The 57671-nt window shown below is 65.3% G+C and carries 54 protein-coding genes and 1 tRNA gene (2 of these 55 cut by a window edge); 16 read left to right on the top strand and 39 right to left on the bottom strand.

Features of this window, described 5'->3' with window-relative positions; all coding sequences use genetic code 11:
* Together sepH and AB4Y63_RS17320 are read left to right on the top strand one after the other, a co-directional pair.
* Positions 1–196: the 3' end of a septation protein SepH gene (sepH, locus tag AB4Y63_RS17325; RefSeq protein WP_441792314.1), read on the top strand. 1136 nt of this gene lie to the left of the window's left edge; only the last 196 of its 1332 coding nucleotides appear in the window; its start codon lies beyond the left edge, outside the window; it ends in the stop codon at positions 194–196.
* 63 nt (positions 197–259) lie between these two features.
* Positions 260–1417, top strand: a complete 1158-nt coding sequence (locus AB4Y63_RS17320; protein WP_441792313.1) for a winged helix DNA-binding domain-containing protein — start codon at positions 260–262, stop codon at positions 1415–1417.
* Positions 1418–1475: 58 nt separating this feature from the next.
* On the opposite strand, the gene AB4Y63_RS17315 is transcribed toward AB4Y63_RS17320, so the two are convergent.
* The gene (locus AB4Y63_RS17315) at positions 1476–2765 is read right to left on the bottom strand and encodes a DUF222 domain-containing protein (protein WP_441792312.1); all 1290 of its coding nucleotides are present in this window, start codon (positions 2763–2765) and stop codon (positions 1476–1478) included.
* A gap of 763 nt (positions 2766–3528) precedes the next feature.
* Here AB4Y63_RS17315 and AB4Y63_RS17310 point away from each other — a divergent pair.
* Positions 3529–4578, top strand: coding sequence for an FUSC family protein (locus AB4Y63_RS17310; RefSeq protein ID WP_441792311.1), 1050 nt, complete (start codon positions 3529–3531; stop codon positions 4576–4578).
* Between the two features lie 77 nt (positions 4579–4655).
* Here AB4Y63_RS17310 and AB4Y63_RS17305 read toward each other — a convergent pair whose 3' ends face one another.
* Complete coding sequence (locus AB4Y63_RS17305; protein WP_441792310.1) at positions 4656–5219, bottom strand: YceI family protein; 564 nt, start codon at positions 5217–5219, stop codon at positions 4656–4658.
* A gap of 198 nt (positions 5220–5417) precedes the next feature.
* Between AB4Y63_RS17305 and AB4Y63_RS17300 the strand changes: the two genes are divergently transcribed.
* Positions 5418–6200, top strand: coding sequence for an oxygenase MpaB family protein (locus tag AB4Y63_RS17300; RefSeq protein WP_441792309.1), 783 nt, complete (start codon positions 5418–5420; stop codon positions 6198–6200).
* A gap of 107 nt (positions 6201–6307) precedes the next feature.
* The gene (locus AB4Y63_RS17295) at positions 6308–7402 is read left to right on the top strand and encodes an NAD(P)H-dependent flavin oxidoreductase (RefSeq protein WP_441792308.1); all 1095 of its coding nucleotides are present in this window, start codon (positions 6308–6310) and stop codon (positions 7400–7402) included.
* Here AB4Y63_RS17295 and AB4Y63_RS17290 read toward each other — a convergent pair.
* The 6 genes from AB4Y63_RS17290 to AB4Y63_RS17265 form a co-directional block, all read right to left on the bottom strand.
* Complete coding sequence (locus AB4Y63_RS17290) at positions 7399–7917, bottom strand: hypothetical protein (RefSeq protein WP_441792307.1); 519 nt, start codon at positions 7915–7917, stop codon at positions 7399–7401. The two genes, AB4Y63_RS17295 and AB4Y63_RS17290, sit on opposite strands and share 4 nt — an antisense overlap.
* Before the next feature lie 95 nt (positions 7918–8012).
* The gene (locus tag AB4Y63_RS17285) at positions 8013–9377 is read right to left on the bottom strand and encodes a GH1 family beta-glucosidase (protein WP_441792306.1); all 1365 of its coding nucleotides are present in this window, start codon (positions 9375–9377) and stop codon (positions 8013–8015) included.
* Between the two features lie 178 nt (positions 9378–9555).
* Positions 9556–10599 carry an LLM class flavin-dependent oxidoreductase gene (locus AB4Y63_RS17280; protein WP_441792305.1) on the bottom strand — a complete coding sequence of 348 codons (1044 nt, stop codon included), beginning with the start codon at positions 10597–10599 and terminating at the stop codon, positions 9556–9558.
* Positions 10600–10718: 119 nt separating this feature from the next.
* Entirely contained in the window at positions 10719–12062 is a 1344-nt protein-coding gene (locus AB4Y63_RS17275) for a glycosyltransferase (RefSeq protein ID WP_441792304.1), read from the bottom strand.
* Positions 12063–12255: 193 nt separating this feature from the next.
* A complete protein-coding gene (locus AB4Y63_RS17270) occupies positions 12256–12648 on the bottom strand; it encodes a YchJ family protein (protein WP_441792303.1) in 393 nt (130 codons plus the stop codon).
* A complete protein-coding gene (locus tag AB4Y63_RS17265; RefSeq protein ID WP_441792302.1) occupies positions 12648–13274 on the bottom strand; it encodes a DUF305 domain-containing protein in 627 nt (208 codons plus the stop codon). The genes AB4Y63_RS17270 and AB4Y63_RS17265 overlap by 1 nt, the downstream gene beginning before the upstream one ends.
* A 222-nt stretch (positions 13275–13496) precedes the next feature.
* On the opposite strand from AB4Y63_RS17265, the gene AB4Y63_RS17260 reads away from it, so the two are divergent.
* Positions 13497–14471 carry an NAD-dependent epimerase/dehydratase family protein gene (locus AB4Y63_RS17260; protein ID WP_441792301.1) on the top strand — a complete coding sequence of 325 codons (975 nt, stop codon included), beginning with the start codon at positions 13497–13499 and terminating at the stop codon, positions 14469–14471.
* On the opposite strand, the gene AB4Y63_RS17255 is transcribed toward AB4Y63_RS17260, so the two are convergent.
* The 13 genes from AB4Y63_RS17255 to rplU form a co-directional block, all read right to left on the bottom strand.
* A complete protein-coding gene (locus AB4Y63_RS17255; RefSeq protein ID WP_441792300.1) occupies positions 14461–15735 on the bottom strand; it encodes an MFS transporter in 1275 nt (424 codons plus the stop codon). The genes AB4Y63_RS17260 and AB4Y63_RS17255 overlap by 11 nt on opposite strands.
* A 35-nt stretch (positions 15736–15770) precedes the next feature.
* Complete coding sequence (locus AB4Y63_RS17250) at positions 15771–16367, bottom strand: ArsR/SmtB family transcription factor (RefSeq protein WP_441792299.1); 597 nt, start codon at positions 16365–16367, stop codon at positions 15771–15773.
* A 38-nt stretch (positions 16368–16405) separates the two neighbouring features.
* A complete protein-coding gene (locus AB4Y63_RS17245; RefSeq protein ID WP_441792298.1) occupies positions 16406–16945 on the bottom strand; it encodes a hypothetical protein in 540 nt (179 codons plus the stop codon).
* Positions 16946–17436: 491 nt separating this feature from the next.
* A tRNA-Ala gene (locus AB4Y63_RS17240) sits at positions 17437–17510 on the bottom strand.
* 75 nt (positions 17511–17585) lie between these two features.
* Positions 17586–17963: a ribosome silencing factor gene (rsfS, locus tag AB4Y63_RS17235; RefSeq protein WP_441792297.1), complete on the bottom strand. Its 378-nt coding sequence runs from the start codon at positions 17961–17963 to the stop codon at positions 17586–17588.
* A 40-nt stretch (positions 17964–18003) separates the two neighbouring features.
* Positions 18004–19047: a hypothetical protein gene (locus AB4Y63_RS17230; RefSeq protein ID WP_441792296.1), complete on the bottom strand. Its 1044-nt coding sequence runs from the start codon at positions 19045–19047 to the stop codon at positions 18004–18006.
* Complete coding sequence (nadD, locus tag AB4Y63_RS17225; protein WP_441792295.1) at positions 19044–19637, bottom strand: nicotinate-nucleotide adenylyltransferase; 594 nt, start codon at positions 19635–19637, stop codon at positions 19044–19046. The genes AB4Y63_RS17230 and nadD overlap by 4 nt, the downstream gene beginning before the upstream one ends.
* Before the next feature lie 15 nt (positions 19638–19652).
* Positions 19653–19859 (bottom strand): hypothetical protein, encoded by a 207-nt coding sequence (locus AB4Y63_RS17220; RefSeq protein WP_441792294.1) that lies wholly within the window; start codon positions 19857–19859, stop codon positions 19653–19655.
* Between the two features lie 58 nt (positions 19860–19917).
* The gene (locus tag AB4Y63_RS17215; RefSeq protein ID WP_441792293.1) at positions 19918–21186 is read right to left on the bottom strand and encodes a glutamate-5-semialdehyde dehydrogenase; all 1269 of its coding nucleotides are present in this window, start codon (positions 21184–21186) and stop codon (positions 19918–19920) included.
* Between the two features lie 9 nt (positions 21187–21195).
* Positions 21196–22002, bottom strand: coding sequence for a glutamate 5-kinase (proB, locus tag AB4Y63_RS17210; RefSeq protein WP_441792292.1), 807 nt, complete (start codon positions 22000–22002; stop codon positions 21196–21198).
* Positions 21999–23591: a GTPase ObgE gene (gene obgE, locus AB4Y63_RS17205; RefSeq protein WP_441792291.1), complete on the bottom strand. Its 1593-nt coding sequence runs from the start codon at positions 23589–23591 to the stop codon at positions 21999–22001. Before obgE ends, proB begins: the two co-directional genes overlap by 4 nt.
* Before the next feature lie 78 nt (positions 23592–23669).
* Positions 23670–23927: a 50S ribosomal protein L27 gene (rpmA, locus tag AB4Y63_RS17200; protein WP_092323831.1), complete on the bottom strand. Its 258-nt coding sequence runs from the start codon at positions 23925–23927 to the stop codon at positions 23670–23672.
* 18 nt (positions 23928–23945) lie between these two features.
* Positions 23946–24254 (bottom strand): 50S ribosomal protein L21, encoded by a 309-nt coding sequence (gene rplU, locus AB4Y63_RS17195; RefSeq protein ID WP_441792290.1) that lies wholly within the window; start codon positions 24252–24254, stop codon positions 23946–23948.
* Between the two features lie 203 nt (positions 24255–24457).
* Here rplU and AB4Y63_RS17190 point away from each other — a divergent pair, with 203 nt between their 5' ends.
* Positions 24458–24730, top strand: coding sequence for a DUF4031 domain-containing protein (locus tag AB4Y63_RS17190; RefSeq protein WP_441792289.1), 273 nt, complete (start codon positions 24458–24460; stop codon positions 24728–24730).
* Positions 24731–24822: 92 nt separating this feature from the next.
* Here AB4Y63_RS17190 and AB4Y63_RS17185 read toward each other — a convergent pair whose 3' ends face one another.
* Positions 24823–27282, bottom strand: a complete 2460-nt coding sequence (locus AB4Y63_RS17185) for an Rne/Rng family ribonuclease (RefSeq protein ID WP_441792288.1) — start codon at positions 27280–27282, stop codon at positions 24823–24825.
* A gap of 282 nt (positions 27283–27564) precedes the next feature.
* Between AB4Y63_RS17185 and AB4Y63_RS17180 the strand changes: the two genes are divergently transcribed.
* Complete coding sequence (locus AB4Y63_RS17180) at positions 27565–28155, top strand: vitamin K epoxide reductase family protein (protein ID WP_441792287.1); 591 nt, start codon at positions 27565–27567, stop codon at positions 28153–28155.
* Between the two features lie 14 nt (positions 28156–28169).
* On the opposite strand, the gene ndk is transcribed toward AB4Y63_RS17180, so the two are convergent.
* The 9 genes from ndk to AB4Y63_RS17135 form a co-directional block, all read right to left on the bottom strand.
* Positions 28170–28592, bottom strand: coding sequence for a nucleoside-diphosphate kinase (gene ndk / locus AB4Y63_RS17175; RefSeq protein WP_441792286.1), 423 nt, complete (start codon positions 28590–28592; stop codon positions 28170–28172).
* Positions 28589–28969: a DUF4233 domain-containing protein gene (locus AB4Y63_RS17170; RefSeq protein ID WP_441792285.1), complete on the bottom strand. Its 381-nt coding sequence runs from the start codon at positions 28967–28969 to the stop codon at positions 28589–28591. Before AB4Y63_RS17170 ends, ndk begins: the two co-directional genes overlap by 4 nt.
* A complete protein-coding gene (locus AB4Y63_RS17165) occupies positions 28966–30333 on the bottom strand; it encodes a bifunctional folylpolyglutamate synthase/dihydrofolate synthase (RefSeq protein WP_441792284.1) in 1368 nt (455 codons plus the stop codon). Before AB4Y63_RS17165 ends, AB4Y63_RS17170 begins: the two co-directional genes overlap by 4 nt.
* Complete coding sequence (gene ileS / locus AB4Y63_RS17160; RefSeq protein ID WP_441792283.1) at positions 30326–33793, bottom strand: isoleucine--tRNA ligase; 3468 nt, start codon at positions 33791–33793, stop codon at positions 30326–30328. The genes AB4Y63_RS17165 and ileS overlap by 8 nt, the downstream gene beginning before the upstream one ends.
* A 405-nt stretch (positions 33794–34198) precedes the next feature.
* Positions 34199–34456 (bottom strand): hypothetical protein, encoded by a 258-nt coding sequence (locus AB4Y63_RS17155; protein ID WP_441792282.1) that lies wholly within the window; start codon positions 34454–34456, stop codon positions 34199–34201.
* A 68-nt stretch (positions 34457–34524) separates the two neighbouring features.
* Complete coding sequence (locus tag AB4Y63_RS17150) at positions 34525–35148, bottom strand: hypothetical protein (protein ID WP_441792281.1); 624 nt, start codon at positions 35146–35148, stop codon at positions 34525–34527.
* Positions 35149–35603: 455 nt separating this feature from the next.
* Positions 35604–35948, bottom strand: a complete 345-nt coding sequence (locus AB4Y63_RS17145; RefSeq protein ID WP_441792280.1) for a hypothetical protein — start codon at positions 35946–35948, stop codon at positions 35604–35606.
* Positions 35949–36013: 65 nt separating this feature from the next.
* A complete protein-coding gene (locus tag AB4Y63_RS17140) occupies positions 36014–36616 on the bottom strand; it encodes a hypothetical protein (protein WP_441792279.1) in 603 nt (200 codons plus the stop codon).
* Positions 36617–36911: 295 nt separating this feature from the next.
* Positions 36912–37541 carry a TetR/AcrR family transcriptional regulator gene (locus AB4Y63_RS17135; protein WP_441792278.1) on the bottom strand — a complete coding sequence of 210 codons (630 nt, stop codon included), beginning with the start codon at positions 37539–37541 and terminating at the stop codon, positions 36912–36914.
* Positions 37542–37701: 160 nt separating this feature from the next.
* Here AB4Y63_RS17135 and AB4Y63_RS17130 point away from each other — a divergent pair, with 160 nt between their 5' ends.
* From AB4Y63_RS17130 to AB4Y63_RS17100, 7 genes are all read left to right on the top strand, one after another.
* Positions 37702–39384 carry an ABC transporter substrate-binding protein gene (locus AB4Y63_RS17130; protein WP_441792277.1) on the top strand — a complete coding sequence of 561 codons (1683 nt, stop codon included), beginning with the start codon at positions 37702–37704 and terminating at the stop codon, positions 39382–39384.
* A 54-nt stretch (positions 39385–39438) separates the two neighbouring features.
* Positions 39439–40443 carry an ABC transporter permease gene (locus tag AB4Y63_RS17125; protein WP_441792276.1) on the top strand — a complete coding sequence of 335 codons (1005 nt, stop codon included), beginning with the start codon at positions 39439–39441 and terminating at the stop codon, positions 40441–40443.
* On the top strand, positions 40440–41309 hold the full coding sequence (locus AB4Y63_RS17120; RefSeq protein ID WP_441792275.1) for an ABC transporter permease: 870 nt from the start codon (positions 40440–40442) through the stop codon (positions 41307–41309). The genes AB4Y63_RS17125 and AB4Y63_RS17120 overlap by 4 nt, the downstream gene beginning before the upstream one ends.
* On the top strand, positions 41306–43105 hold the full coding sequence (locus AB4Y63_RS17115; RefSeq protein WP_441792274.1) for a dipeptide ABC transporter ATP-binding protein: 1800 nt from the start codon (positions 41306–41308) through the stop codon (positions 43103–43105). Before AB4Y63_RS17120 ends, AB4Y63_RS17115 begins: the two co-directional genes overlap by 4 nt.
* 112 nt (positions 43106–43217) lie before the next feature.
* On the top strand, positions 43218–45845 hold the full coding sequence (valS, locus tag AB4Y63_RS17110) for a valine--tRNA ligase (protein WP_441792273.1): 2628 nt from the start codon (positions 43218–43220) through the stop codon (positions 45843–45845).
* Between the two features lie 10 nt (positions 45846–45855).
* A complete protein-coding gene (locus AB4Y63_RS17105) occupies positions 45856–46302 on the top strand; it encodes a GNAT family N-acetyltransferase (protein WP_441792272.1) in 447 nt (148 codons plus the stop codon).
* Positions 46303–46304: 2 nt separating this feature from the next.
* The gene (locus AB4Y63_RS17100) at positions 46305–46571 is read left to right on the top strand and encodes a hypothetical protein (protein ID WP_441792271.1); all 267 of its coding nucleotides are present in this window, start codon (positions 46305–46307) and stop codon (positions 46569–46571) included.
* 32 nt (positions 46572–46603) lie between these two features.
* On the opposite strand, the gene tnpB is transcribed toward AB4Y63_RS17100, so the two are convergent.
* The 5 genes from tnpB to AB4Y63_RS17075 form a co-directional block, all read right to left on the bottom strand.
* Positions 46604–47905 (bottom strand): IS607 family element RNA-guided endonuclease TnpB, encoded by a 1302-nt coding sequence (tnpB, locus tag AB4Y63_RS17095; protein ID WP_441792396.1) that lies wholly within the window; start codon positions 47903–47905, stop codon positions 46604–46606.
* Between the two features lie 117 nt (positions 47906–48022).
* Positions 48023–48208 carry a hypothetical protein gene (locus tag AB4Y63_RS17090; protein WP_441792270.1) on the bottom strand — a complete coding sequence of 62 codons (186 nt, stop codon included), beginning with the start codon at positions 48206–48208 and terminating at the stop codon, positions 48023–48025.
* A gap of 334 nt (positions 48209–48542) precedes the next feature.
* On the bottom strand, positions 48543–49793 hold the full coding sequence (locus AB4Y63_RS17085; protein WP_441792269.1) for a thiolase family protein: 1251 nt from the start codon (positions 49791–49793) through the stop codon (positions 48543–48545).
* Positions 49777–51252 carry a class I adenylate-forming enzyme family protein gene (locus AB4Y63_RS17080; RefSeq protein WP_441792268.1) on the bottom strand — a complete coding sequence of 492 codons (1476 nt, stop codon included), beginning with the start codon at positions 51250–51252 and terminating at the stop codon, positions 49777–49779. Before AB4Y63_RS17080 ends, AB4Y63_RS17085 begins: the two co-directional genes overlap by 17 nt.
* Positions 51253–51337: 85 nt before the next feature.
* The gene (locus AB4Y63_RS17075; RefSeq protein WP_441792267.1) at positions 51338–52186 is read right to left on the bottom strand and encodes a class I SAM-dependent methyltransferase; all 849 of its coding nucleotides are present in this window, start codon (positions 52184–52186) and stop codon (positions 51338–51340) included.
* 55 nt (positions 52187–52241) lie between these two features.
* Here AB4Y63_RS17075 and AB4Y63_RS17070 point away from each other — a divergent pair, with 55 nt between their 5' ends.
* Positions 52242–54287 carry a M3 family metallopeptidase gene (locus AB4Y63_RS17070; protein WP_441792266.1) on the top strand — a complete coding sequence of 682 codons (2046 nt, stop codon included), beginning with the start codon at positions 52242–52244 and terminating at the stop codon, positions 54285–54287.
* Here AB4Y63_RS17070 and AB4Y63_RS17065 read toward each other — a convergent pair.
* The 3 genes from AB4Y63_RS17065 to AB4Y63_RS17055 form a co-directional block, all read right to left on the bottom strand.
* Positions 54284–55552 carry a benzoate/H(+) symporter BenE family transporter gene (locus tag AB4Y63_RS17065; RefSeq protein ID WP_441792265.1) on the bottom strand — a complete coding sequence of 423 codons (1269 nt, stop codon included), beginning with the start codon at positions 55550–55552 and terminating at the stop codon, positions 54284–54286. The genes AB4Y63_RS17070 and AB4Y63_RS17065 overlap by 4 nt on opposite strands.
* 78 nt (positions 55553–55630) lie before the next feature.
* On the bottom strand, positions 55631–56911 hold the full coding sequence (gene clpX, locus AB4Y63_RS17060; protein ID WP_441792264.1) for an ATP-dependent Clp protease ATP-binding subunit ClpX: 1281 nt from the start codon (positions 56909–56911) through the stop codon (positions 55631–55633).
* A gap of 145 nt (positions 56912–57056) precedes the next feature.
* Positions 57057–57671 carry the 3' portion of an ATP-dependent Clp protease proteolytic subunit gene (locus tag AB4Y63_RS17055; protein WP_441792263.1) on the bottom strand. It continues 84 nt past the right edge of the window, so 615 of the gene's 699 nt are visible here — the last part of the coding sequence; its start codon lies off the right edge, out of view — the gene reads right to left on this strand; its stop codon occupies positions 57057–57059.

Raw genomic sequence — 57671 nt, 5'->3', positions numbered from 1 at the left:
CCGGATCGACGCTGGTACGGCAGCTGCCGAGCCAGACGAAACTCCCGCTCCGGCCGCAGCACCCAACATTTGGGCGACTCAGGCGGCGAAAGCCCAGGCTCGCAACACCGGCAACCTCGGCAAACGCGGACGTGCTTCGATGCCCAGCTGGGATGAGATTGTTTTCGGCGCCCGTAGCGACGACGATCTGGCCTAACGGTCGACTCCTCACGCTTCTGCGGCTGCCGATGACTCGGCGGCCGCAGTTCGGTGTGGAATCGTGAGCGCGGCGGCGCCGACTGCGGCATCGAGACGCGACGTCATCCGCATCCGCCTGTCACGCCAGGGGCTCGGTCCCGCCGTCTCTGCTGATGCGACGGGGCTGAACGGCCCGCTCTGCACTCCCGCCGATGTCGTCGAGCGTTTGCTTGCGGTGCAGGCACAAGATCTCCCTGCAGCGGCCTGGGCGCTCGGCGTGCGCTCCCCCGGTATCAGCCGGGCCGACGTCGACCGCGCAATCGACGAGGGAAGCATTCTGCGTTCCTGGCCGATGCGTGGGACCCTGCATTTCGTGCCACCGGCCGACCTGAACTGGATGCTGCAGCTCACGACCTCGCGGCTCATGGCTGGTACGACGACCCGGCGCATGCAACTCGACCTCGATCTGGCATCGATCGAGAAGGCGCGAGTGGTTGCCCAGGAAGCGTTGGCCGGTGGACGCGCATTCAGCCGGGCCGAGTTTCTTGCCCTGCTTGAGTCCAACGGCATTGCGACGGCGAATCAACGCGGCTATCACCTGATCTGGCACCTCGCACAAAGCGGCACGCTCTGCTGGGGTCCGAGGATCGGCAACGCACAGGCTCTGGTTCTGCTCGACGAGTGGGTACCCAACCCGCGCCGACTTGAGCGTGACGAAGCCCTCGGGGAGTTCGTTCTGCGCTACTTCGCCGGGCACGGCCCGGCGACGTTGAAAGACTTCGCCTGGTGGGCGAAGCTCACCGTCGCCGATGCGAAGGCCGGCTTGGCTGTGGCGCGGGACAGGCTCATTGAGATCCGGCTCGATGAGGTGAGCTACTTTCTGCCCGCTGAGGCCGACACCGGTTCCTGGGGAAGCCCTCCCGGGCAACGCTCCCCCGTGCTCGCACTCGGCGGCTTCGACGAGATGCTGCTCGGCTACACAGATCGCAGTTTCGCCGTCGCCGATGAAGATTTCTCTCGCGTTGTGCCGGGCAAGAACGGCATCTTTCTGCCGCTCATTCTGGAACGCGGTCGGGTGATCGGAACCTGGCGCCGCCAAAAGACAGGCACAAGGGTGACTGTCGAGCCGCAACCCTTCGCCGGGCTGACCGGGCGCCAACAGGCGAGCTTCGCGCGCAGCATCCGGGAGTACCAGAAGTTTCTCGGCACGCCGGTGCAGCTTGTCGAGACGGCGACATAGTCCATCACGTGACGGCCCCATGTGGTCATCGGCTGCGCCGTTGCAAAAGGTTTCCGAGCTAGAACGGCGCGAGGTCGCTGTCGGGGAATGTGCTGGGCCCGATGCGGTGTTCGGGTTCGGTCGTGTACTGGTGCCCGGTCGGCGAGGTCCAGGTGATGGTGCCCGTGTCGTCTTGCACGTAGGACCAGCCGATTTCGTGTTTGTCGCGGTGGTTCTTCGGGCAGAGCGAGGCCAGGTTGGTCAGGTTCGTTTCGCCGCGGTGGCCGTTCTCCCAAAACGGGATCGAGTGGTCGATGTCGCAATCCGCGGCGGCCCGGCTGCACCCGGGTGACCGGCAGGTCGCATCGCGCAGTCGCAGTGCCGCCCGCAGGTCGGCCGGTGGGGTGTAGCGTTCGCGGCCGACGGAGAGGAACGCCCCGGTTTCGGGGTTGGTGAGCACTCGCAGCCAGCCGGGGGCGGTGCCGGCGAGTTCCCGGGCGGTGTCGAGGTCGATCGGCCCGTACCCTTCAAGCACCGCCGGCTCGACGCTGCGGCCGAGCAGGGTCAACGCCGGGACCAGGATCACGACGTCCGCCTTGATCCCGCGGCGACGCTTCCGGCGGCTCCGGCCGGTGCCCGTTGCCGCCCCACCGTCGCCGTCGGTTTCGTCCGCGTCGTCGTCGTCCGCGTCGTCATCGCCGGCCTCGTCCCGGTCGAGGATCAGGTCGACGAGCACATCCGCTTTCAACTGGGTCAGGGTGCGCGGCTCGTCGGCGCGTTGCAACCCGCGCGCGGTGTTCGTCAGCCGGGTGCAGATCGCCTGCGCCTGCCCGGCGGGCAGGAACGCGTTGAGGTACGCCATTCCGTCGGCGGCCGGTTCGAAGAACACCGCCCGGTCCGCGACACTTTTCTGATGCCGGGTCGTGATCGATTCCGGGTCCAACCGCTCCCGGGCCTTGCGGGCCTTCTGCGCGAACCTCGACACGATCAGGTTCCCGGCACCGGGCAGCACCGCCTTCTCCAGCGCGGACCGGTCCGCCGGGCTGAGCGTGAACGTCTGGTCGGCGAGCACGGTGGCGTGCCGGTAGCTGATCTGCCCGGCCTGCAACGCGGCGAACGTGTCAGGCAGGGTGTGAATGAGGGCGTGGCTGATCGCGATCTGCGTCTCCATGGTGCGTTCCGGAATGCGCAGCGCACAGGCGAGTTCGGTGACAAGCACCCGCCGGTTCGCCCAACGCTGCCGCAGGGTCGACTCCGTCACCGGGAGCGTGGTCAGGTTCTCACTGAGCTGCCGCGCCCGGTCGATCGCGACGGCGGTCTCGGCGGCCAACACGGCCTGCCTGCGGTGCAATTCGGCGACGAGATCCACCTGTTCGCCGAGACGATCCTACAACGGGTTCATACCCTGAAGTCTGCCAGGCACCACCGACATGGCGCCGACACGAAAGGGTATCTGACCAGGGGTTGTGGATAACTTTCCGACCCGGCGCTTGTGGAGGGCGGATGGCCAACTGGCTGCGCTCGAAAGTTGACGGACGCGGTCTCGGCGCGCTCCGTCTGGCGCTCCTCGGAAGCGGAACGGGTGGGGCTGCGAAGCCGGCGCGGGCTATCCCGCTAGGCGCGCGCTAGACACCGCGCCGACGGGGATACCCCGCGCCCAGATCGGGTCGCGGCTTCGAGAGCAACTCACGGGGTCTCGACAGGCTCGACCACCGTCGCGGCACATGTCTGAGAAAGCGGCACGCGGTAGAACACCTGCCCGCTTCGTAGACGCGTGCCACCAGCGCCTGAGGTCAAGTCGCGGGATTTCGTGAAGCGGCCGGCGCCGTCGGGCGCTCCTCAATCCGCGAGAACAGGTGTGGCCGCGATGCCGGCGTGGGGAATCCCGCTGGGCGTGGGAGATGGCGCACGCCAGCGGGGATTCCCCACGCCCAGGTCGCGTCGCGGCTTCACGAGCGGCACACGGAGTTTCGGCCTCGACCGCCGTCGCGGCACAGGCAGGTGGGCGCGAATGAACCACCGAAATGGGCGCATATGCCCACGCGAGCGGAGTCGCCGCTCTGGCCGGTTAAGAGCACGGTGCAGACCGGGACGCGCCCGGGGTGCAGGACAGGCAGCACTAGCCTGGAAGAGTGCGATTGACTGCCAGGTTCCAGAGCAACAACCGAGTGCCGCTGCTTCAGGCTGTCAAGACATCCGTGGCGACCGTCCTCGCCTGGTTCGTCGCCCAACTGCTGCTGCCCACCGAACTTCCGATCTTCGCGGCGATCGCCGCCTTGCTCGTCGTGCAGCCCAGCATCAACCAGTCGCTCGGAAAGGCAATCGAGCGCACGCTCGGTGTGGTCGGCGGCGTGCTGGTCGCTTACGGCATCGGTTTGCTCTTCGGAAACTCGAGCTGGATCGTGCTGATGGCCGTCGTGCTCTGCATCTTCCTCGCCTGGGCGCTTCGCCTGAATCCCGGGTCGTCGAACCAGTTTCCGATCAGCGCGATGCTCGTATTGTCGATCGGCGCCACCACCCCCGCCTACGCGTTCGACCGCATCATCGAAACGTTCATCGGGGCCGGCATCGCCCTCGTCGTGAACATTCTGATCGTGCCGCCGGTGCTGTTGACCCCGGCGCATGATTCACTGACCCTCTTGGCCCGGGAAGTCGCCACCACGCTCGACCGGGTGGCCAGGGCGCTCCGCGCACCCCAGACCAACGCAGCGCTCGCTGAGATGATGATCGAGGCGCGGCTGTTGCGCCCGATGCTGGGGTCGGCAGAGAAGGCCATCGTGCAGGCCGAGGAGAGCCTCACCTTGAATCCGCGACAGGCGTCCTACCGGGTGATCCTCGACGCCGAGACGGTGCGATACGAACGTTTGAAGGCGCTCGTGACGCGCGCGATCGGCATGACCAGGGCACTCCACGACCACTACGACGACACGCTCTACCGTGAGCCGACCGTGCAGGCGCTCTCGCTCGAACTCGAGCGTGCCGCTCATGACCTGCGCCTGCTTGCGCGTCAGGATGAACGCCCGGATGAGCGCGTTCCGGCCGAGGAGGACTGGGTATTGGCCGAGGACCCGGCGCTCACGGCGCCGTTGGTGATCGCCGCCCCGCCACCCCAGCATTGGATCCTGATCGGTTCGCTCATGGAAGATCTCCGTCGCGTGCGTGAGGAAATCACCGGCGAGTAGGCACAACCGGGGTTGAGAATGCCGGGCATGAGAAAAGGGGCCCCACCGAAGTGGGACCCCTCATTCACAACCGACGATTAGTCCTGGTTGAGCACTGCCTGCAGTTCAAGCGTGATGGTGACCTTGTCGCCGAGCAGCACGCCGCCGGTCTCGAGCGCGGCGTTGTAGGTGAGGCCGAACTCTTCACGGTTCACGACGGCCTTGGCCGTTGCGCCACCCTTGTAGTTGCCGTACGGGTCGCTACCGAAGCCGCCGAATTCGAAGTCGAACGTGACAGGCTTGGTCACGCCCTTGATCGTCAGGTCGCCGTCGATGAAGAAGTCGCCCTTGACCTCGCGCACGCCGGTCGAGACGAAGTCGATGGTCGGGTAGGTCTCGGCGTCGAAGAAGTCGCCGGTACGGAGGTGTCCGTCGCGGTTCGCTTCGTTCGTGTTGATCGAGGCGACAACGGCGGATGCGGTGACGGTCGAGTCGAGCGGGTTCTCCGCCGTGACGAACGTGGCGTTGAAGCTGTCGAACGTGCCCTTGACCTTGCTGATCATGATGTGGCGGATGCTGAAGCCGACCTCGCTGTGCGTGGGGTCGATGGTCCAGGTGCCAGCCTTGTAGCCCGGGATGGTGGTCGTGATCGTGTCGGTCATGCGTTCTCCTTATGTGACAGGTGTAAGTCAATCGAGAGGTTTTCGCCTCCCACAGATGTATGCAAGCGCATAGAGTCTTGAGATATTCCGATGCAACCCAATCTTTTTCAATTTTCTTGAAACTTCCGGTTCTGGGGCGCGTGCCCGGCAGTTCCCGACTCAGCTCAGCCCGTTAGGCTCTCGTAACGGGAGGTCGGCGTGTTCACGAATGAGAAGGCAGCTGAGGCGATTCTGATCGCCGGCGGCGGGCGCGCCATTTTGCTGCAGCTGGCCAACCCGGCCATCGGTCATGGCGTGGCCCATCACAGCGACTTCACCAATCGGCCTCTGGACCGTCTGCATGCCACACTCACGTACGTCTATGCCGTTTCGTGTGGAACCCCGGCAGAGCTGAAAGCCGTGCGCCGCCGGGTCAACCAGGCTCATGTTCCGGTTCACAGCGCCCACGCCGAGGAATCCGTCGACCATCCGGCGTACAACGCGTTCACGCCTGAGCTTCAGTTGTGGGTGGCGGCGACCCTGTATGACTCGGCAATGACCGTGCACGATCACGTCTTCGGCCCGCTCAGCGACGCCGAGGCCGACCAGATGTACCTCGACTACGCGGCACTCGGTGCGGAGCTTCAGGTTCCGCGCACGCTCTGGCCGGCCGATCGCGCGGCGTTTGCCGCCTACTGGAACGATCAGCTCGCACGACTGCAGACCGATGAGACGACGCGCAATGTCGCGGCCCAATTGCTCCACCCCCGCACCGGCCCGCTCTGGTTGCGTGCCGCGATGCCGACGGGGCGCTTACTCACCACCGGATTTCTGCCGCCCGAACTGCGTGCTGATTTCGCGCTGCCCTGGACCCCACGCTCGCAGCGACGGTTTGACCGACTGATGCGGTTCACCTCCACCGTGTACCCGATTCTCCCCCGCGCAATCCGGCACTGGCCGAAGAACCACTACCTGCGCGCGCTTCGTGAGTCAATGGTGTGACCTGCGCCTCGGCCAGAGGATGTAGGCAGTACCGAAGCAGCGTGGTGCAGGACGCATCCGCAGCGTGGCGGTTCGTCTAGGCTCTCGGTGCGAGCGAAAGGATGCAGATGACGACACACCGGGGCACGTCGAGCTGGCGAGAGACACGGCTGACCGAGATGCTGGGGCTGCGGCTCCCAGTCGTGCTCGGACCGTTCGGCGGGCTCTCCTCCGTCTCGCTCACCGCTGCCGTCAGCAACGCGGGCGGACTCGGTTCGTTCGGCCTCTACGGCTACGATGCCGAGCGCATCCGCCAGACTGCCGAGCAGCTCCGCGAGTCGACCGATCAGCCGTTCAACCTCAATCTGTGGCTCGACCATGACAGCGCTAGCGCATTGGCGCCGACCGACGCCGAGTTCGCCGCCTGGCTCGAACCGATGCTCCCCTACTTTCGCGAACTCGATGTCGCACCGCCGAGCAAGCCCGACCACTTCTTGCCCACTGTCGAGGAGCAGCTCGATGCGGTCATTGAAGCGCGACCGGCGGTCGTCAGCTTCGTCTTCGGCGTGCCCTCGCCCGACATGCTCGACCGCTGCCGCTCGGCGGGAATCCGCACCGTCGGCACCGCGACGACGGTGGCGGAGGCCGTGGCCCTGGATGCCGCCGGCATCGACGCCATCGTCGCCAGCGGCTTCGAGGCCGGCGGGCACCGCATCTCGTTCCTGAGCAGCGCCGAAGACTCGCTGATGGGGTTGTTCTCCCTGCTGCCGCAGGTCGTCGATGCGGTCGGTGTGCCCGTCATCGCCGCCGGCGGCATCGCCGACGGCCGGGGAATCGCCGCCGCACTCACCCTCGGCGCCGATGCCGCTGTTCTCGGCACGGCCTTTCTCACCACCGACGAATCGGCGATCTCGCCGGGCCACCGGGAACGCATTCTCAGTCCGGACTCGGCCAGAACCGTGCTGACCCGGGTCTACAGCGGCCGGTTGGCCCGTGGCATCCCGAACCGGATGTTCGCCGAACTGAGCGAGCAGACCTCCAGGTTGGCGCCGTTCCCCGCCCAGAACTGGCTGTCCGGCCAGTTCAAGCCGGCGGCGATCGCCCGGCAAAACACCGACCTCATGGCGCTCTGGGCCGGTCAAGCAGCGCCGTTGGCGCACTCCGGATCGGCATCTGCCCTGATGCAGACGTTGGAGGCCGAGACGGCGGCGCTCCTGGACTAGGAGCTCGACGGAGCGGCGGCGGGCGTTCCGCCCGCAGTGCCGTCGGGATCCCCGTTCGGGAACACCCGCTTGTACTTGCGCCCGTCGGCGAGTTCCACCGTGCGGCTCGCCAGTGTGCCGCGGCTCACCTTGAGATAGATCGCTTGGGCGGTGACGCCGAGCTGTGCTGCGGCTTCGGCGACCGAGAGCCCGGGCAGGTCGGTCGGAACGCTGCTCGGGCGAGCCGCCCGTTTGCGTCCGGCATCGTGCCGGGCGGCGATCTCCTCGTCGGTTCCTTGCCACCGCCATTTGGCGGCAGCGGCCCCGAGCCCCGCGGCCTCGGCAATCTCCGTCCAACCGGCACCGGCGCTCTCAGCAGCGCGTGCGCTTGCCAGGGCTGCCGGGTCGGCGTCCAATGCAATCTGCAGACGGCGGAGTGCGTGGAGCCGGGCCAGCGGGGCCGACTCGGGGTCGGCATCCAGAGCGGTCAGCTCGGCCAGCGCCCGGGCTGAAGCAGGCGAAAGAAAGTGTCCCATGGTGCTTTCACGCTACAGGTCGCCCAGTGAAACCACGACGTGGCGATGCTGCCTAGCTCACCCCTGTGATCTTGTCGACGAGGCGGGCACCACTGTCATCGGTGGTTCCGGATGACGTCGCGGTACCACCAGTAGGACTGCTTCGGAATGCGCTCCAACGTCTCGTAGTCCGTGTAGACGAGGCCGAAGCGCTGAGAGTATCCGACCGCCCATTCGAAGTTGTCGAGCAATGACCAGTGAAAGTAGCCGCGCACATCGACACCGGCATCGACCGCGTCGGCAATGGCCGCCAAATGCGCGCCGGTGTAGTCGATGCGACGCTGGTCGGCCACGACGCCGTCAGCGTCGGGCCCATCGTTGATGGCGCATCCGTTCTCGGTGATGTAGATCGGCGGAAGCGCGTCGCCGTAGCGAGCCTTGAACGAGGTGAGCAGTTCGGTGAAGCCGGCCGGAATGACGGGCCAGTCGAAGTCGGTGGTCGGGTAGCCCTCGATCTCCTGAATCGCAAAGGGCAGCGAGCCGTCGATCTCGTGGCCGTCGACGAGTCCATTCGACTCCCCCGGTGCGCTGATCTTCGTCGGGTTGTAGTAGTTGATGCCGTACCAGTCGATCGGCACGCTGATCGCCGGCAGGTCATCCTGCGCTCCCTCGGGCAGGAATGGCAGAAGCTCCTCTGGATACGTTCCGAGCAGAATCGGATCGGCGAAGACCCAGTTGGCGATGGCGTCGTAGAGCCCGGCCGCCTGCTGGTCTTCCTCTTTCTCACTGGCCGCCCAGGTGGGGGCGTGGTTGTTCGCGATTCCGATGTTGTCGACACCGGCGGCGCGCAACGCGGTGACAGCACGGCCATGGGCGAGAAGCTGGTGGTGGGCGGCTGGCAGCGCGCCGAAGCCCAGCTGCTGGCCCGGTGCCTGAATGCCGGCGCCGTAGCCGAGCATGGTCAGCACGACCGGTTCGTTGATCGTGATCCATTGCGGGATGCGATCGGCAAAGTGGGTTCCCATGATGCTGGCGTAGTCGGCGAACCGGTCGGTGATGTCGCGGTTCAGCCAGCCGCCCGCCTCCTCGAGCGCGAGCGGGGTGTCCCAGTGGAACAGGGTGGGGGCCGGCGTGATGCCGGCTTCGAGCAGGCCGTCGACCAGCCGGTCGTAGAACGCCAACCCTTCGGCGTTGACCGGGCCGCTGCCCGTGGGCTGGATGCGTGACCAGGCGAAGGAGAAGCGGTAGGCGTCGATCCCGAGCTGCTTCATCAGAGCGATGTCTTCGGGGTAGCGGTGGTAGTGGTCGCAGGCGACCTCGCCCGTCTGGCCGTCGAACACACGATTCGGCTCGGCGCAGAATGCGTCCCAGCTGGTCGGACCTCGGCCGCCTTCGGTCACCGCGCCCTCGATCTGATAGGCGGCCGTCGACACCCCCCAGACGAACGAAGCAGGAAGTGAGGGGAATGCGGAGTTCGACATTGACTACCTTTCACGCGACTTTGCGTTGTTCGGACCTGACGCCTCGACGTTGATTCCGCGCCGACCGCGCCGGATCCCTCTCATACTCGGGGAGAAAGGTGAGTGAGTCAAGCGACTGGGTCAGTTGTCCCACATTTCTCAGGGAGTCAGCCGTTGGTCACCCGGACCGCGCTTGGCGCTATTTGCTCTCCCCGAGCATCTCGCGCACGAGCGGTGCGACCTGTGTGCCGTACAACTCGATGGCGTTCATCAGCTTCGCGTGCGGCATGGTGCCGTTGCTGTACTTCATGTCGAACCGGCTGAGGCCGAGGCCCTGCACCACGGTGACGATCTTCTTCGCCACGGTCTCGGGCGAGCCGACCATGAGCGCGCCCTGCGGACCAGCCTCTTCCTCGTACCGTTCGCGAGTCATCGGACCCCAGCCGCGTTCGCGGCCGATGCGCGCCTGCATCACCGAATAGTGTGGCCACAGTTCATCGCGAGCCTCGGCATCCGTCGCCGCGACATAGCCGGGCGAGTGGGCGCCGATCGGCTGGGTCGGCTTGCCGAACTGTTCGAGCGCCCGGTGGTAGAGGTCGGTGAACTGTGCAAAGGCGAGTGGATTGCCACCGATGATGGCGAGCATCATGGGCAGGCCGTAGTGGGCGGCGCGCACGACGGACTGCGGGCTTCCACCCACGCCCACCCAGGTGCGGAGCGAACCGGATGCCGTCGGCGGGAACACCGACTGGTTCTCGAGCGCAGCACGGGTGCTGCCCGACCAGGTGACGGGCTGCTCTTTCAGAATCTCGGTGAACAGCTCGGTCTTCTCTTCGAAGAGGCGCTCGTAGTCGCTGAGGTCGAGACCGAAGAGCGGGAACGACTCGGTGAATGAGCCGCGGCCGAGGATGACCTCCGCGCGACCGTTCGACACCGCGTCGAGGGTGGAGAATCGCTGGAACACGCGTACCGGGTCATCAGAACTCAGAACGGTGACCGCGGAACCCAAGTGGATCTGGCTGGTCTGGCCGGCAATGGCCGCAAGCACAACCTCGGGGGCCGAGATCGCAAAGTCTTCACGGTGATGTTCGCCGACTCCAAAGAAGTTGAGTCCGACCTGGTCGGCCAGCACCGCTTCTTCCACGACATTGCGCAACACCTCGGGCTGCGACAACAGCCGCCCGTCGGCGTCGAACGTCACGTCGCCGAAAGTGTCTAGTCCAAGTTCAAGTGTCTGCGCCACGCTGTGATCGCCTCTCGAGTCAATTCTGCTCACCACATACTTCTATGCAAATGCATACACCAAGGGGAACCGAGGGATCGGCCCGGATATTCCTGAGTCTGAAACTCCGCCGACTGCCATCATCCGTTGCTGATCGTCATCCGATCATCGGTCCACGGATCTGGGGTGCTCCGCACCACGGGAAGCCCCAGCACCTGGAGGCGTTCGATCAGCTGCGCGACCTCCCGCACCCCGTCATGCTGGGTCAATTGCGCGGCGACCCGCGCCGCATTCACCCGAAACAACCGATCTTCACCCACCGCGTCGACGGCACGGGCGATGGCCGCCGGACGTGGCCGACCCGTGCGCAGGTCGATCCCGGCTCCGCTTGCCGCGACGCGTGCGGCGATCTCTGGTTTGTCGATGTCTCCCCCGGCAACGATCAGCGGCACGCCGTGGGCCAGTGCGGCCAGCACCCCGCCCCATCCGCCGTTGGTGATCATCACCGAGACAAGCGGAAGCAGTTCCGGGTAGGGCAGCACATCGGCAACGCGTGCGTTCGCCGGCACCGGAAAGGGCAGAGTGGTAACGCCGGGGCGGCCCGTGACCGCCACCACGAGCAGGTTCTCGTCGGCCAGGGCCGTGAGCGTCGGCTTGAGCAGCTCGGTGGGTTCGGTGTGCAGGGTGCCCTGGGTCACGTGCACGACTGGCAGCTCGGCGGCCAAGACGTCGCCCCACCAGGGCGGATGCTGCGCACGTCGCGCCGCGAGCGGGCGCTGTAGCGCTCCGACGAAGTGCGCCTGGGGTGGCAGGTCGCGCCGGGGGTATTCCAGCGCTGGGACCCCGGTCGCGCAGATCAGGTATGGCGACCACCAGGCTCGGTCCAGACGTTCCGCTGCGACTGGGAGCCCGACCGCCGCCCGGGTCTGCTCGTAGGCCTTTTGCACACCATGCGCCATGACGGTGAAGGCCGCGCGCAGCATCCGGTCTCGCAGTCGACCGGCGATTGTCTCCGCCGGCTGCAGCGCCAGACCGGCCGGGGGCAGGTCGCGACTCGGCAGCGACAGCGGAACGAGTGAGATCGACGCCCACGGGCAGCCCAGTTGTTCCCCGGCCAGAGCCACGCCCAGGCAGAGCTGGTCGCCGGCCATCACATCCCAGGGCTCCGCGTCATACGCCTCACGCAGGTCGGCGACCTGCCCGGCGGCCGATCGCACGAAGACATGCTCGAGGTTGCCGAGCAGCGCGCGCCGACCGGTTCGAAAGGGCAGGGCCGGAAATGCCGCATGCAGGTCGTGTTCGTCGAAGTCCGGGGCGTGGCGCCAAGGAATCCCGGTCGCGCCGACCTGTTTGAACTGGTCGAGATATCGGGAACCGGTGTACACCCGCACGCGATGCCCGCGAGCGACGAGCTGCTCGACGACGGCAAGAATCGGTGCAACGTGACCGGCAAACGGCATGACACCGATCAGGATGCGCGCCATCACAATCTCCACTCTTCGGGTGAGCGTTTCGCCGCGCCGCCGACCTCGGCGTTCAGCGTGATGTGCGGAAGCGTACCCCGGCAGAGCGTCGCGCACCACAGAAATTTTGCGGCGGATTACTCCGTGGTCGAGCCCCTACGGACCGGAGTCTCAACTCGTCGGAGCCCTACTGGGCCGCTACTCGTCGGAGCTTCTATTCGTCCACGGCGTCGAGATAGACCCAGCGTGTGTCGACTCGCACGAAACGGCTCGTCTCATGCTGCTGCACCCGCTCGCCGTTCTGCCGGCCGTATGCGGTGAACTCGACGATCCCGTCCGTGTCGAACAGCCCGCCGCGCTCGGTGCGTTCGATGTCGAGCCGTCGCCAGATCAGGTCGTCGTCGAGGTCAAGCTCGGTCGGGCGGGTGTGCGGATGCCAGGTGCGAAGCAGATAGGCCGTGTCGCCGACCGCGAATGCCGAGTAGCGCGAGCGCATCAGCAGTTCCGCCGTCGGCGGAGTGGTGCCGTCGCGGTGGTAGCGGCCGCAGCAGTTGGCGTAGCTCTCGCCGCTCAGGCACGGGCAGCGTTCGAGCGTCACCGGTGCCATCAGCTGCCCAGCAGCGTGTTCATTTCGACGACTTCGGCGCTCTGCACCGTGATCATCTGCTCGGCCAAGGCACGCAGCTCGTCGAAACCGCCGTTGTCGATCTGGTCCTGGGTCATCGCGATGGCACCTTCGTGGTGGGACTTCATCTCCGTCAAGAACGTGCGTTCCATCTCAGCGCCGGTCAGAGCGCCGAGTGCCTGCATCCGCTCGGGAGTGACCATTCCATTGGCTATGTGCACTGAGTGCTCCGCCAGCAGTTGGCCCTGGTTCCAGGCTGTCGCCCACCCCACCATCACGTCGATCTCATCTTGCTGTCCGACCTTGATCCGTTCGGCCAGGTCGCGAGTTTCAGACGACACGCCCTCGGCGGCCAGCACAACATCGCTCATGGTCACGGCCTGCTCGTGGTGAGGAGTCATCATCGCCAGAAAGTGCAGGTCAACGTCGTTGACGGATGCGGGTTGCTGCGCAGACGGGACGGCTGAGGAGCCGTCCTCGCCCTGGGTCGCACCCGGCTGGCCGGTCGCCTCGGGCGCGGAGCCGGCATCCGTTGCACAGCCGCCGAGGAGCAGAAATGCTGCCAGCGCGCCCGCGAATGAGACAGCCTGTGCGCTACTGACCGACATCGAGTCCTCCTGCGATTGGCCGGAGTACCGTGACGCCCCGGGCTTACCAACCCAGCCTAGGTGGGACATGGCTGGGAGTACGCTGAGCGCCACCCCGGCGTCGTGATGAGCATCTTCCAGGGCGCAGATATACCGCAACCTTGCGTCACGACAGTCGGGCCACGCTCTGCGCTCAGGGCGAACCCCGCGCCATTGGCGCCATTGTTGCGATTAGCTGAGGTCATGACGCGCACACTCATTCTTGGGGGGACGGCCTGGCTCGGTCGCGCGATTGCCGAGCAATTGGTTGTCGAAGGAGAGGATGTGACCTGCCTCGCACGGGGCGAGTCCGGAGCGGCCCCGAGCGGTGTGATGTTCGTGCGCTCTGACCGGCGAGCACCTGGAGCATACGATTCGGTCACAGGCGATGACTGGGACGAGATCATCGAGCTCGCCTCTGAGCCCGACCTCGTCACCGGGGCGCTTGATGCATTGGCTGACAACGCGAAGCACTGGACACTGGTTTCGTCCGTCTCTGTGTACGCAAGCAACACCGAATCGGGAGCCGATGAAGACGCCGCCCTCGTGGAGCCGACCGACCTCACCAACTATGCGCACGCAAAAGTCGCTGCTGAACGGGCCACGTCCGCGGCGCTCGGCGATCGCCTGCTCATCGCAAGACCGGGCCTGATCGCTGGACCGGGCGACACCAGCGACCGGTTCAGCTATTGGGTATCGCGACTGGCCCTGGCTTCGCAGGAACCCGTGCTCGTGCCCGAAGTCCACGATCGCGCCGTGCAGTTCATCGACATTCGGGACCTGACTGATTGGCTCATTGCTGCCGGCCGCCGGGGCCTCACCGGCATTTACAACGCCGTCGGCAGCGAACGCGAACTCGCCATGCTGCTGCGTGATGCCGCTCAGATCGCCGGCCATACCGGCGAACTCATCTCGGCCGAAGACGACTGGCTCACCGCACACAACGTCAACTACTGGGCTGGACCCCGCTCCCTGCCGCTCTGGCTTCCCCGTCGCGACTTCGCGTTTGCCCAACGCAGTCGCAGCCGATTCCTCGCCGCTGGCGGCACCGAGCGAAACCTGAAGCAGACACTTGCGGACGTGCTCGCGGACGAACGGACACGGGGACTTGATAGAGGGCGACGGTCTGGCCTCACCCGAGACGAAGAAATCATTCTTCTCGGCGAAATCAGCGGGTAGCTGTCGCTGAGGCCGAGAGAGGCACTGCCGAGTCGGCGAAATTCCGGGTGTTGAGCTCCCCCCACGATCTGCCCAGCAGCGGGGTGAGGGCGATCGCGGCGTAGACCACGCCAACGGCGACCAGCGTGGGCACAAGGCCAGCCTGGCTGACCGCGACGCCACCCAGCAGGCTGCCGATCGGCATGGCGGCGGCGACACCGGTGGTCATTCCGCCCAGAACCCGGGCGCGCATCTCTCGCGGGACCTGCTCATACAGCACGGTGGACAGCAACGGATTGATCGAGCCCGCGGCCAGGCCGGCAAGTGCGAACACAGTGAGCAGAATGGGCGTATCCACCCCGGCCGCCATAGCGACATAAGGCGGGGTGCCCGCTAGAAGAAAGCAGAGTACGAGCGTGCTGCGCCGAGGGAGTCGGTGGCCGAGCCAGCCGAAGAGGCTGGATCCAGCGAGTGCACCGCCGGCGAAGACAGCGACCATCAGGGCGAGCAGCGCGCCGTCGGGAGTGACGGTGCGGGCGTAGACGGGGAAGAGAACGATCAGCCCGGCGGAGTCGAGGCAGTTCGTGACCATGACAAGCAGGACCACATTGCGAAGGAGAGGATTCAACGTCAGAAACCGAATCCCGACCGAGAAGTCCCGCCAGTAGCCTGACCGAGGATTCCCCGGGCCTATCTGCTGCCCGGCCAGCTTCTTTCCTCGCTCTGGGACGCACAACCACAGCAGCAGTGCAGAGACGGCAAACGTCGCAGCATTGAGGAGGAGTGAATTCACGGGGCCCAACCAGACCAGCGAGAGCGCCGCGGCCGAGGCGCCGACCAGTGTGGCGCTGCGCGAGATGGCGGCTTCGGCCCCACTCGCCCGGGGGAGACGGATGCGCGCGCCCTCCGCCAGATCGGGCAGGAGTGCGGATTTCGCGGTGGTGCCCGGCGTGTCGAGCAAGCCACTGAGGAAGACAAGAGTCAGGAGAGCCCAGAATGGCAGACCAACCGTGGCCGCCAGAAGCGGGATGAGAAGCACCGTCATGCCGCTGGCAAGGTCGGCGATGATTGCCGACAGGCGGAATCCCAGCCTGTCAACGAGGACACCGCCAAACGCCCCGCCGAGAATGACGGGAACGGTGACGAAGACACCGGCGACCCCCGTCGCCAGCACCGAACCGGTGTCCTGGAGAACATAGAGCGGAACAACGATCAAGGTGATCGCGTTGCCGGCCAGGGAGAAACCCCGAGCCGCGAGCAATCCGATCAGTGGGAGCCCCCTCACGAGCGGCTCGGACCGACCGGCCCCCAGCTGGGCGTTCACGGTCGACGGAACGCGTGCACCATGAGCTGAACCGCCTCTGTTCCGGGCCGCGATCGGTCGCCCAGAGCGTGCCATTTCTCAGCGACCGCATCCAGTTCTGCGCTCGCCTGGGCAAGCTCAACGGCAGTGAGATAGGCGACGGTATCGCCGGAAGTCGCCGCTGTCGCCCACTCTTCGGGCAATTCCTCTGTCACCTCAATGACGCGGTGCAAGGTAGCCGCGTAAACATCCACGATCTGGTGCCGCATGGCCGCCGAAGCCTGCCGAACGCTCGGCGAGGCACCCGCTTCGGCCGGCGAAGTGTCGGTGAAATCATGAGAAGCGCGCCACCATCGTTCTCGCCTGTCCGAAGCGAGCTCCGGCACTTCCTCAACAAAACCGAACTCGGCGAGCTTGCCCACGTGATAGCTCAGAGTTCCCGGCGCTTCATCGAACACCTCCGAGAGCAGCCCGACCGTGCGGGGGCCCCCGACGCGCAACTCCCCCAGAATCTGCAGACGAAGCGGATGCGCCAACGCCCGCATCTGCTTAGCGCTCGTCAGCGAAAGTACGGAGCGCTTGACCGCGGATTCGCCATGCTGTTCTTCAACCATGCAATCAGGATAGTTTCACAAGAACTATTGCACAACAGTCATTGTGCTTTCCCTTGCACGGTGGTCCTGAGGAGGCCTCGCTCGTCAATTAGTTCGTCCGGGTCGGGAGGGAGGGTCTCAGTGATATCCGCCGCCACGCCTCGACCAATGCTCGTTCGGTGCCGGACGCGGATGCCGACAACGGCCAGCGGGAGCAAGGCATACACCGGCGCAAGCGCCAGCGAGCCGAGGAACGCCGGGCCGGTTGGCGCGGCATAACCGAGGTTCATCGCGAGGAGCGCCACGCAGGCGCCGGCGCTACCTGCAGTCAGTACGGCCGCGGCGTAGAGCGTTCCTCGATAGGGATCCTTGTGGTCGCGAGCGATGACGGCGGAGATGGCCATCGCGAAACCAAAGGCCGTCAATGCCACGATCGGCAGGAAGAACATCCACAGCGGTTCGGTGTTCGTGACCTTGGTGCCGGACCATTGCACGTTCAATGGGTTCGGCAGAGGCGTCCACTGCGCAACCACGATGCCGGCAACGGCGGTCGGAGCTGCCACGAGGATCGCGGCGAGAATGCGGCGTGCGAACATCATGACGCCCCGTTTCTGATGGAACCATGGATTTTGGAGGGCGTGCATTGACGGTCCCCGATGGAGACAGTCTCGTACCCGGATCAGCCTCAGGGCCAACCACCACCCCGACCCATGTGTGCCGCTTGCGCTGCCGCATGGGCGGCGGTCTCATCTTCCGAATGTTCAGACCCGTGATACTCCGACAAACGGCGAGTCACACGTTCGCGGCGCACCAAAATTGCCGAGACAATGATTATCCCCACCAACAGAAGAGCGATCAGAATTACCGGTTCTAGATTCATCAGTGACCCCCCTCGAGCGAACTCTATCGCCACCACTGTTCTCGCCACCAGAAGGACGCGACGCTCCGCTCGCCCAGCGGCATACCTTGACACGCCCGACGCCATCCGCACGTTTGCGTCTAACAGCCCGCGCCTACAAACCGCCGGATCGATTCAGGTGCGTTAACGAAGAAAAGCCCGGCACAGTGTGCCGAGCTTTTCTTCTGAGTGTGGATCCAAGGGGATTCGAACCCCTGACCCCCTGCATGCCATGCAGGTGCGCTACCGGGCTGCGCCATGGACCCTCGTGCTGTTCCTGATCTCTCCGGAACAACTCGTTTAGATTACTACACTCCGCGAGCGAAGCGAAAACCGGCGCGTTACTCGCGCGTGTCGTGAACCGGAAGCTCGATCGGAACGACCGGGCAGTCCTTCCACAGACGCTCGAGACCGTAGTAAACACGCTCTTCCTCGTGGAAAACGTGCACGACGAGGTCACCGAAATCGACGAGGATCCAGCGGCCCTCAGCGCGGCCTTCACGACGCAACGGCTTGTGGCCGGCCTCGATCAGCTTGTCTTCGATCTCACCGGCGATTGCAACAACGTTGCGCTCTGAGCGGCCGGTGACGATGAGGAAGATGTCGGCAAGGGGCAACGGCTCGGACACGTCGATAGCAACGAGATCCTCCCCGGCCTTCGAGTCGGCGGCGGCGGCGGCCACCTGGAGGAGCTCGAGAGCGTGGGCAGAAGCGGTCATCGAATAAATCCCTGAGTTTGTGGTGCTGATATGGATGGCATTAGAAAATATTGAACACGAAGGCACCGACGAACAAGGCGATGACGCCCAGTGCGAGTGCGGCTGCGGTGACGGCAAGCACCGTCGGCAGCCAAACGATTTCTTTCTTCGGTGCGGTCATGACGCCGCGCGTTGAGGTGTGGCTGCTGACGGCGCGACTGGCACTCACCGGGGCGACGTCGGAACCCGCGCCGGCCTCGTCGAGCTGGTCAAGCATGTGGTCGACATCTGCGGAGTCAAACCGGTCAGGATGCGCACCGGTCGAACCGAGACTGCGCGGCAGGTCGATCGAACCGGTGATCAGGATCTCGCCCGTACTGGCGAAAGGTCCGGCGGTGCGATCCTGGTGCGACATGTCGGGCAGGATGAGCGCATTGGTGGTGGTGGGAACTCCCCCGGCGCCGAGGCCGAGAGCGATGATCTGGTCGAACTGGTGAACCTGGTCGAGAGTCCGAGTGTGTTCAGCGACGGCTTCAGAGTCATCGTCGGGGTCAATCGACCAATGCCCGACCGGAGGGTGCAACTCGCGGGGGCCGTCGTCCGAGTCGACCGGGTCAACATCATCAACCAGATCGAGGTCATTGATGAGTTCGGCGTCGTCGATGTCGTCGGCGTCGTCGACGAGGTCAACACTGTCGACGCCATCCGCGCCCTCGCCCGCTTCTTCCTGAGCGGCCTTCAGAGCACGCAGCTCCCGGCGGGTCAGGGTGCGGTCGAGCGAATCGAAGTAGTCGGCGTCGGTCAACTCCGACAGTGAGGAGTCCGCAAGCATTGAGTCAGCAAGCATTGAGTCCGGACGCAGTGAGTCAGGAAGAACCGAGACTCGGCGCTCGCCCGCTCGGGGCACAGCGGCAGCTTTCGCGGCAGCTTCGGCCTTCTGGATCAGCTCGGTGAACGACGACTCGGTCGAGCTCGCACGCGGCTCGGTTGAAATCGCTATCGACGCCGTCGCCGGCTCGTCGGAAGATGTAGAGGCATCCTGCTCAGCGGCCAACTCGCGAAGTTGGCGTCGCGTCAGTGGCTGCGGGTTGTTACCCAACGTCATGCCACACTCCGATACAGGTGATGCTTTGAGATGTACTGGACGACCCCGTCGGGAACCAGATACCAAACCGGAAATCCCCGATTGACTCGAGCCCGGCAGTCTGTCGAAGAGATCGCCAAAGCCGGAACTTCCAGCAAGCTTACGTCTTGATCAGGCAATCCCGAAACGCTGAGCTCATGTCCCGGGCGACTCACAGCCACAAAGTGCGCCAGATCCCACAGCTCCTGAACGTCTTTCCAGCTCAGAATCTGCGAGATGGCGTCGGCCCCGGTGATGAAGAAGAGCTCGGCGTCGGGGTGTTCGGCGTGCAGGTCGCGCAGGGTGTCGATCGTGAAGGTCGGCCCGGTGCGGTCGATATCTACCCGGCTCACGGTGAAGCGCGGGTTCGACGCCGTTGCGATCACCGTCATCAGATAGCGATGCTCAGCGAGCGTCACATCTTCTTTCTGCCACGGGTGTCCGGTCGGCACGAAGACGACCTCGTCGAGATCGAAGCTCTGTGCGACTTCACTCGCGGCAACCAGGTGGCCGTGATGAATCGGATCGAACGTTCCACCCATCACGCCAATACGCGGCCGACGCACAGTCACGAAACGAGCGACGCTTTAGTGGCCGCCGTGGCCGTGGGTGCCGCCGTGAGCTGCCGCGTAGGCGTCTGCCTTGGCCTGGTGGCGGTTGGCCACGTCACGGTAGGTCCAGAGCACAGCACCGAGCGCGATGAAGATCACCAGGGCGATCAGACCGTAGGCCCAGGTCGGCATGGGCAGTTCAACGTGCCCGGCTTCGGCCAGAACAGTGGTCACGAAGGACATGAAATTCTCCATTCACAAACGGCGATGAGACGGTGTCGCCGCAACTATCCTAGCGGGGCTACGCACGCACCTGTCCGCTGCCACGCACAATCCACTTGGTGCTGGTGAGCTCCGACAGGCCCATCGGTCCGCGCGCGTGAAGCTTCTGAGTCGAGATTCCGACCTCTGCTCCGAAACCGAATTCGCCGCCATCGGTGAACCGTGTCGAGACGTTCACCATGACCGCGGCCGAATCGACCTCGTTCAAGAATCGTTCGGCGTTGGCGAGGTCGTTGGTGATGATCGACTCGGTGTGTCCGGTCGAGTACCGACGGATGTGGTCGATCGCGTCGTCGAGGGAGTCGACGACGGCGACGGCCAGGTCAAGGCTCATGTATTCGGTGGCCCAGTCCTCGTCTGTGGCGGCGACGGCATCCGGGAAGAACGCACGTGCGCGCTCGTCGGCGTGGATGGTGACGCCGCTGGCGGCGAGCCGGTCCAGCACGGCCGGAAGCAGGCGGGCCGCAGCGTTCTCATGGACGAGCAGAGTCTCGAGTGCATTGCAGACACTCGGGCGCTGCACCTTGGAGTTGTGCACGATTTCGACAGCCCACTCCGGCGTGGCGCTGTCATCCAAAAAGATGTGCACGACGCCGGCGCCGGTTTCGATGACGGGCACCGTGGACTCACTGACGACCGTGTTGATCAGGTTCGCACTCCCCCGCGGGATCAGCACGTCGACGCCGCCACGCGCCTTCATCAGCAGGTTCGCCCCCTCGCGCCCGAACTGGTCGATGGTCTGCACCGATTCGGCCGGCAGACCGACGGATGCCAGCGCATCCTGAATCAGCGCGACGAGCACCCGGTTCGAGTTCTCGGCGGCCGAACCGCCGCGCAACACCGCGGCATTGCCGCTCTTCAACGCCAAAGCGGCAATGTCGACCGTCACGTTTGGGCGTGCCTCGTAGATGACGCCGACCACCCCGAACGGCACACGCACCTGGCTGATCTTGATGCCGTTCGGCAGGCTGCTGCCGCGCACGATCTGACCGACCGGGTCGGTGAGCAAGGCCACGTCGAGCACGGCGACGGCAAGGGCTTCAACGCGGGCAGGGTCAAGCCGCAGCCGGTCGAGAAGCCCGGTGCTGAGTCCGTTCGTGATGCCGGCGGTCAGGTCGAGTCCGTTCGCTTCGACGATTGCCGCGACGTTGGCACGCAGCGCCGTCGCAATGGCGACCAGTGCCCGGTTCTTGACCTCGGTCGGTGCGGAGGCGAGAGCGAGTGACGCGGTGCGGGCAGCCGAGAGAGTCGGAGTGAGTACGGTGACGGGGTAAGACGACGGCGACATGCCGCCAGTTTACGGGAGCGGGTGACCGCTCGGCACGGCGGCCGGCTCGAACCAGGTGCCGACGTGTTCGCCGCGCAGAGCCTGGGCGACCAGTGTGGTGGAGGTGACGAGAACGGCGGTTCCGGCGTCGGCGGCGATCCGCGCCGCCGAGACCTTCGTGCTGGCCCCGCCCGTGCCGACGCCCGAAGCGCCGGTCGAGCCGAACTCGACGCCGGGCAGCGAGTCGCCGGCCACAATACGCTCGATGCGTTCCGCACCCGGAAGGTGCGGCGGCTTGGTGTACAGCGCGTCGACGTCGCTGAGCAGAACGAGCACATCCGCCCGGATCAACGTGGCCACCAGCGAGGCCAGCCTGTCGTTGTCGCCGAACCGGATCTCGTGAGTGGCGACGGTGTCGTTCTCGTTGACGATCGGCAGGATGCGCAGCTCGAGCAGGCGTTCCATCGCCCGTTGCGCGTTGCCGCGGTGCGCCGGGTTCTCCAGGTCTCCCGCCGTCAAGAGCACCTGACCGGCGACAATGTCGTAACGGTCGAGGCTGTCTTGATAGCGGAAGATCAGCAGGTTCTGACCGACGGATGCAGCGGCCTGCTGGGTCGCCAAATCCGTCGGTCGTGCATCGAGGTTGAGGTAGGGCATGCCGGTGGCGATCGCCCCAGACGAGACGAGAACAACTTCAGAACCGCGGCCGTGAGCCTCGGCCAGGGCGTCGACGAGCGACGCGATGGCTCCGGCATTGTCACCGCTGATCGACGAGGAGCCGACCTTCACGACAATTCGGGCTGCGTTTCGAATGTGTTCCCGCTCGGTCACGCTCACTCCGAGTCGCCCTCCTGGCTGTTGGCGGCGGCCGGAACCGACGCATCAGAGGAATCAGACGCTGACTTTCCGGAGAACTCCTCGCCATCGCTCGGCCAGAGTCCGGCCTCACGCTCACGGATGAGCTCGGCGCGAGCCGCAGCCTTGGCATCCATGCGACCGAAGTACTCCTCGCGACGCTGGTTGCTCGTGCGTCGGGTGCTCTCGTCGAGACGGGTGTCGGTACCGCGCGGGGCGGTGATGAGCTCGGCCGTCGAGGTGAGAGTGGGCTCCCAGTCGAAGACGACGCCGCTGTTGCCCGGCCCGATGATCACGGTCGAACCGGCGACGGCACCGACGCGGAACAGTTCGTTCTCGACGCCGAGCTTGGCCAGACGGTCGGCGAGGAAGCCGACGGCCTCGTCATTGGTGAAGTTGGTCTGCTGTACCCAGCGCTCCGGCTTGGTGCCGAGGATGCGGTACGTGTTGCCGAAGGTGCCACCCTCGACCTTGATCACGAAGCCGCCGTCGTCGACAGCAACCGGGCGCAGCACGATCCGGGGCTTCCGAGCCTCGGCGGCGGCGACCTCAGCGCGACCCGCCTCAACCGTTTCGGCGAGGGCGTAGTTGAGCTGCTTGAGGCCTTCGTGGGTGACCGTCGAGATCTCGAAGACGCGGTAGCCACGTGCCTCGAGGTCGGGGCGCAGGAACTCGGCGAGCTCACGGGCTTCCGGAACGTCGATCTTGTTCAAGGCGATGAGCTGCGGGCGCTCAAGCAACGGCTTCTGGCCCTCGGGAACCGGGTAGGCCGCGAGTTCGCCGAGAATGATGTCGAGGTCGCTGATGGGGTCGCGACCCGGGTCGAGCGTGGCGCAGTCGAGAACGTGGAGCAGCGCGGTGCACCGCTCGACGTGGCGCAGGAATTCGAGGCCGAGGCCCTTGCCCTCGCTGGCGCCTTCGATGAGGCCGGGAACGTCGGCCATGGTGTAGCGGGTCTCCCCCGCCTGCACGACGCCGAGGTTCGGCTGCAGGGTGGTGAAGGGGTAGTCGGCGATCTTGGGCCGGGCGGCAGACATTGCTGCGATCAGGCTCGACTTGCCGGCCGAGGGGTAGCCGACGAGTGCGACATCCGCGACCGTCTTCAGCTCAAGGTAGACGTCGCCTTCCCAGCCGTGGGTGCCGAGCAGTGCGAAGCCGGGGGCCTTGCGCTTGAGGGAGGCCAGCGCGGCGTTGCCGAGCCCGCCCTGACCGCCGGGCGCGACGATGAGTCGCAGGCCGGGCTCGTTCATGTCCATCAGCTCGTTGCCGTCGACATCCTTGACAACGGTGCCGAGCGGAACCATCAGCTCACGCATCTCGCCGTTGTGGCCGTTGCGGTGATCGCCCATGCCGGGACCGCCGTTGTCGGAGGTGCGGTGCGGGGAGCGRTGGTAACCGAGGAGGGTGGTGGTCTGCGGGTCTGCGACAAGAACGAGGTCGCCGCCGCTGCCGCCATTGCCGCCGTCGGGGCCGGCTAGTGGCTTGAACTTCTCGCGCTTGACAGAGACACAGCCGTCTCCACCGTTGCCCGCTCGCAGATGTAGCGTGACGTGGTCAACGAATGTGGCCATGATGTGCCCCTTTCAGGTGGCGTAAAAATACGTAAGGGCGAGCCGAAGCCCGCCCCTACGTTCAAAACTTGTGGGTGCCTATTCGGCAGCCACCACAATGTTGACAACCTTGCGGCCGCCCTTTGCGCCGAACTGTACCGAGCCCGCTTCGAGAGCGAACAGGGTGTCGTCGCCGCCACGTCCGACGTTCACGCCGGGGTGGAAGTGGGTGCCACGCTGACGAACGATGATCTCGCCCGCGCTGACAACCTGACCACCGAAGCGCTTCACGCCGAGGCGCTGTGCGTTGGAGTCACGACCGTTGCGAGTGGAACTCGCGCCTTTTTTGTGTGCCATCTGTACTTCTCCTCAGACCTAGGCGATGCCGGTGATCTGAACGCGCGTGAGCTCCTGACGGTGCCCCTGACGCTTCTTGTAACCGGTCTTGTTCTTGAACTTCTGGATAACGATCTTCGGGCCGCGGAGGTCGTTGAGAACCTCGGCGGTGACCTTGACGTCGGCCAGTGACTTGGAGTCAGAGGTGATCTTGTCGCCGTCGACGAGAAGCACAGCGGCCAGCTCGACGATGCCGTCCTTGTCAGCCTTGATTCGGTCCATCGTAACGATGGTTCCGACCTCTACCTTCTCCTGCCGGCCACCGGCGCGCACAACTGCGTAAACCACTTTAACGTACCTATCTCTGGGGAGCCGGGGGGTCCCGATTCCTATTGTGGAAAGTCACTGGGATGAACGAGTCAGACTGACTCATTGCTTTTCAGAAAACCTTGGCGAAAGTGTGGACCTAAACGTCCAACACACGCCAAGGGTCAACTTTAGCGGTACAAATGCCCCTCGGTCAAACCGACGCACATCCGTAGAATTCGATGATGACCGTGTTGATCGACAAACCACTGTGGCCCGCGCACAACACGCTCTGGTCACATCTTGTCAGTGATTCCTCAATCGAGGAACTTCACGCCTTCGCGGCGCAGAACGGCATTCCGCGGCGTGCATTCGATCTCGACCACTACGACGTGCCGGAAGCGCGCTACGACGCTCTGGTGGCCGCTGGGGCGCTTCCGGTGGGCATCCGGGAGCTCGTGACGCGCCTCGCCGCCAGCGGTCTGCGTGTGTCGGGTAAGCAGCGCAAACACGGCTAGACGCCGCGCAACGCAGCTCAGCGCCAGTCAGCGCCACTTAACGCAGAAAGGCGGGCCCGTGAGAATCACGGACCCGCCTTTCTGATGCGACCTTAGGAGTTCTTCGCCTCGGTCGACGGTGCGACAACCGGCTGGGCCGTCTGCGTCGGGCCACCGGCCGTGCTGACGCGACGGCTGCGTGAGCGGCCCTGTCCCGGCTGCTTGGGCTCAGGAAGCGCATCGAGCACCGAGTCGAGCAGCTGGTCGGTGACCTGCTTGCTCACCGTGCGCTTGCCGCGCTGCGACTTGCGCACCGGAATGTCGAGAATCTCGACCGATTCCGTTTCGAGCGACTCGGCGACCGCAGCTGCCTGGGCGGGGGCGGATGCCGGAGCCTCGGTTGTAACAGCGGCGACGGCCGGTGCTGCACCGACGACCGGCACCGAACCGGTGTGGGTGTGCGGAATGGTGCTGGCCGCGATCAGGGCGAGGGCGTGCTTGGCATCCTCGGTGATTCCGTGGGTGCCGTTGCCGGCCTTGGCCGCGTCGGCGTGCGGAGCGGACGAACCAGCGCCGGCGTTGCCGTTGTTGCCCGAGCTGGAGTTGCCGTTGCCACCGTTGTTGTTGCTGTTGCCCGACTTGGAGCGCGGTCGGCGCTCCAGGCTCGGCTGCGCGGTCTGACGGTGCTTGATGACGGGGTCGTGGTGAACGATGATTCCGCGGCCGGCGCAGACCTCACAGTTCTCGCTGAACGACTCGAGCAGGCCGAGGCCGAGCTTCTTACGCGTCATCTGCACGAGGCCGAGCGAGGTGACCTCGGCAACCTGGTGCTTCGTGCGGTCGCGGCTCAGGCATTCGATCAGTCGACGCAGCACGAGGTCGCGGTTCGACTCCAGCACCATGTCGATGAAGTCGACGACGATGATGCCGCCGATGTCGCGCAGGCGCAGCTGACGAACGATTTCTTCGGCGGCTTCGAGGTTGTTCTTGGTGACGGTCTCTTCGAGGTTTCCGCCCGAACCGACGAACTTGCCGGTGTTGACGTCGACGACGGTCATGGCCTCGGTGCGGTCGATGACGAGCGAGCCACCCGACGGCAGCCAGACCTTGCGGTCGAGCGCCTTCTCGATCTGCTCCGAAATGCGGAACTCGTCGAAGGCATCCTGGGTCGGGTTGTCGTACTTCTCGACGCGCTCGAGCAGGTCGGGGGCGACCTGACGCAGGTAGCTCTCGATGACCTCGCGGGAATCTTCGCCCGAGATGACCATCTTCTGGAAGTCTTCGTTGAAGACGTCGCGCACGATCTTGATCAGGAGGTCGGGTTCGCTGTGCAGCAAGGCGGGAGCCTGCACGGTGTCGACCATCTTGCTGATGACGGCCCACTGGGCGGTCAGGCGGTTCACGTCGAGCGTCAGCTGCTCGTCGGTCGCACCCTCGGCGGCGGTGCGCACGATGACGCCCACGTTGTCGGGAAGAACCTCTTTGAGGATCTTCTTCAGACGTGCGCGCTCGGTGTCGGGAAGCTTGCGGCTGATCCCGTTCATCGATCCGTTCGGCACATACACGAGGTAGCGGCCGGGCAGCGAGATCTGGCTGGTCAGACGCGCACCCTTGTGACCGACCGGGTCTTTGGTGACCTGTACGAGAACCTTGTCGCCCGGCTTCAGCGCCAGTTCGATTCGGCGGGCCTGGTTGCCGGTTGTGGAGTTCTCGGCCGCGGCATCCCAGTCAACTTCACCGGAGTAGAGAACCGCGTTGCGGCCGCGTCCGATGTCGACGAATGCAGCTTCCATGCTCGGAAGCACGTTCTGCACCTTGCCGAGGTAGACGTTTCCGATCAGCGAGGCATCCTGGTTCTTGGCCACATAGTGCTCAACGAGCACGCCGTCTTCGAGAACGCCGATCTGAATCTTGTTGTGCTTGGCACGCACGACCATCGAGCGGTCAACCGATTCGCGGCGGGCCAGAAACTCAGCCTCGGTGATGACCGGACGTCGGCGTCCGGCGTCACGGCCGTCACGACGGCGCTGCTTCTTGGCTTCGAGGCGTGTCGATCCCTTGATGCGCTGCGGCTCGGTGATGAGCTCTGGCTCGCGCGGGGTGCGCACCTTGACCACGGTGTTGGCCGGGTCGTCAGAGCCTGACCGGCCTTCGTCACCGGAGCGGCGACGGGCACGACGACGAACCGTCGACGACTCTTCATCGTCATCGTCGTCGCGGCGCGCACTCGTGCGCGGCGGCAGCGGCAGGATGTCGGGCGCCTGGAAGATCAGCGACGTCGTCGGCCGGCGCACCGGGGCTACAGTCTCGGCGTCGGCGGTTGTTTCATCGGTCACGGTCACGCCCTGGTTCGCATCGGGAGTCGGCTTGTCGGCCGACGCGGCGGCGGCCACAAATGCTTGTGCCACCGGATCGTGCTCAATGTCCAACGAGCCAGGCTGAACATCGAGAGCCGGCTGAGCCGGGGCGGCCTCAGGCTGCTGCTCAGCAGTGACTGCGGGTACGGATTTACGTGCTGACTTGCGCGTGCCGAAGAGGCCCTTGCGCTTCTTGATTTCGTTGTCTTCCACCATCACTGGTGTGCTCCTTGACCGGTCTGGGCAACCGCGCCGCCCATCCGGGTACTCTCTCGTGCGGAGTTGTCGCTTACGCGTCTCCCCCGCGAATCCTATATTTCGTGTGCAACCGGCTCTTGGCTCTGGCTGCTAATACCTTTGGTCGTGGGACCAATGAATCTGGGCGATCACAGCCCATTAAGCCTTCTCTGGCGTCAGCTTGAGCGCGGCTCAAGCGACTTCCTCGATTATCGCATGCAAACGTGAGATCGTGCGCGCGCCACATGACATAATCCCAGGGTGTCCCTCAGCGAACTGTCCAAGCGCCCACGCGGCCTTGCCCTTTTTCTCATCATCGCCGGCGTCATCGGCTTCGGAGCAGCGTTCGCCCTGACTCTCGACAAAATTCATCTGCTCGAGAACCCCGACGCCCAGCTCTCCTGCAATTTCAGTGTTCTGATCGGCTGCAGCACCAACCTGGCTTCGTGGCAGGGATCGCTGTTCGGATTCCCCAACCCGTTGATCGGGATCGCCGCCTGGAGCGTCGTCATCACGATCGGCGTGGCGATTCTCGCCGGGGCACGGTTCGCCCGCTGGTTCTGGATCGGCTTCAACGTGGGAGTGACCGGTGCACTCGCCTTCGTCATCTGGCTGATCATTCAGAGCATCTACGTGCTCGACATCCTGTGCCCGTGGTGCATGGTGACCTGGTCGGTGACGATCCCGACGTTCCTGGCGGTCACGCTGTACAACCTGAAAACCGGACATATTCCGGTTCCGGAATTCTTCAGGCGCCGAGCAGAAATCGCCTACTCCTGGATCTTCGTGATCACGATCGCCTGCTACATCGTCGTCGCGATCTTCGCGCCAACTGCAGTCTCGCGGAGGTAGTGCGGGGTTTGAGGCTACTTGAACCAGAGGGCCAGTTCGCGAGTCGCCGACTCGGGCGAGTCGGAACCGTGAACCAGGTTCTGCTGAACCTTGAGGCCCCAGTCGCGGCCCAGGTCGCCACGGATCGTTCCCGGCGCAGCCAGCGTCGGGTCGGTCGTGCCGGCCAGAACGCGGAAACCCTCGATGACGCGGTTGCCCGCGACACGGATCGCGACGACGGGGCCGCTCTCCATGAACTCGACGAGCGGGATGTAGAACGGCTTGCCTTCGTGCTCGGCATAATGAGTGGCGAGCAGCGCACGGTCGGCCTGAATCAGCTTGACATCGACCAAGGAGTAGCCCTTGGCCTCGATGCGACGCAGGATCTCGCCGGTCAAGTTGCGGGCGACGCCGTCGGGCTTCACCAAAACCAGGGTTTCTTCGATCTGGGTACTCATGCGATCTCCTTCTGATGATCTATTCTCGAGCCGTTGACCATGCAGTAGACCCACATGGCGGCAAAAATTGCGCCAATGAAAAACATCACCGGATTGAGGAATCCGGACAAAACGATGATCGCCTGGATAGCCCAGCCGACCGCGTACGCCCACTGGTACTGCAGCAGCGCGATTGTGGCGAGCATGATCACGCAGAGCAGCGCTCCGCCACCGAGCGCGAAGACGGGTGGCAATGCGCCGAGTCCGAAGAAAACCAATGCGGCCAGGAAGACCACGATCGTCTCAAAGCCGAGCACGATCGACGCCAACGATCGTTTGACCGAACGGGGCCGGGCGGGGCGCGGAGCGCCGGAGGCGCCGCTGGCGTCTGAACTCACTTGGCCATCCAATCGTGTGACTCTGCCACGGCAATCGCCTCACCGATCAAGGTGATCGATCCGGTGACGACGACGGCACGGCGCGGCACCTCGCTCGCCCAGTCCCGTGCAGCCTCGAGGGCTTCGGCGATGTCGCCGTGACGGAAGGTGTTCTCGTCCCCGGTCAGCTCAGCGACCAGGTCGGCGAGTTCGTCGACCGCGATCGCTCGCTCTGAGTGCGACTGCGTGACGTGGAAGCGGGTGGCCATCGGCGCGAGCGTCGTGACAATTCCGGCCGCATCCTTGTCGGTGAGCACACCGAGCACGACCGCGATCTCGTCGAAGTCGAAGTAGCTGCCGACGGCGTCGACGAGTGCCGCCGCCCCGTGGGGGTTGTGCGCGGCATCCGCCAGAACCGTCGGCTCGATGCCGACCAACTGCAGGCGTCCGGCCGAATTGGCCGTGGCCAACCCCTCGGCGAGGAGGTCGCCGACGAGCATCTGCGTGCCGGCGCCGAGGAACGACTCGACAGCCGCAATCGCCACCGCGGCGTTCTGCGCCTGGTGCGTGCCGTACATCGGCAGGAACAGGTCGGAGTAGGTGCCGGCGAGGCCGCGCACGGAGATCAGCTGCCCACCGACGGCGATCTTCGAGTCAAGAAGCTCGAAGGCGTCGCCTTCGGCCGAGAAACGCGATTCGGTCAGGTCGGCGGCGCGCTGCAACTCGCTCTGCACGTCGCTCGTCTGACGTGCCGACACGATCGCCGCCGCCGGCTTGATGATTCCCGCCTTGGTGCGGGCGATCTCAGCGGGCGTGCTGCCGAGTCGGTTCATGTGGTCGAGCGCGATCGGGGTGAAGACGGCAACCTGGCCGTCGGCCACGTTCGTGGAGTCCCACTCGCCGCCCATCCCGACCTCGATCACCGCGACATCCACCGGAGCGTCGGCGAAACAGGCGAACGCCAACACCGTGAGCGCCTCGAAGAAGGTGAGCGGCTCGTCGCCGGCGGCGATCAGCTCAGCGTCGACCATCTGCAGGTACGGGGTCACGTCGGCCCAGTTCGCGGCGAGCATCTCGTCGCTGATCGGCTCACCGTCGATGACGATGCGCTCATTCAACCGCACCAGGTGCGGGCTGGTCATCAGCCCGGTGCGCAGGCCGTAGGCCCGCAGGATGCTTTCGGCGATCCGGCTGGTGCTCGTCTTGCCGTTGGTGCCGGTGATGTGAATGATCGGGTACGAGGTCTGCGGGTCGCCCAGCAGATCGAGAACCCGACGGGTGGGCTCGAGGCGGGGCTGCGGTGCAGACTCGCCGACCCGGGCGAGCAGTGCGGTGAACACGGCATCCCCGGCCTCACGCCAGTCGTCGTTCAGGTCGTCAGACATTGAAAAGTCCGTTCTCTCGGGCCACTGCAACAATCAGCGGTCCTTGGTTGACGTAGTGCTCTGCGTCGAAACGCACGTAGTGTTCGACCACCGCTCCGGTGACCGCGGGCAGCCATTCCGACGGCACGACGTTCGCCACGGCGGCGGCGTCGAACCCGGTCGAGGCGCTGTGCACGCTGAAGTCGACGGCCAAGGTCTCCCCCGCCACGTCGACGCTCACCGCGCGGGCGAACGAGTCGGCGTCATCCTGGCTGAAGAAGACCAGGTCGAGACGGATGCGGTCGCTCACCTCGAAGCCGGCCGACTTGCGGGTGTCCTGCACGCCACGGATGACGTCGCGGGCGAAACCTTCGGACTCCAGCTCTGGGGTGGTCACGGTGTCGAGAAGCGCGAATCCACCACCCGGAAGCAGCGCGAGGGCAGAGTCTGCCGCACCGGATTCCTGGCTGGTGGCCAGCGCCAGTTCGTACTCGCCTTCCACCAACGCGATTCCACCGGCGGTGACGACGCCGTCGACCTCGCTCCAGTCGCCCGTGCGGGCGGCCTGGATGACCTGCTGCACGTTCTTGCCCAGACGGGGTCCGGCGGCACGGGCGTTGACGGTCAGTTTCGACGTGATGCCGTAGGCGGAGGCGCTGTCGTCGGCGAGCTCGACCAGGTCGATGTTCTTGACGTTGAGCTCTTCGCGCAGGATCGCGTCGAACGGGGCGAGTGCGGCGATGTTCGACGTGACGACGGTCAGCGTGGCCAGCGGAAGGCGCACGCGAAGGCCGGCCTGCTTGCGCAGGGACAGCACGGTGGAGCTGATCGCCCGAACCTGGTCCATCGCCGTGACGAGGGTGGCGTCGGCCGGGAAGGCCGAGGCGTCGGGCCAATYGGTCAGATGCACGCTTCGCCCACCGGTCAGACCCTGCCAGATGCGCTCGGAGATGAGCGGGAGCAGCGGGGCGGCGACACGGGTGACCGTTTCCAGCACCGTGTACAGGGTGTCGAAGGCGTCACTGCCGGTGCCGTCTTCTGCGACTCCATCCCAGAACCGGTCGCGGGAGCGACGCACGTACCAGTTGGTCAGCACGTCGGCGAAGTCGCGCAGGCGGCCGGCGGCGAGGGTGCTGTCGAGCAGCTCGAGGTCGTTGCCGACCTCTTCGATCAGGTCGCGGGTCTTGGCCAGCAGGTAACGGTCGAGCACATCGGTCGAGTCGGTGCGCCAGGTGGCGGTGTAGCCGTTCTCGCCCGATGCGTTGGCGTAGAGGGAGAAGAAGTACCAGGTGCTCCAGAGCGGCAGCATCACCTGACGCACACCCTCACGGATGCCCTCCTCGGTGACGACGAGGTTGCCACCGCGCAGCACGGGGGAACTCATCAGGAACCAGCGCATCGCATCCGAGCCGTCGCGGTCGAAGACCTCGTTGACGTCGGGATAGTTGCGCAGCGACTTCGACATCTTCTGGCCGTCGTTGCCGAGCACGATGCCGTGGCTGACGACGTTCTTGAATGCCGGACGGTCGAACAGCGCCGTGGAGAGCACGTGCAGCACGTAGAACCAGCCACGGGTCTGCCCGATGTACTCGACGATGAAGTCGGCCGGGTTGTGGCTGTCGAACCATTCCTGGTTCTCGAACGGGTAGTGCGCCTGCGCGAACGGCATCGAACCGGAGTCGAACCAGACGTCGAGCACGTCGCTGATGCGGCGCATGGTGGACTGGCCGGTCGGGTCGTCGGGGTTCGGCCGGGTCAGCTCGTCGATGTACGGGCGGTGCAGGTCGGTGGGGCGCACGCCGAAGTCGGCTTCGAGTTCGTCGAGCGAACCGTAGACGTCGATGCGCGGGTATTCGGGGTTGTCGCTCTTCCAGACCGGGATGGGCGAACCCCAGTATCGGTTGCGGCTGATCGACCAGTCGCGTGCGTTGGCGACCCATTTGCCGAATTGGCCGTCTTTGACGTTGTCGGGAACCCAGTTGATGTCCTGGTTCAACTCGACCATGCGGTCGCGGATCTGGGTCACGCGCACGAACCAGCTCGAGACGGCCTTGTAGATCAGCGGGTTGCGGCAGCGCCAGCAGTGCGGGTACGAGTGCTCGTAGCTGGCCTGGCGGAGGAGGCGCCCCTCGGCCTTGAGCAGCTGGGTGAGCGGCTTGTTGGCGTCAGACCACAGCTGGCCGGCGACCTCGGTCACCTCGGGCAGGAACTTTCCGCCGTCGTCGAGCGAGAGGATGACGGGGATGCCGGCGGCCTCACAGACCTTCTGGTCTTCCTCACCGTAGGCGGGAGCCTGATGCACGATGCCGGTACCGTCGGCGGTCGTGACGTAGTCGGCGAGCAGGATCGTCCAGGCGTTCTCGGTGCCCCACTCCGCGGTGTCGGCGTAGTAGTCGAACAGGCGGTCGTAGGAGACGCCTTCCAGCTCGCTGCCCGAGACGGTGCGCGAGACGGCGGCGAGTGCCTCTTCTGCGCTGTCGTAGCCGAGGTCCTTCGCGTAGTTGCCGACGAGGTCGATCGCCAGCATGTACTCGGCGCCGAGCACCTCGGTGGCTCCGCCGTCGTGTGCGACGGCAGCGTCTTCGCGCAGCACCGTCGCATCCGGTGTGCCGTTCGGTCCGGCCGGCAGCACGGCGTACTGGATGGCCGGGCCCACCGCGAGGGCGAAGTTGGTCGGCAGTGTCCACGGCGTCGTCGTCCAGGCGAGAGCGCGCACGGCGGTAAGGCCGAGGCTTTCGGCTTTCGTGCCGATCAGCGGGAACGTGACGGTGACCGTCTGGTCCTGGCGCATCTTGTAGACGTCGTCGTCCATGCGCAGTTCGTGGTTCGACAGCGGGGTCTGGTCGCGCCAGCAGTACGGGAGCACACGGTAGCCCTCGTAGGCGAGGCCCTTCTCGTGCAGCTGCTTGAACGCCCAGATCACCGACTCCATGAAGGTAATGTCAAGCGTCTTGTAGTCGTTGTCGAAGTCGACCCAGCGCGCCTGGCGGGTGACGTAGTCCTGCCATTCGTGCGTGTACTTGAGCACCGAGTCGCGTGCGACCTCGTTGAAGGCGGCGAGGCCCATCTCCTCGATCTGGCTCTTGTCGGTGATGCCGAGCTGCCGCTCGGCCTCGAGCTCGGCGGGCAGGCCGTGGGTGTCCCAGCCGAAGCGGCGGTGCACCTGCTTGCCGCGCATGGTCTGGAAGCGCGGGAAGAGGTCTTTCGCGTAGCCGGTCAGCAGGTGACCGTAGTGCGGCAGGCCATTCGCGAAGGGCGGGCCGTCGTAGAAGACCCACTCCGGGGCATCCTCGCGGTTGTCGATCGACGCCTGGAAGGTGTTGTCCTGCTTCCAGTAGGCGAGAACCTCGGTCTCGATCTCCGGAAAATTCGGCGAGGCGACAACGCCGGGCTGAACAGCCTGGCCGAATGCGCCCGTCGACTCGGGAGCGGGGGTTGAGCCATCTGAAGAGCTCGGGGTCTGACCCTGGGGGTACGTCATGGTTCTCCTGGACGAGTTGGCTCTGCAGCCCTTGTTCCACGAGGACGAACGATTCTCGCCTCGAGAACCGCCGCGGTACCACCTCGCTTGCCGCCGCTTGACCCGGATTCAGATCAGCCGACGACCGCTTATTCACCGGCTATGACGGGCCAGAACCGTTCGGCTCTACTGAAAACAGCGCCGAAGCGATGTTTCGTTCTTCCGAAAACTCCCCGGTGATGGCCGGATCAGTGTCAGTGTCAGCAATTCTACCGTCCGTTTGTGGGCGGAATTGCCTGTCTCGTACATTCCAGAAGGGTGGTGTGCTCTGAAGGTACACAATGGCTGGCGGTGAGCCCCGCCCTGATCTTCGATGCAAGGTGTTCAGTCGGCAACACCCCAAAGTCAATTTTTCGGCGGGCTCGCCTAGACGCCGACCATACGCGCGACCGCCGAGATGACGAGGAAAACACCAATGCCGATCCCGCCTATTCCGGGATAAATGAGGTCACGCGGTTTGCCAAACTGGATAACGAACATCCCAGCCTTGCCGACTCTTTCCCTCATGCTGCGTCGAATCTGATCGAAGACATGTTGGCGCTTTGCCAGGATGTAGACACCGATCGTGAAGGCGAGGGCGCCTCCGAGGAAATGCACGATTGTCATTACCAGTTCTAGATTCATGAATTCCACGCGCCTCTTGAATGATGGTTGGCCAGTAGCGTTTCCCGCGCCGCCGTACCCGATGCGGCCTAACGATCCTTATGCTCTGGTCCAAGGAACCCATCCGTCATCGGGATCTGCTGAAGGGCTTCGTTCATCGCTTCTGGTGAAAGGTTGTGGTGGTGGGCGTCCCGCAAATTCAACTGGACTCGGTTACTGCGGTGGGATGTGTGGAGTCGGAGCAGGATCGCGGGATGATTTCTGAATTCCTCACTGACCTCGCCCACAGCCGCTGATTCAATGTCTGAATCGGAGAGTGTGAGAGTCGGTTCTGCGACCCCAGCCTCCCAGAATTTGATGGCAGTAGCGCCAATGCTGACGCCGACCGCAGGAATTGATAGGTAGGACGACCCGTGAATTCGCCAGCCAAGTCGGCTCAGCTGAGTCTTGACGGGCGGATAGATGAACGCGATGAAATGGGTGGCGTTCGGATCGGCGGTCAGCATCAGCTCCCAGGTGCGGCTGGACTTCCGACGACGGAGCCGTGCCACCACCACCATGAATGCGAATCCGGCCAGCAGCATGGGCAGTCCCATGACCAGAAACGGGAGGAGCGCGTTCGATGCGTGCTCAGCTCGCTTCAGAATGAGCCATCCAAGCGTCACGCCAGTGGCCAGGAGTGCCGCCATTGCTCGCCAATTGACATGTTTCATTCGGCGGGCCTCCCGCAAGCGCCTCGATCGCTGGCCACACGAAGCGATTCCAAGTGATGACCAATCCGTTCCAGCTCGTCAACCTTCAAGTGTGAGAAGCCGAGCCACGTTTCTGCCGCAACCCGAAGTTTCAATGGTTTACAGGCGGGATCGAAAAGACGCAGAAGGCGTGCACAGACTTGCGCAGGTCTGTAGCTGGCGAACATCCCCACTATGAAGAGTAGAGCCGCAACGGCTCCCACGATGCAAAAAATAGCGGTCACTCGCAAGAATTCGGTGTCACCCCGCTGCGCCGCTTGGACGCTTCGGCCTACGAGTCCCATGGCGCCGACGACAATAGCGGTGACTGCCACTATGGCCTTGGGACGCCGCGAACGCGACGGACTGGTCGTCAATTTGTCGCCAATGCGCGATTGAACCGACATGCCGATAGTGCTCCACGCCACCGCAGCGAACTAGCTTTCACGAGAACCCGCACGGGTCGCCTTGTACGCCAGAACACGCTCGCGCTGCACCTGCCGGCTCAGAAGCGGTTCCCCGGCCGCTCGTACGATCAGGCCCGTCGACGGATGCACCTGTTCCACGTTGGGGTACCCGAAACCGCTTGTCGTGTACCCCGCCGCAAGCTCTCGGTCCTTCTGCTYCGACGCCCAATAGATGAGCAAGAAGGTGACGGCAAGGGCTGCACCGACGACGTAGACCAAAACGACYACCCGACGACTGTCCTGCGTCACGACGACCAGGACTATTGCAACAACTGTCACAACGAGCACCACAATCATGAACGCCAGTGCTGCCATATATAGACGCCACATCGAGGGTCCTGACACTCTGCCGCGAGTATGCATGGCGAACGGTTGATCCACTAGCTAGCCCGTTTCCCTCGTTGCCTGAACTTCGACTCCAAAACCTCGAGAGCAGGACCCAAGTACGAGACCCCGCTGCCCTTCTGAGGGAACACGATGAAGGGGAGGGTCACCGAACGACCGGCGTCGCGAATCTCTAACATGACCGCGCGGGATTCTCGCCCGGGTCGGGAGAGAGTTCCCATACGCACTCCTCCGACTGCGCTCCAGGGCAGCGCTGCCACACGCACGGGATCGTCGTCAGATGTCCAAAGCTCGACACCCGCATCATTGAGGACGAGAGGGAAGAGTCGTTGGACCCGATGCACGAGGGCATCCACGTCCACCACGACGTCGGCGAGCATGCGAACCCCGAGGAGAAGGTCATTCTCTTTCACCGCTCGAACAATGAAGGCGTCTGGAAACCTCTCAGTCAGAACCTTTTCGGCAGTGCGCCCAGAACGGAAAGCCACTGCAAACACGATCACAACCACCACCACGACGACGATCAACGCCGAAACTGCAATCACCGCCTGGGCCAGCGGCTCGGGAGCGTTCTCTCCGCGTGAGCGATACATCATCAGGATGCCCTGCAGGGCAACCCAGAGAACAGCCGGCACCACGAGAGCAAGCCACGGAGCCCATGTGGGCTTAGGGCTCTTTCGAGCAGACGTGGGCACGTTCATCCGGTCAGCCATGGTTCTCATTCAGCGCACGCAAACGCGCGGCGCGGAATTCCAGCCCGGTATACCGCCGCAGTCGATCCCAGTCCCACGCCGTTTTCACAGATGCGCGAGTCTCGGCCGGCCCAGGCGGAGTTCTTCTACTTTTCATGTCACCAGAAGAGTAGGCCACCGCCGCATTTTCGCGAGGAGCCCACGGCGCGCACCAACTCGGCTGAGCATTTCAAGATGTCGGTCAACTCGACACTCTCGGCAGCAGCGGCCGGAATCCGTCACAGACCGGGCTGAGCGCCTGGTCGAGAAAGGGAACCAGGCTGCCCCGTGCCACGCCGGCCCCCGCCCAGGCGAGGGCCCCGGCACACGTCGCGGCGAGCGCCGCCACCGCGAATGCCGAAGCGAGCAGGTCACCCTGCGGTCGGGCCGTCGCCCGCTCAACTGCTCGGGTCAGCACGGCACCATGAGCGGTGAACCGGGAGAGGGCCGAAGCCTGCAAGTCGAGGGCTGTTCCCATCAGCTCGGTTTGCGTGAGAGCCCAGGGCACGTCACCGGCCGGGATCCCCTCGGCGAGCGCCAGCAGGGCCGTGCGGATGGCGTCGGTCGGCATACCCCCCACCGCGGCGAGCGCCGTCTCCAGTGCGGCGGGCAGACCGGTCAACCAACCATCGACCTCTACCCAGAGAAGATCGCTCTTCGCCGAGAAGTAGTTGAAGAATGTGTTGCGGCTCACCCCTGCACGTCGAGTGATCTGTTCGATCGTGGTGCTCGGGTAGGTCTGCTCGAGAAACAGTTCAGCCGCTGCCTCTTGCAGCATGGCGCGTGACGAGCCGCGCGGGCGTCCGGCCCGAGTTGATTCGGTGTGGTTCATGGCTCCCCGGTGCTGGCTCTACGATAGAAAGAGTTCCTCAGTTATTGGACTCAGTCCAATAATTGCACAGTTCCCCCCAACTGCCTGGCCCCCTCGCTTGTACAGCCCCCACGTGCACAGCCTCACCAGGTGCACAGTTTGCCGATGAGAAAGAACCCCGATGCGCACGAACCCCCGCAGTCGCCGAACAGCCGGCACTGTCTCCCGCCACGCTCCAACCCTCACCGCTGTCGCAGCACTCGCCATCGCGACTCTCGCGCTGACCGGATGCACCGCGCCCACCCCCGATGCGGCATCCGACAGCCCCCGCACAGGCGGTACCCTCACCTACGCGTCCGGTGACGCCGAGCCCACCTGCCTCGACCCCCATGTCGGTGGCAACTACCCCCAGGCTCTCCTCAGCACCCAGTTCCTGGAGTCACTCGTCTCCCGCGACAAGGGCGGAGAGATCGTTCCCTGGCTGGCGTCATCCTGGACGACCAGCGCCGACGGCTTGACCTGGGAGTTCACGCTCAAGCCCGACGTGACCTTCACCGACGGAACCCCGCTTGATGCTGCCGCGGTTCAGGCGAACGTGGCACACCTGCAGAACCCGGAGACCGGGTCATCGACCGGCTACCTCGCCCTGGGCAAGGTCGTCTCCACCGAGGCGGTCTCCCCCGAGGTGGTGAAGTTCACCCTGAGCGAGCCGGATAGCGCTCTGCTCGAATCCCTGTCCCAGCCGTGGCTGGCCATCGAGTCCCCCACCGCACTGAAGCGCAGTCAAGACGACAACTGCGCCGCCCCGGTCGGGACCGGCCCCTTCGTCGTGACGAAGTGGGTGAAGCAGAACGCCGTCACCCTGACCCGCAACGATGCGTACAACTCTCCCCCGGCCGACGCCACGAATACCGGGCCGGCCTACCTCGACGGCATCACCTGGCGCTTCATTCCGGAGTCGGCGTCGCGCTACGCCGCGCTGCAGGCCGGCGACGTCGACGTCATCGACAACGCCCAGCCCGACACGATCGTGCAGGCGGAGAAGAGCGGCTCCCTGCAGCACCTCGACGCCCCGCGTCCCGGTGCCTCCAACCGCATCGAGTTGAACTCGAGCAAGCCGCCGTTCAATGACGTGAAGGTGCGGGAGGCGTTCATCCGCTCCGCGAACGTTGACGATGCCGTATCAAGCCTGTTCCAGGGAACGGCAACACGCTCGTACTCCGCCCTGTCGAGTGTCGAGCCGCTCGCCGTGTCGAAGCCTGAGCTCTTCACCTACGACCAGAAGGCGGCCAACGCGCTGCTCGACGAGGCCGGTTGGACTGAGCGTGACACCGACGGGTACCGGGTGAAGGACGGCGTACGCCTCCACGTGCAGTTCCCGGTCAGCACCAACCAGTCGATTCCGGCCGAGCAGTCGTTGTTCGAGCAGATTCAGGCGACGGCGAAGCAGACCGGGTTCGAAGTTGCTCTCGAGCCGATGGATCTCGGCAGCTGGTATGCGGCTCTCGGTAACCACGAGTACAACGCGGTGAGTGCGCCCTACACGAAGGTCGGACCCGACGTGCTGCGCATCCTCTACCACTCGAGCGGTATCGTTCCGGCGCCGAGCGGTTACTTCGCCAACAACGCGCAGGTGAGCGACCCGAAGCTTGACGCCCTGTTGACCCAGGCCGGCCAGGTGTCAGACCCCGCCGAGCGTAAGACCCTCGAGACGGATGCGCAGAACCTGCTGCTGTCGGGCTTCTACATCCTGCCGCTCTACGACCAGCAGAATCACTTCCTGTTGCGCTCCGACGTCGAAGGCGTGCGGGCGATGCCCACCGTGTCGACTCCGACATTCCAGGGCGCCTGGTTGAATCGGTAGGTCTGACGGCAATGAAGGAATAGACGGGGTGGTGAGTTGGGGGTGGTGAAACGGATGTCGGGTTCCCGTGTGACGATCACCCATGTGTTGGTGACCCTCGCCGGCGCCATCGGCGTGCTCTGGGCCGTGGCCACGCTGACCTTCTTCGCCGTGCGCCTGATTCCCGGCGACCCGGCCCTGGCCCTCCTGGGCGGGCCCGGGTCGCAGGCCTCCCCCGAGGCGCTCGCCTTGGTGCGCGCCGAGAACGGCCTCGACCAGCCGCTCTTCGTGCAGTACCTGATGCAGTTGGGCAAGCTGGCCACCGGTGACCTCGGGCGCTCCTATGCCTTGAATCAAGATGTCGCCCAGGTGATCCTCCCTCAGTTGGTCGGCACGCTGACCCTCGCGATCCTCTCGCTCGCCGTCGCCTGGCTGTTCTCCCTGGCCATCACCATCTGGTCGACCAGGGGCGGACGGATCGCCGCATCGATCGGTTCCGGGCTTGACGTGGTCGCCGCCGCACTGCCGCACTTCTGGTTGGCGACATCCTTGATCATCGTGTTCAGCTTGTGGCTCGGGGTTCTGCCGCCGATCAGCACCGGCACCCCGGCGGGTCTGGTGCTGCCGGTCCTGGCGTTGGCGATCCCACTGGCCGGTTTTCTCAGTCAGATCATGCGGCCGGCTTTGCTCACCGCGCTCGAATCACCGTTCGTGCTGTCGGCCCGGGCCCGCGGCGAGAGCGAAGGCGGGGTCCGACGCCTGCACGCGATTCGCCACGCGGCCGTCCCGGCGATCAGCCTCACCGGGTGGGCATTCGGTTCGTTGATCAGCGGCGCCGTCGTGGTCGAGACGATCTTCGCCCGGCCCGGCCTTGGCCGCACCCTGCTCAACGCCGTGACGGCCCGCGATGTGCCGGTGGTGATCGGTGTCGTGATGGTCGTCGCCGTCGTCTACATCCTGGTCACCCTGGCCACCGATGTCGTGACGCGGCTGGTTGACCCTCGCCAGGCAGAGCCCCAACAGGCAGAGTCTCGACCAGCAGAGCCCCGACCGGCAGAGCCCCGACAGGCACGCGCATGAGTGATCTCGGCATCCAGGCGGGGCTCGGCCAGGCACGCCGCCGAACGATCACTCCGCTCCGGGGAGCACGCATCGGCGTCGGTGAGGCGCTCGCCGGAGTGTTTGCGCTCCTGCTCGTGCTTGCCGCCTTCGTCCCGTGGCTCCTCGCACCGGCCGATCCGCTCGCCATCGACCCGCTCTCTGCATTCGCCGCGCCCTCCCCGGCCCATTGGTTCGGCACCGATGAGTCGGGGCGGGATGTCTACACCCGGGTCGTGCACGGCGCCGCGAGCTCGTTGCTCATCGGCACCCTGGCGACGGTGATCGGCTTGGGTCTCGGCATTGTTTTGGGCACACTGGCCGGGATGAGCGGCAAAGTCGTCGACTTCACCCTCAACCGGTTCTTCGAGGTGCTCTTCGCCTTTCCCGGTCTGCTGCTCGCCCTCGTCGTCATCCTGATCTTCGGCCCGGGCGTCGCCACGGCAACCGTCGCCGTCGGACTCGCCACGGCACCCGGCTATGCCCGGATCATCCGAGCGCAATTGATCACCGTGAAATCCGCATCGTTCGTCGAGGCCGCCACCGTGCTCGGCCACAGTCGCCGGCGCATCCTCCGTCGCCACATCCTGCCGAACACACTCGCCCCCCTCTTCGTGCTGGCTACCCTCGGCCTCGGACAGGCCATTGTCTGGGCCTCGGCGCTCAGCTACCTCGGCCTCGGTGCCGCACCGCCCGCCGCCGAGTGGGGCGCCATGCTCGCGGCCGGCCGGATCTACCTGGGCTCGGCCTGGTGGATGAGCTTCTTCCCCGGCCTCGTCATCGTGCTCACCGCCGTCGCCGCCACCGCACTCGGCCGCAGCATCGAACGAAGGATGCGTCACGCATGACCCCCACGCCTGTTGCAGAACCCGGGCGGCCCGCTGACCCCGCGCTCGCCGTGTCGGTGCAGAACCTCCGGGTCGGTTTTGGCGGTCGCGCCGGACTGACCGAAGTCGTGCGCGGCGTCTCGTTCGAGGTGCGCCCCGGTGAATGTCTCGCCCTCGTCGGGGAGTCGGGGTCGGGAAAGAGCGTCACCGCGCGCAGCCTGCTCGGTTTGGCCGGCAGCCACGCCCAGGTGAGCGCCGACACGCTGGACCTCGGTGGGGCGAGTGTGCTCGGCCTCTCCGACGCAGCGTGGCGACGACGACGCGGCCGCGACATCGGACTCGTGCTGCAGGACGCCCTGGTGTCGCTGGACCCGCTGCGCACGGTCGGGCGCGAAGTCGCCGACTCCCTGCGTCTGCACACCACGCTGAGCGCGGCCGAACGCGGCGACCGGGTCGTCGAACTGCTCCGCCGGGTGGGCTTGCCGGATGCCGAGCTGCGTGCCGCGCAACTTCCCGGCACTCTGTCAGGTGGGCAACGTCAGCGCGCACTGATCGCGTCGGCGATCGCCCTCGACCCGCCCGTGCTGATCGCCGACGAACCGACCACGGCCCTTGACGTGACGGTGCAGGCCCAAATTCTCGACCTGCTCGCCGAGCTCACCGCCGCCGGAACCGGGTTGCTGCTGATCAGCCACGATCTCGCCGTCGTCAGCCGGATCGCCGACCGGGTCGCGGTCTTTCACGACGGACGCATCGTCGAGACCGGGCCGACGGACGAGGTGCTCGGCGCACCGACGCATTCCCTGACCCGCCGCATGCTGCAGGCGGTTCCCGTTGACAAGCCCCGCGGCATCCGTCTCAGCCCGGCCCGGCTGCCGGCAGCGGCACCGGTGATGACGACGTCACCCGTGTTGGTGCAGTCACCCGCCGCGCCGCACACACTCGAAACGCACCCCGCCGCGCCTCCCGCAACCGCAGCTGAGGTCGTACTCGAGGCGATCGACCTCGTCGCCGGTTTCCGCGGGCCCGACGGCCGTCACCGTCTCGCCGTCGACCACGTGTCATTCTCACTGGTGCGCGGCGAGACCCTCGGCCTGGTCGGCGAGTCAGGCTCCGGCAAAACCACGACGGCGCGGCTCGCCCTCGCCCTGCGGAGCCCCGACGCCGGCCAGGTGCGTCTGTTCGGCGAGGACTGGAGCACACTGACCGAAAAACGTCGCCGCCCGCTCCGCTCCCGCATCGGAGCGATTTACCAGGATGCCCTCGGATCGTTCGATCCGCGGTGGAGCGTCGACGACATCCTCCGCGACGCGATCGGTGTCCGGCCGGGCAGCACTCGCGCAGCGACTCACGCCGTGACTCACGCTGCGACTCACCCGGCGACCCGCGGCGCACTGCGCCCCTCGCCCCGGTCGTCCGCGCCGACGCCCAGCGAACTTCTGGACTGGGTGGGATTGTCCCCCACATTGCTCGCCCGGCGCCCGCTCGACCTTTCTGGCGGGCAACGTCAGCGCGTCGGCATCGCGCGCACCTTGGCGTCCCGCCCGGAGATCGTGATCTGCGACGAACCGGTGTCGGCCCTCGACGTGGGAGTGCAGGCGCAGGTACTTGACCTGCTCGACGACCTGCAGCGCGAGCTGGACCTCAGCCTGCTCTTCATCTCGCACGATCTCGGTGTGATCCAACACGTCAGCGACCGCGTTGCCGTGATGCAGGCCGGCAGAATCGTCGAAATCGGTCGCACCGAGACTGTGCTGACGCGCCCGGGACATGACTACACGCAGAGCCTGCTCGACGCGGTTCCACGCCTCAGCTGAGCGACACCCGGGCGGCGGCGTACGGCCCGTTCGGGGGCATCCGGTAGATTGGGTTCTCTCAGATCAGGCACCTCACCATCGACACGGTGCCGCCCATACGAACCGGAGAGTCATGTCCAGCGCCGACCGCGTCCCCGAAAAGCCCGCCCTCGAAGGGTTGGAAGCCAAATGGGAATCCGCCTGGGAAGGCCAGGGAACCTACCGGTTCAACCGTGAGGCAGCGCTTGCCGCCCGCGCAGCCTCGACTGGCTCGACCACCGTTGGTACCGGCGCCGTCTTCTCCATCGACACTCCGCCGCCCACCGCGTCCGGTTCGCTGCACATCGGCCACGTGTTCTCGTACACCCACACGGATGTCGTCGCCCGCTTCCAGCGCATGCGCGGCCAGAACGTGTTCTACCCGATGGGCTGGGACGACAACGGCCTGCCCACCGAACGCCGGGTGCAGAACTACTACGGCGTGCGCTGCGACCCGTCGCTGCCCTACGACGCCGAGTTCGTTCCTCCGCACGAAGGCGGAGACGGCAAGAGCATCAAGGCCGCCGATCAGAAGCCGATCAGCCGCCGCAACTTCATTGAACTCTGCGACCGCCTCACCAAAGAAGATGAGAAGCAGTTCGAAGAACTCTGGCGCACGCTCGGCCTGAGCGTCGACTGGACCCAGACCTACCGCACCATCGGCCACGAGGCCCTGTTCACCTCGCAGCTCGCGTTCCTCGGCAACGTCGAGCGCGGCGAGGCCTACCAGGCCATGGCCCCGACGCTGTGGGATGTCACCTTCCGCACCGCCGTCGCCCAGGCCGAGCTCGAAGACAAAGAGCAGCCGGCCTCCTACTACCGCGTTGCCTTTGAGAAGACCGACGGCGGCACCATCGAGATCGAGACCACGCGTCCCGAACTCCTGCCGGCCTGTGTCGCCCTCGTCGCGCACCCCGACGACGAGCGTTACAAGCCGCTCTTCGGCACGACCGTGCGCACCCCGCTCTTTGATGTTGAGGTTCCGATCCTCGCGCACCACCTCGCCCAGAAAGACAAGGGCAGCGGAATCGCGATGATCTGCACCTTCGGCGACGTGACCGACGTCGTCTGGTGGCGCGAGCTCGACCTGCCGAACCGCGCAATCATGGGCTTCGACGGCCGCATCATCACCGAAGCGCCCGACGTCATCACCTCAGAGACCGGAATCGCCGCCTATGAGCAGCTTGCCGGAAAGACCGTCTTCTCGGCCAAGGCCGCCGTCGTCGATCTGCTGAAGGCCAGCGGCGACCTGATCGGTGAGCCGCGCTCGATCGTGCACCCGGTCAAGTTCTTCGAAAAGGGCGACAAGCCCCTCGAGATCGTTTCAACCCGCCAGTGGTACATCCGTAACGGCGCCAAGGACGAGGCACTGCGCACTCGCCTGCTCGAGCACGGCAACGATCTCGAATGGCACCCCGACTTCATGCGGGTGCGCTACGAGAACTGGGTCAACGGCCTCACCGGTGACTGGCTGATCTCCCGCCAGCGTTTCTTCGGTGTGCCCCTGCCCGTCTGGTACCCGCTCGACGCCGACGGCAACCCGGTCTTCGACGAGCCGATCGTCGCGACCCGCGAGATGCTGCCGGTCGATCCCTCGAGCGACACCGCTCCCGGCTACACCGAAGACCAGCGCGGCGTCGCCGGCGGTTTCCGCGGCGAAGTCGACGTGATGGACACCTGGGCGACCTCGTCGCTCACCCCGCAGCTGGCCGGCGGCTGGGAGCGCGACCCCGAGCTGTTCGACCTCGTTTACCCCTACTCGCTGCGCCCCCAGGGCCAGGACATCATCCGCACCTGGTTGTTCTCCACCCTGCTGCGTGCCGAGTTGGAGCACGGCACCTCGCCGTGGAAGCACGCCGCTCTGTCGGGCTTCATCGTCGACCCCGACCGCAAGAAGATGTCGAAGTCGAAGGGCAACGTCGTCACCCCGGCCGGAATGCTTGAGCAGCACGGTTCGGATGCGGTGCGTTACTGGGCCGCGTCGTCCCGCCTCGGCACCGACGCCGCGTTCGACCCGCAGAACCCGACGCAGATCAAGATCGGCCGTCGCCTGGCGATCAAGATCTTGAACGCGTCGAAGTTCATCCTCGGTTTCGAGGGCTCAGCCGACGCCCCCATCACCGAGCCGATCGATGCGAGCATGCTGGCCAACCTGGCCGCCGTTGTCGAGACGGCCACCGCCGCCTTCGACAACTTCGACCACGCCCGCGCGCTGGAGACCACCGAGAGCTTCTTCTGGACGTTCTGCGACGACTACCTCGAGTTGGTCAAGGAGCGCGCCTACGGCGAGAGCGGTGACGCACAGGCTTCGGCTGTCGCCGCGCTGCGCACCGCACTGTCGACGCTTCTGCGCTTGTTCGCCCCGTTCGTTCCCTTTGCGACCGAAGAAGCCTGGTCCTGGTCGAATGACGACTCGGTGCACCTCGCCTCCTGGCCGCTCGCCAGCGAACTTCAGACCGGTGCGACGAGTGGCAATGCCGCGCTCCTCGACCTGGCCAGCCGCGCGCTGACCAACATCCGCCGGGCGAAGACCGACGCCAAGGCGTCTCAGAAAGCTGCCGTCGATTCCGCGCTCATCAGCGGGCCGGCCGACGACATTGCGCTGCTGCAGCTGGCCGCCGCCGATCTTCAGGCTGTGGGCAGAATCAACGAATTGTCGTTTGTTGCTGGCGTCGAGTTGGCTGTTACAGATATCGTGCTCGTCACGGTGTCAGAAAGTTAGGGGAAACCGGATGTCAGTACAGGTACGAGCGCTGGGCGACAAGGACTTCTTTTCGTGGCTGGGTCTTTTCGAGGGCTACAGCGAGTTCTACAAGAGCGAGCTGACCGATGAGAAGGCTCTGCAAGTGTGGAGCTGGATCATTGACAAGAACCACGAGCTCGAAGGAGCAGTCGCGGTGGACGACGACGGCACGTTCGTCGGGTTGGCCCATTTTCGGAAGGTACCCGAAACGCTGAGCGCCACGACCGGCCTGTTCCTGGACGACCTCTTCGTTGCGGATAACGCCCGCGGCGCCGGTGTCGGTCGCGCTTTGATCGACTTCGTGCGCGGCTACGCGGCCGAGCACAAGCTCAGCAGCATCCAGCTGATCACCGCAGCCGACAATGAGAGCGCTCAGCGCCTCTACGACGACATGGGAACCCGCACGTCGTGGGTCACCTACGAAATCACGATCTAGCCATGCAGTTGGGAACACGCTGGCCGATCGGCGACCCGGTCCCGTCCGGGCTGCCGCATGTGGTTGAAATCGCCGTGCAGGCGGTCGAAGAAGAGTTGAAGGCAATCGGCGACGACGTCAGCACCTGGCGCTGGACGTTGACCTGGCTTGAAAGCAAGCCGGTCATCGAGCTCGATGACGGCACGGTGATTCGCTACAACCCGAGCGAAGACAGCGCCACGATCACGCAGCCAATGGGTCCGGCCGACGACGAAGAGGACTGGGTTTAGCGCGATCCCGTACCTAAACTGCGTGTTTCTGTTTAGGTGGCAACCATTGCTGGCTGCCGGTCCACGTCTGACCCGGTGAGGGTGCGTGGTTGCGGTTTCTTCGCCTGCTGCCCAACAAGCTGGGTCTTCTGCGTGGCTCCACCGCCGTTTAGGGTCTCCGGGCCACTCCCGGCGACGCTCTTTGGTACGAGTTGCACGAGGTTCCGTGCGGCGTTCAGGTCGCGATCAAGAATCAGATCGCAGTGCTCACACCGGAAGGTGCGTTCGCCAAGGGACAGTTTGGTTTTCACTGTTCCGCAGTTCGAGCACGTCTTGGAGGACGGCATCCACCGGTCAGCAACGACCAGAGTGGAGCCGAATTTGACGGTCTTGTAGGCAAGCTGGCGACGAAACTCTCCGAAGCTCGCATCCGAGATCGCACGGGCGAGGGAATGGTTCTTGACCATGCCGGCGACGTTCAGATCCTCAATCACGATCGTGGCATGGGTGCGCGCAAGATCCGTGGTGAGTTTGTGGAGGGCGTCCTCGCGCAGGTGGCCCACCCGCGCGTGCAGCTTCAAGAGCCGGTCGGCGGCGTGGCGGCGCCCGACGGAGCCGCGCTCGGAGCGGGCGTAGGCGCGACTTGCGGTCGCGAGCCTGCGCTGGGCCGCGACCAGGTGCCTCGGGTTCGGGATGACGCGCCCGTCCGAGATCACGGCGAGGTTTCTCACGCCGAGGTCCACTCCGATGGGTGCGCCCGGGGGCGCGACTGCGACGATGGCTGCTCGCTCGACGGTGAAGACCACGAACCAGCGTCCCGCTGACCGGGAGACGGTGGCTCGCATGATCCGACCCTCCCCGATCCGGTCCTCGATACGCTCGTGCGTGTGGACCCGGCCGATCCGGGGCAGCTTCACACCGGTCGCGTCGGCGACACCGAAGCTCCCGGTCGTGTAGGCCCACGCGGCGCGGGCCCGCGCGCGGGACTTGAACTGAGGGAACCCGGCAGGCTTGCCTTTCCGCTTCCCGCGGCGAGAGTCCGACCAGGCCTTCAACGCCCGGGCCAGCGCGTCAAGGCCGCTGGAGTACGCCTCCTTCGAGTTCTCAGCCCACCACGGGGCGAGCATGCCCTTGTTGGCGTTCCACCAACGACGAAGCGCGTAGAGGTTCCAGTCCACGCCGGGCAGCTCTTCGTCGGGTGCGCCTGCCGTTTTGGCTGCTGCGCGGGCTTGGAGTTGCTCCTTGACGTGGGAGAGGCCGGCGTTAAACGCGAACCGGGCCGCACCCGCGTGGGACAGCAGCAGGCCCTCCTGTCGGGGGCTCGGGTCCAGGGCGACCTTCACTCCCTCAAGCATCGACACTCGCCGGGGCTACTGAGGCCGCTTCCAACGCTTTCGCGGCCCGCTGCGTGGCCGACCGGCGGCAGTGGAGGCCGGCGCAGGGGCGGGCGCAGAACGCCGTGAGGACCTCGGTCATGTCCCGCACCAGGTAATCATCCAGCAGGTCATCATCCAAGACGACCCGAGCTGCGTCTGCGACTCGAGCAGTTCCGCGTCAGAGAGCGCCGCATACCCGGCCGCGCCGTCACCGACCTGGGGGGCCGCTGAGGCGGCGTCCCGGAGCTGATCGGGGAGAGGCTGATCGGTGAGAGTTTGCATACTCCCAGACTAGAAAGAGAGGGAGTGGCGAACGCGGGAATCTGTGCATCCGTGAGTAACTTCTCGACCCGACCACCTGTGGAGGACGGCTGCCGAACGACCAACCGACGCGACGTTCGAACGCACCCAGATTCGAGGATCGTGCGACCGTTGGGTCCGGTACGACGAAACGGAACAGGCATCGTGTTCTCCCGCACCCACTTACATGCAGTCTGCGGGCTCACACCCTCACGAATCGCCCACTCTTTGATACGCACAAAACAAATCTAGAACAATCAAGCACAACCAAGCATTGCAACCGCTAGTACCCTCGCGCGGGGCCGACTTGTTCGCACTACTCCGCATTCCACAGCGACGCCAGCCCGATTCCGCCGGCGACGCTGATCGCAGCCAGGTCGAGGCCCGCGCCCGCGCCACCGGAGCGATGCTGCTGCAATAAACGCAGCACGAGCATCGCTCCGGATGCGCCGAACGGGTGTCCGAACGCGAGCGCACCACCCTGCCGGTTGGCTTCGTTCTCTGACACACCGATCAGATCGAGTGAGGCCAGAACCTGGGAGGCGAAAGCCTCATTGAATTCGACTCCCCCGAGAGCGTCGCCCTGCAGCCCGTGGCGGTCGAGAAGCAGGCGTGCCGCCTCCCCGCCGGCGATGCCCAGCAGTGTGGGGTCGGAGCCGAGCGCGACGTCATCGACGAAGCGCAGGATGGTGGTCCACCCGGATTCCTGGGCGTCAGCCAGGCTGGTGACCAGCACCACCACAGCGCCATCGGCGTCTGCGCACGAATTGCCGGCCGTGACCGTGCCGCCCGGGCGAAACGCTCCCGGAAACCGGCTGAGCAGTTGCGCGCTGAGGCGACGGCGCGGACCTTCATCGGCGCCGATATCGCCGGCCGTTGTCGTGACGAGCACGATCTCGTCGGCGAAGTCGCCGGCATCCGTCGCTGCCACGGCCAGCCGATGGCTCCGCAACGCGAAGGCGTCTTGCCGGCCCCGGTCGATGCCGTACCGGTTGGCGACATTCTCAGCGGCCACACCCATGTCCGGGTCGCCGAGCGACGGCGGTGAGAAGGCCGGACGGTCGAAGAAGTCGGGGCGGCCCGGCTCAGAGCTCAGCCGATGCGCGCGCAGCGGTGCGGTACTGCAACTCTCGACGCCACCGGCGAGATATCGGGTGCCGGCTCCGGCAGCCACCATCCGGCAGGCCAGCATGATGGCTTGCAGGCCGGAGCCGCACTGCCGGTCGATCGTGAGCCCGGGAACGGTGACGCCCAGGCCGGCGTCGAGTGCGGCGAAGCGGGCCACGTTGCCGCCGCCACCGACGGCGTTGCCGATGATGACGTCATCGATGCGCGCCGGGTTCACGTCGCCGGCAGCAGCAGTGCTACTCCCGCTCTGGGCGTCGCGCTCAGCGATCTCTGCAGTCAGTTCCACGAGCACCGGCGTCAGGAGTTCGGCGGCGCTCAGCTGTCGGAACACACCCTGAGTGCGTCCGAACGGGGTGCGCCGGCCGAGCACGACCACGGGAATCCGCCGCGGGTCCTGCTGCTCGGTGACGGGACGGTGACTGCTAGAGAGGTATGACACGGGGGTCTCGATCCTGAATCCAACGGGCGAACAGTTGTCGGCTGGGTTTGCCCGATGCGGTGAGTGGCAGTTCGGTGAGGGCGTAGTAGTTTCGCGGCCGTTTGGGCACGGCCAGTGCCGCTTGGCATTCGGCGCGCAGCAGAGCAACGTCGGCGCCGTCGTCGTTCACCCGGATGCCGGCGACGAGTCGGTGCCCACGCCGCTGGTCCGGCAGGCCGGTGACAAGTGCGGCGTGCACTCCGGGGACGGCCTGCAGCACGGCCTCGACTTCGTGCGGGTAGACGTTGTGCCCGCCGGTCGTGACCATGTCGGCTCGGCGCCCCAGAAAGTGCAGCACCCGGTGGTGGTCGAGCGAACCGAGGTCGCCGACGGTGCACCAATCTCCCCGACGCCGGAATGCCGCTCCGTCATCGCCCCAGGCATAGCCGTCGCTGACCAGCGGGCTCCTGACCACGATGTTCCCGATCTCGCCCAAGCGCAGCTCAGCGCCCTCGTCGTCGTGAATCTGCACCTCGACACCCGGAAAGGCCATGCCGACCGCCGTCGCCTGGTCGGCGGAGCCGTGATCGCCGACATCCCGACGGTCGATGGTTTCAGGCAGCGACGCCGGGCGATGCACCACCGCGGTCACGAAGCCGAGTTCGGCGGCACCGAAATACTCGAAGATGGTCGCGTTCGGCGCCCACCGGCGCAACAACTCGAGAGTGTCACCGGTCAGCTTGGAGCCGGCGCTGACGATGCTCCGGAGCTCCGATCCGGCCGGGCCGTTCTCGTCCCGCTCGGCAATCAGTTGCAACGCCGACGGCACGGCGACGAGCCGCGTGATCCCGCGCTCACGCAAGCAGGTGAGGGCTGCACCGACGTCGAAGCGAGGCAACGCGATGAACGCTGCGCCGACGAAGAGCGACTCACAGAGCGCGTAGAGAGTGAGACTGGCGGAAAACGGACCGGGGGCCAGGGTGCGGTCGTCGTCGGAGAGTCCGAAATACGCAGCGCTCGTCTCGAACGAGAGCTGCCAGGATCGCCGGGTGCGGGTGAATGCCTTGGGCACGCTGGTGGTGCCCGACGTGAATCCGTAGAGAAAGACCGAATCGCCGGAGCCGTCTCGGAGCGTAGGAGGCGTCGGACGCGCCACCGTCGGAGTGCCGACTGCCGAACCACCGGCCGTCGCACCCTGATTCAGTCGTTGGTCAATCGTCTGCCGCACCGAACCCGGCAGATCAGGGGAGAGCACCGCGCAGCTCGAATCGCCGGCCACAGCAGCAGCAAACTGCACCACGAACTCTGTTCCGTTCGGGAGCGCCAGGGCAGTGATGCCGTCGCGTGTGCCTCCTGCAGCGAGCTGGGCTGTCGCCGCATCACGCAGCTGGCGAAAACTCAGCCGGTGGCCGGCGACTTCGACGGCCGAACCATCCGGGCGCAGGTCGGCCCAGCGCTGGAGTTGGTCAAGAAATGGCATCAGCAGGCCAGCCTACCGGCGCGAACTTCGGGTGCGCCTGTGGAGACGCGGCGGCCGTCGACCCTGTCAGAATTCGGGCCAACCACTATTTCTTGCGGGCGATGATCTCGCCGTGCGGTATTCCGAGCCATCCGTCGGGGTCGCTCGACCAGGTGCGCCACGCCTCGGCAATGGCCTTCAGGCTGGCGAGATCTGCTGCTCCCGACTCAATCGCGTGGCTGGCGAAGTTCGACTCCGTGGCGCGTTCGGCCCAGGACAAACCCCACCATTCTCGCTCGGCGTCTGAGGCAAAGCACCAGATCGACGCGCTGGCCGTGACCGACTCGAACCCGGCCAAACGTGCCCAGGCCTTCAGCGCACGCCCCGCGTCTGGGTCGCCGCCGTTCCAGTAGTGAACTTCTCGGTACACGGTCATCCAGGTCGCCAGGCCGGGCAGCTGCGGGTACCAGGTCACCCCGCCGTAGTCGACCTCACGAACTCCCAGCACGCCGCCGGGCTTCAGCACTCGGCGCAGTTCCTTCAGCGCCGCAACCGGGTTGACGAGGTGCTGCAACAGCTGATGCGCGTGCACCACGTCAAACGAGTTGTCGGGAAAGTCGAGCTCGGAGACGTCGCCGACCTGAAAGCTCACATTGTGAACGCCCTCGTCGCGGGCGAGCGCCCGCGCCTGATCAACGATCTCGGCTGAGGCATCCACCCCGATCACCTGACCGGGCGCCACCCGTCGAGCGAGGTCGACTGTAATGGTTCCCGGGCCTGAGCCGACGTCGAGAACACTCTGACCGAGCCCCAGATGCGGGATGAGGTAGCTTGCTGAGTTCTGCACTGTGCGCCAGGCGTGAGATCGCAGCACACTCGGGTGATGACCGTGCATGTACTCATCTCGGGGCTCATCACGGGGCGCGGTTTCCGCGTGCTCTGGTGCGTCGGTCATGCAGTGAGCCTAGAACCTCCGGCCGGTTCTCTGAAGTGATAACTAGTCTGGTGACATGGCCGACTTCGTGAATCCCCTCCTCGTTCAGAGCACACTGCCGTTTCAGCTGCCGCCGTTCGCCGAAATCAGCGATGAACATTACGCCCCGGCCCTTGAAGCGGGGATGCGCGAACAGCTCGCCGAGATCGCGACACTCCTGGCCGATCCCGCGCCGGCCAGCTTTCTGAACACGCTGATCCCGCTGGAGCGGAGCGGGCGCACGTTGCTGCGAGCACTCGTGGCCTTCGGGACCAAAACATCGAACGACTCGAACCCCGCCATCCAAGCAATTGACGAAACATTCGCCCCGCTACTGGCCGCCCACCGTGATGCGATCACGCTGAACCCCGAGCTCTATGCCCGGATCGCCGCCGTGCACGAGAAGCGCGACGAACTAGGTCTGGATGCCGAGTCCCGCCGACTCGTCGAGCGCTATCACATTGAGTTCACCCTGGCCGGGGCGGGCCTCTCCGACGACGACAAGGCCGCGCTGCGCGACTACAACCAGCGTCTTTCGTCGCTGACCACCCAGTTCGAGAAGAACCTACTGGCCGACACCAACGATTTGGCCGTCTGGGTCGAGGAGGTGAGCGAGCTCGATGGACTTACCGCCGGCGAAGTCTCTGCGGCTGCAGCCGCGGCACAGGAACGCGGTCTGACGAGCGGCTACTTGCTCACCTTGGTGCTTCCGACTTCCCAGCCGGCCTTGGCGGCTCTCACGAACCGGGCTGTGCGCGAACGTGTGCTGACCGCATCCCGGGAGCGAGGCATCCGTGGCGGCCCTCACGACAATCATGAACTGGTTCTCGAAATCACTCGGTTGCGTGCCGAGCGTGCCCGCCTGCTCGGTTTCGCAACACATGCGGCTTCGGTCACTGCTGACGAGACGGCCAAGACCCCTGAGGCCGTGGCCGCGATGTTGGAGCGTCTCGCCCCCGCCGCTCGGCGCAACGCCCGCGCCGAGCAAGCCACGCTTCAGGCGCACGTCGACGACGCGGGTGAGTCGTTCGAACTCCGCGCGTGGGACTGGGCTTTCTACGCCGAAAAGGTGCGGCTGGCCAACTTCGACATCGATACCGCAGCGATGCGTGAGTACTTCGAGCTGGAGAGGGTGCTTCGTGACGGCGTCTTCTACGCCGCAACCCTGCTCTACGGGATCACGTTCGTGGAGCGCCCTGACCTGGTCGGTTGGCATGCGGAGGCCCGCGTCTTCGAGGTCAGCAACGACGATGGCACCCCGCTCGGCCTGTATATCGCCGATCTCTACACGCGTGATTCCAAGCGCGGCGGCGCCTGGATGAGTTCCCTCGTGTCGCAGAGCCATCTGCTGCAGACGCCCGCGATCGTCACCAATTCGATGAACGTGCCGAAGCCGGGTGCCGGCGAGCCGACCCTGCTCAGTTTCGATGAAGTCAACACGCTCTTTCATGAGTTCGGCCACGCGCTGCACGGCCTGTTCGCGCAGGTGACCTACCCCAAGTTCGCCGGTACCAACGTGCACCGTGACTTCGTCGAGTTTCCGAGTCAGGTCAACGAGATGTGGATGCTCTGGCCGGAGGTGCTCGCGAACTACGCCACTCACTATCAGACCGGCGAGCCGCTCCCCCGGCAGATCATCGACAGCCTCGACGCCTCGACCACTTTCAACGAGGGCTTTGCGACCAGTGAGTACCTCGCTGCGGCGCTGCTCGACCAGGCCTGGCACCGCATCGACGCCGATGCAGAGGTTTCGGATGTCGCGGCATTCGAGGCTTCGGCCCTCGCGGAGGTCGGCCTCGACAATCCGGTCGTCCCCACCCGGTACTCGAGCACCTACTTCGCTCACACCTTTGCCGGAGGGTACGATGCTGGCTACTACTCCTACATCTGGAGCGAGGTGCTCGACGCGGACGCCGTGGCCTGGTTCACCGAGAACGGTGGACTCACCCGGGCAAACGGCGACCGGTTCCGTCACCGGTTGCTCGGCGTCGGGGGCTCGCGCGACCCGCTGCAGGCCTACCGTGATTTCGCGGGCCGGGATGCCGACATCCAGCCGCTACTCGACCGTCGCGGCCTGAACTAGCTCGATCTCTGGACGGGTTCGTCGTCCGCAGGAGGCTGGCCGGGATGCAGGTCGGGCCGGGGACGTCCGATGTTCAACCAGAGCATCACGATCCCGCCGACGACGAGCCCCCAGAAGGCGGAGCCGATGCCGAGAAGCGCGATGCCGGAGGCCGTCACCAGGAAGACGGCGATCGCGGTGATGCGGTGGTGCGGGTCGTCGAGCGCGCCGGTCAGGCTGGTCACGAGGGCGCCGAGCAGGGCTAACCCGGCGACCGCGACGATCAGGATGGGGGGCGACGCCGCAACGAGCGCCGCGGCGAATCCGGCGGCGAGACCCAGCACCAGATAAACGATGCCGGAGGTCACGGTGGCGACCCAGCGCTTCGATTTGTCGGGATGCGACTCCGGGCTCGCCATCAGGGCAGCGGTGATCGCGGCGAGATTGATCGCGTGCCCACCGAACACGGCCCCCGCGGCCGTCGCGATTCCGGAACCGATCAGGATCGGCTGTGGCGCCGGGCGGTAGCCGAAGGTAGACAGAACGACGAAGCCCGGAACGTTCTGGCCGGCCATTGTCACGATGAACAGTGGCAAACCGAGGCTGACGATGACCAACGGGTCGAACACCGGAGCGGTGAAGATTAGCGCCGGCTGGGACGCCGGCGAGGTCAGCCAAGCCGTTCCCGCCGTCAACGCGATTCCGATCGCTGCCACGACCATCGCGGCAGGGACTGCCCAGCGCGGTGCGAGCCGAAGCAGAATCAGCCAGACGGAGATCACCGGAAGCGCGAGCGCCGGCTGTTCGACGGCAGCGGTCACCGGGGCAAGGCAGATCGGGAAGAGGATGCCCGCCAGCATCGCACTGGCGATCGGCTTGGGGATGCTGGTGATCGCCCGGCCCAGCGCCGGCCAGAGCCCGGTGAGCACGATCAGAACGCCGCAGACGAGAAACGCTCCGACCGCCGCCCCGAAGTTGTTTGTCGTACTGCCGGCCGCAACGAGCAAGGCCGCGCCCGGTGTCGACCAGGCGAACGAGATCGGCACCTTGAAGTACCAGGGCAGGATGATGCAGATCACCCCGACGAGCAGGCAGAGCACCAGTAGTCCGGAGGCGGCCTGAGCGTCGTTTGCGCCGACCGCGTGAAGCCCGGCGATCACCAGCACGAAGGAGCTCGCGAACCCGGTGATCGCCGCGACGATTCCGGCGAAGACTGGCTGGATGATGGCGAGCCGCCCTTTCTCGAAAAGAAGGCCGCGGCGCCGCACGCCGGTACAGGTGGGCACTTTTGAGCGACCGCGGTCAGGGCATCAGACTAAAGCGCATCGGCCCGAGAACCGATGCGCAACGCCGAGCAGTGCGGCTTAGGCCGACTTCTCTTCGCGGTGGATCTTGTGCGGCACAATCGTGGGCGCCGCATTGTCGAGAACAGCTTCACGGGTGACGACGACGCGGGCGACCTCGGTGCTGGACGGCACCTCGAACATGATCGGGCCGAGCACTTCTTCCATGATGGCGCGGAGGCCTCGGGCACCGGTCTTGCGCAGCACGGCCAGGTCGGCAATCGCCTCGAGCGCCGGCTGCTCAAACTCGAGTTCGACGCCGTCGAGTTCGAACATGCGCTGGTACTGGCGCACGAGCGCATTCTTCGGCACGGTCAAGATCTGCATCAGCGCCGCCTGGTCCAGCTGCGTGACGGTGGTGACGACGGGCAGTCGACCGATGAACTCGGGGATGAGACCGAATTTGTGCAGGTCTTCGGGCAGCACCTCGCTGAAGAGGTTGACGTCGTCGCCCTTGCTGTGCAGCGGGGCGCCGAAACCGATGCCCTTCTTGCCGGCCCGTGACGAGATGATGTCGTCGAGACCMGCGAACGCACCGGCCACGATGAACAGCACGTTCGTCGTGTCGATCTGGATGAACTCCTGGTGCGGATGCTTGCGCCCGCCCTGTGGCGGAACCGAGGCGACGGTGCCCTCGAGAATCTTCAGCAGCGCCTGCTGCACGCCCTCCCCCGACACATCGCGGGTGATTGACGGGTTCTCTGCCTTGCGGGCGATCTTGTCGATCTCGTCGATGTAAATGATGCCGGTCTCGGCACGCTTGACGTCATAGTCAGCGGCCTGGATCAGCTTCAGCAGAATGTTCTCGACGTCTTCGCCGACATAGCCGGCTTCAGTCAGAGCGGTCGCATCGGCCACGGCGAAAGGAACGTTCAAGCGCTTGGCCAACGTCTGGGCGAGGTAGGTCTTGCCGCATCCGGTCGGACCGATCAGCAGGATGTTCGACTTGGCGATCTCGACGTCATCGTGGAGGGCTTCTGCCGCAGTCAGCGTGCTGCGTGCACGCACGCGCTTGTAGTGGTTGTAGACGGCCACGGCGAGAGCGCGCTTGGCAGCTTCTTGGCCGATGACGTATTCCTCAAGGAATCCGTAGATCTCTTTGGGCTTCGGCAACTCGAATTCGCCGGTTGTCTCTTCGGCACCCGCTTCGGCCAAACGCTCTTCGATGATCTCGTTGCAGAGCTCGACGCACTCGTCACAGATGTAGACGCCGGGGCCCGCAATGAGCTGCTGAACCTGCTTCTGGCTCTTTCCGCAGAAGGAACACTTCAGCAGATCGGCGCTTTCGCCTATACGGGCCATCTGTCAGCCTCCTTCATCGGGTCAATCGTGGGTGCTGTTGAAACGAGCCTATCCTGTGGCCCCGACACTTGCGCGCACCGGCACACAAAAACGAAACGGCGCGCCGCCCTCAGGCGACACGCCGAATCGTGCTCATCGAACTGACTTACTTGACGAGCGCAGGAACGTTCTTGCGGCTGGTCAGCACCTGGTCGATCAGGCCGTACTCGAGGGCCTCAGCGGCGCCGAGGATCTTGTCGCGGTCGATGTCCTTGTGCACCTGCTCAGCAGTGCGGTTGGAGTGGTGGGAGATCGTCTCTTCCAACCACGTGCGCATGCGCTGAATCTCGGCGGCCTGGATCTCGATGTCCGAAGCCTGTCCGCCGCCCTGGCTACCGGCCGAGGGCTGGTGGATCAGGATGCGGGCGTTCGGCAGGGCGAGGCGCTTGCCGGGCGTTCCACCGGCGAGCAGCACGGCCGCAGCCGAGGCCGCCTGGCCGAGGCAGACCGTCTGCACGTGCGGACGGATGTACTGCATGGTGTCGTAGATGGCCGTCATCGCGGTGAAGGAGCCACCGGGTGAGTTGATGTACATGACGATGTCGCGGTCCGGGTCCTGGCTCTCGAGAACGAGAAGCTGGGCCATGACGTCATCGGCCGAGGCGTCGTCGATCTGCACGCCGAGGAAGATGATGCGGTCTTCGAACAGCTTGGCGTACGGGTCTTGACGCTTGTAGCCGTATGCGGTGCGCTCTTCGAAGGTCGGCAGAATGTAGCGGGC

Source organism: Leifsonia sp. YAF41 (assembly GCF_052113185.1).
GTDB lineage: Bacteria > Actinomycetota > Actinomycetes > Actinomycetales > Microbacteriaceae > Cryobacterium.
The sequence above is the reverse complement of the archived record's forward strand: the minus strand, read 5'-3'. Positions and strand labels throughout refer to the sequence as shown.

Excerpts from the sequence above, each read along its gene's own strand:
- AB4Y63_RS17305 (WP_441792310.1), bottom strand. The coding sequence starts at position 5,219 with ATGACCGACACGATCACGACCACCATCCCGGGCTACAAGGCTGGCACC.
- AB4Y63_RS17295 (WP_441792308.1), top strand. The coding sequence starts at position 6,308 with ATGACGACACACCGGGGCACGTCGAGCTGGCGAGAGACACGGCTGACC.
- AB4Y63_RS17290 (WP_441792307.1), bottom strand. The coding sequence starts at position 7,917 with ATGGGACACTTTCTTTCGCCTGCTTCAGCCCGGGCGCTGGCCGAGCTG.
- AB4Y63_RS17285 (WP_441792306.1), bottom strand. The coding sequence starts at position 9,377 with ATGTCGAACTCCGCATTCCCCTCACTTCCTGCTTCGTTCGTCTGGGGG.
- AB4Y63_RS17275 (WP_441792304.1), bottom strand. The coding sequence starts at position 12,062 with ATGGCGCGCATCCTGATCGGTGTCATGCCGTTTGCCGGTCACGTTGCA.
- AB4Y63_RS17270 (WP_441792303.1), bottom strand. The coding sequence starts at position 12,648 with ATGGCACCGGTGACGCTCGAACGCTGCCCGTGCCTGAGCGGCGAGAGC.
- AB4Y63_RS17265 (WP_441792302.1), bottom strand. The coding sequence starts at position 13,274 with ATGTCGGTCAGTAGCGCACAGGCTGTCTCATTCGCGGGCGCGCTGGCA.
- AB4Y63_RS17260 (WP_441792301.1), top strand. The coding sequence starts at position 13,497 with ATGACGCGCACACTCATTCTTGGGGGGACGGCCTGGCTCGGTCGCGCG.
- AB4Y63_RS17250 (WP_441792299.1), bottom strand. The coding sequence starts at position 16,367 with ATGGTTGAAGAACAGCATGGCGAATCCGCGGTCAAGCGCTCCGTACTT.
- AB4Y63_RS17245 (WP_441792298.1), bottom strand. The coding sequence starts at position 16,945 with ATGATGTTCGCACGCCGCATTCTCGCCGCGATCCTCGTGGCAGCTCCG.
- rsfS (WP_441792297.1), bottom strand. The coding sequence starts at position 17,963 with ATGACCGCTTCTGCCCACGCTCTCGAGCTCCTCCAGGTGGCCGCCGCC.
- AB4Y63_RS17230 (WP_441792296.1), bottom strand. The coding sequence starts at position 19,047 with ATGACGTTGGGTAACAACCCGCAGCCACTGACGCGACGCCAACTTCGC.
- AB4Y63_RS17220 (WP_441792294.1), bottom strand. The coding sequence starts at position 19,859 with ATGTCCTTCGTGACCACTGTTCTGGCCGAAGCCGGGCACGTTGAACTG.
- AB4Y63_RS17215 (WP_441792293.1), bottom strand. The coding sequence starts at position 21,186 with ATGTCGCCGTCGTCTTACCCCGTCACCGTACTCACTCCGACTCTCTCG.
- rpmA (WP_092323831.1), bottom strand. The coding sequence starts at position 23,927 with ATGGCACACAAAAAAGGCGCGAGTTCCACTCGCAACGGTCGTGACTCC.
- AB4Y63_RS17190 (WP_441792289.1), top strand. The coding sequence starts at position 24,458 with ATGACCGTGTTGATCGACAAACCACTGTGGCCCGCGCACAACACGCTC.
- AB4Y63_RS17185 (WP_441792288.1), bottom strand. The coding sequence starts at position 27,282 with ATGGTGGAAGACAACGAAATCAAGAAGCGCAAGGGCCTCTTCGGCACG.
- ndk (WP_441792286.1), bottom strand. The coding sequence starts at position 28,592 with ATGAGTACCCAGATCGAAGAAACCCTGGTTTTGGTGAAGCCCGACGGC.
- AB4Y63_RS17165 (WP_441792284.1), bottom strand. The coding sequence starts at position 30,333 with ATGTCTGACGACCTGAACGACGACTGGCGTGAGGCCGGGGATGCCGTG.
- AB4Y63_RS17155 (WP_441792282.1), bottom strand. The coding sequence starts at position 34,456 with ATGAATCTAGAACTGGTAATGACAATCGTGCATTTCCTCGGAGGCGCC.
- AB4Y63_RS17150 (WP_441792281.1), bottom strand. The coding sequence starts at position 35,148 with ATGAAACATGTCAATTGGCGAGCAATGGCGGCACTCCTGGCCACTGGC.
- AB4Y63_RS17135 (WP_441792278.1), bottom strand. The coding sequence starts at position 37,541 with ATGAACCACACCGAATCAACTCGGGCCGGACGCCCGCGCGGCTCGTCA.
- AB4Y63_RS17130 (WP_441792277.1), top strand. The coding sequence starts at position 37,702 with ATGCGCACGAACCCCCGCAGTCGCCGAACAGCCGGCACTGTCTCCCGC.
- AB4Y63_RS17125 (WP_441792276.1), top strand. The coding sequence starts at position 39,439 with ATGTCGGGTTCCCGTGTGACGATCACCCATGTGTTGGTGACCCTCGCC.
- AB4Y63_RS17120 (WP_441792275.1), top strand. The coding sequence starts at position 40,440 with ATGAGTGATCTCGGCATCCAGGCGGGGCTCGGCCAGGCACGCCGCCGA.
- AB4Y63_RS17115 (WP_441792274.1), top strand. The coding sequence starts at position 41,306 with ATGACCCCCACGCCTGTTGCAGAACCCGGGCGGCCCGCTGACCCCGCG.
- valS (WP_441792273.1), top strand. The coding sequence starts at position 43,218 with ATGTCCAGCGCCGACCGCGTCCCCGAAAAGCCCGCCCTCGAAGGGTTG.
- AB4Y63_RS17105 (WP_441792272.1), top strand. The coding sequence starts at position 45,856 with ATGTCAGTACAGGTACGAGCGCTGGGCGACAAGGACTTCTTTTCGTGG.
- AB4Y63_RS17100 (WP_441792271.1), top strand. The coding sequence starts at position 46,305 with ATGCAGTTGGGAACACGCTGGCCGATCGGCGACCCGGTCCCGTCCGGG.
- tnpB (WP_441792396.1), bottom strand. The coding sequence starts at position 47,905 with ATGCTTGAGGGAGTGAAGGTCGCCCTGGACCCGAGCCCCCGACAGGAG.
- AB4Y63_RS17090 (WP_441792270.1), bottom strand. The coding sequence starts at position 48,208 with ATGCAAACTCTCACCGATCAGCCTCTCCCCGATCAGCTCCGGGACGCC.
- AB4Y63_RS17080 (WP_441792268.1), bottom strand. The coding sequence starts at position 51,252 with ATGCCATTTCTTGACCAACTCCAGCGCTGGGCCGACCTGCGCCCGGAT.
- AB4Y63_RS17075 (WP_441792267.1), bottom strand. The coding sequence starts at position 52,186 with ATGACCGACGCACCAGAGCACGCGGAAACCGCGCCCCGTGATGAGCCC.
- AB4Y63_RS17070 (WP_441792266.1), top strand. The coding sequence starts at position 52,242 with ATGGCCGACTTCGTGAATCCCCTCCTCGTTCAGAGCACACTGCCGTTT.